A 57,457-nucleotide genomic window follows, 5' to 3' on the forward strand; every position below is an offset into this window, starting at 1 on the left:
ACTGACATTCCGCACGCCGTTCCCCGTTCACTGGTTCCTGTTCCTTGACAGTCCAGAAACCTATACGAGAGAACGGCGTGCGCCCGTTCAAACCCGCCCAAACACCCACGGATACGTCACAAGAGCCCGATATTTCGCTCGCTGAGCTTGTCGAAGCGTTACTTCTCCCAGCCCACGTTCTCCACCGGCTGGACGCCGAAGCCGTCCAGGCCCACGTAGGGCTCAGGGGTGAGGTTCGCGAGACCGGTCTTGACAGCCGAGATCGACGGACCGTTGTAGAGCGGGATGAGGCCCCAGTCCTGGAAGATCTCCGCCTCGAGCTTCATCGCGGCAGCGGTCTGCTCTTCAGCAGTCGGGAGGGACTCGACCTCATCCTTGATGCGCTGGTCCATCTCGGCTGACTGCACGCCGGAGAGGTTCAGACCCATGTCCGTGCAGTACAGCTGGCAGAACCAGGCGGCACCGAACGGGTCGGACGAGGTGAACCGGAGCGAGGAGACGTCCCAGTTCTTCGACGTGTAGTCGTTCGAGAAGTCGGTCGAAGGACGGATCTCGATCTGGAAGTCGATTCCGACCTCCTTCATCTGCGCCTGGAGCGACTTTGCGATCGCTTCCTGCGTCGGGTCGTCGCTCCACACGGGGAAGATGACCGAGAGCTTCTCGCCGTCCTTCTCGCGGATCCCGTCTTCGCCCTCGGTCCAGCCCGCCTCTTCGAGGAGAGCCTTGGAGTCGTCGGGGTTGTACTCCCACCCCGCCTCGTCGAGCGCGTTGCTGTAGCCCGGCTGGAACGGGAACAGCGTGAGGGAGCCGGCCGGCTCCTCCTCGTAGTCCAGACCGTTCCAGGCGATCTGCTTCTGCTGGTCGATGTTGATCGCCTTGAAGAACGCCTCGCGGACCTTGACGTCCTCGAACTGCGGCTTGGTGGCATCGACCTGGATCAGCGTGCTCGCGGTCTGCGTAGAACGGTAGATGGTGATGTCATCCATGTCCTTGACCTGTTCCATGCGGTCCTTGGTGCCGACGCCGACCTGGTCGATCTCGTCCGCCTTGAAGGCGTTGATCGAGGCTGCGTCGTCCATGGCCTGGAAAGAGACCTGGTCGAGCAGCGGCTCCTCGCCCCACCACTCGGGGTTCGGAACGAAGGAGACATAACCGCCGTTCGCGTCGAACTTGTCGATCGTGTACGGACCTGCGCCCCACTCGGCGCGCGGGTTGCCGATCATGGCCTCGTTGAACGTGGTCGGGTCGGCCAGCGCGGGGTGGATGATGCCCGTCAGGAACGGCATCTCAGGCCAGGCGAACTCGCCGTCGAACTTGACGATCGCGGTCTTCGCGGTGTCACCCTGCTCGACGGAGGTGATGGCCTTGTAGCCGTCGGTCGCGTTCGGGTTGAACGCTTCGTTGGTGCCGTTGTTCGCCTTCCACGTCGCGTCGATGGCGGTCCAGTCCATGTCGGTGCCGTCGTTCCAGTGCGCCTCATCCGTGAAGGTGAAGGTGATCTGGGTGTTGCCGTCGACCGTGTCGATCTTCCACTCGTCGAGGTACGCGTCGTTCTTGTACGGGGTGCCGTCGTCCTTCTGGAGGAGGATCTGCGGCATGTACCACGCTGCGATACGAGCGGTGTCTGCTGAACCATCACCGTTGAATGAGTTCAGCTGCTCCGGGATCTCCTGGATCGGGAAACGGGCTTCGCCGCCGGTCTGAAGGGCGTCGCGCTCCTGCGGGTTGTAATCCGAGGCCTTGGTCTCGACAGGCTCTCCGCCGCCGTCGCCACTGTTGCCACCGGTGCCGCTCGCGCAGCCCGCGAGGGCAAGTGCGAGGACGCCGCTGAATGCGATCGCCCCCATCAGCTTGTGCTGCTTCATGGTTCTCCTTCCGCCTTTCGGCGTGTCATACAGGGAAGAATAGTTCGGACGATCGCCGAATTCGCGTGGTCGCAGTGAATACCGAGTAACTGTTATCGGACGGTGACCAGCCGTTACCGACCGGAACACGATCAGACCGTCGAGGCCTCGGCCTGCATGGTCTCCGGGTTGAACGCGAGCCGCTCGCGGGTGCGTTCGATGTCCGGATCCGGCACCGGGATCGCCGAGAGAAGCGCCTTGGTGTACGGATGCTGCGGGTTCTCGAAGATGTCGTCGACATCGCCGTGCTCCACGAAATCGCCGAGGTACATGACGGCGACACGGTCGGCGATGTGACGAACCACGGAGAGATCGTGCGCGACGAAAAGGTACGACACGCCGAGTTTGACCTTCAGCTCGTCGAGCAGGTTGATCACTCCGGCCTGGATCGACACGTCGAGGGCAGACACGGGCTCATCGAGGACGATGATCTTCGGGTTTGTCGACAGCGCACGTGCGATGCCGATCCTCTGACGCTGCCCGCCGGAGAAAGCACCGGGGAAACGATCGATGTGGGCGGGATTGAGTCCGACCAGGTCCATCAGCTCCCTGACCCGACGCTGCGCCTCGTCCTTCGGCGTGCCGATGGCGCGCAGCGGCTCGGCGATCACGTCGGCCACGGTCATACGAGGGTCGAGCGCACCCATAGGGTCCTGGAAGACGATCTGGATGTCGCGACGGATCTTGCGCTCGATCGAGTGACTGGTGATGTCGTTGACGCTCGTGCCGTTGATGATGATGTCGCCGTCGTGCTGCTTGACCAGATCCATGATCTGCAGCAGCGTCGTCGTCTTGCCGCTGCCGGACTCGCCGACGATGGCCATCGTCTCGCCCTCGCGGACGTCGAAGCTCACGTTCTTGACCGCGTGCACCTCGCCGACCTTGCGCTTGAAGAACGCACCCTTCATGAGGGGGAACACCTTGTTCAGGTTGCGCACGTCGAGGGTGATCGGACGCTGCTCGCGCGGAGTGCGGGTCAGGTCGCTCTCCGGGATCTCAGGCACCGGGTAGACGGGCAGGCCGCCGATCATGCCGTTCTCATCGATCTCGTGCGCGCGGATGCATGCGGCCTGATGGGGCACGGCCGTGAGCGACGGCACGTCGACCAGGTCGGGCTCGCGCTGACGGCACGCGTCCATCACGATGGGGCAGCGGTCGGCGAACGGGCAGGCATCCGGGAGGTTGATCAGGAGCGGCGGATTGCCCTTGATCGGGGTCAGCGGCTCCTTCTCGGCCTTGTCGACACGGGGGATCGCGCCGAGCAGACCGATCGAATACGGCATCCGCGTGTTGTGGAAGAGCTCGCCGACAGGGGCGTGCTCGATCGGCTTGCCCGCATACATGACCATGACGTCGTCGGCCAGTCGGGCGACGACACCCATGTCGTGGGTGATCATGATCGTCGCGGCACCGGTCTCGGCCTGAGCCTTCTCGATGAGGTCGAGGATCTGCGCCTGGATCGTCACGTCCAGAGCCGTGGTGGGCTCATCCGCGATGATCAGCTTCGGGTTGTTGGCCATCGCGATCGCGATGACGACGCGCTGGCGCATGCCGCCGGAGAACTCATGAGGGAATCCCTTCATGCGCTTCTCCGGCTGCGTGATGCCGACGACACGCAGCAGCTCGATCGAGCGATCCCACGCCTCCTGCTTCGACATGCTGCGGTGCACGGTGAGCGCCTCGATCAGCTGGTCGCCGACAGTGAAGACCGGGGTGAGCGAGGTGAGCGGATCCTGGAAGATCATCGCGATGCCGTTGCCGCGGATGACCGACATCTGCTTGTCCGACTTGCCCAGCAGTTCCTGGCCGTCGTAGATGATCGAGCCCGAGACGCGGGCGTTCTCGTCGAGAAGACCCATGATCGCGAGCGAGGTGACGGACTTGCCAGAGCCGGACTCGCCCACGATGCCGAGGGTCTTGCCGGCTTCGAGGTCGAATGAGACGCCACGGACGGCGTCGACGCGTCCGGCTTCGGACGGGAAGCTGACCGTGAGATCACGGACGGAGAGAACAGTGCTCATGCGCGGCCTCCTGCTGCCGAGGTGGGATCGAGAGCGTCACGCAGACCGTCGGCGACGAGCGCCATGGACACGGTGAGCAACGTCAGCGCCGCTGCGGGGAAGTAGAAGAGCCACGGCGCGCTGGTGATGGTGTTGGCGCCGGAGCCGATCAGGGAGCCCAGCGACACATCGGGGATCTTGACGCCGAAGCCGATGAACGACAGACCGGTCTCGGCCATGACGGCGCCGACGATGCCGAGGGTGAAGTTGATCACGAGCAGCGAGCCGATGTTCGGCAGCAGGTGACGGACCACGATCGTCATGCCGCGCACGCCCATGTAGCGCGCGGCGTGGATGTACTCGCGCTCACGCAGCGAGAGAGCAGTCGTCCAGATCACGCGAGCGGGGAAGTACCAGCCGACGACGAAGATCATGATCAGCGCGATCACGCGCCAGTCACCGCCGGAGCGGTTCGACAGCAGCGAGAGGATGAGGAAGCTCGGGATCACCATCATGAAGTGGATGACGGTGAGGGTGATCTTCTCGGTCCAGCCGCCGAAGTACGCCGCTGCGGTGCCGACCAGTGCCGAGATGATCGTCGTGCCCACCGACACGGTCACGGCGATCATCAGCGAGCGCTGCAGGCCGATCGCGACCTGGGCGAACGTGTCGTTGCCCGACGGAGTGGTACCGAACCAGTGCTCGGCGGACGGCGGCGTGCCCAGGTTCAGGAAGTCGAGTTCGATGTGGTCGTACTTCGCGATCAATGGCCCGATGATCGCGAACAGCACCAGCAGGAGGAAGATCACGATGCCGCCGACGGCGGGCTTGTTGCGCATGAAACGCCGCGTGTACAGCGTCCATTTCGACAGCGCCTTGGTGTCCGACTGCTCGGGCAGCACTGGGCCCGCGGGGGCAGCGACGGTGGGGTCGATCATTTCGCTCATGGTCAGTTCACCCTCACTCGCGGGTCGAGAACGACGACCACGACGTCGGAGAGGATCGCCCCGAGCGCGGTCAGGAGTCCGGCGAAGGCCGCGGTGGCGACCACGCCGTGGATGTCGCTCTTCACGATGGTCTCGATGAAGTACTTGCCCATACCGTTCCAGGCGAAGATCGTCTCGGTGAGCACAGCGCCGGTGAACACGGCGGGGATGCTGAACGCGACCTGCGTTGCGACGGGGATGAGGGATGTGCGCAGCGCGTGCTTGCGGATCGCCTGCGGCTTGGTGAGCCCCTTCGCACGGGCGGTGCGCACGTAGTCGGCATTGATGTTGTCGAGCAGCAGCGAGCGCTGAAGGAAGTGCGTGCCGGCGTAGCCGACGATCACGAGTCCGATGGTCGGGAGCGCGAGGTGCTGCAAGGCGTCTATTAGTACGGGGAAGAACCCCTCCACGCCCTTGCTCGAGGAGCCGGTCACGTAGAACACGCGGACGCCGAGCCAGTCGTTGAACGCGATCGCGAGGAGCACGAGGCCGAGGGCTGCGACGATGACGTTGATGTTCATCGTGATGATCGAGGTCGCCTGGCCGATGCGGTCGGCGAGCTTGTACTGCCGTGACGCCGTGTAGACGCCGAGTGCGATGCCGAGGACGGTCATGATGATCGTCGCGCCGAGCACGAGCTCCGCGCTGATCCACATGCGATATGCGACCTGCTCGTTGACGGAGCCGCCGGTCGGGCTCACGCCCCAGTCCCAGCGGAAGATCACCCCGCTGAACCAGTTCCACCACCGCTCCCAGATCGGGACGTTGGAGTCCAGATTGCGGGGGAGGAGAAGGTTGGAGATCTGCTCTTCGCTGAGCGGTGGGCGGCGGCCGACGTAGTTGTTCCGCGGGTTGAGGAAGCCCCAAGCCAGGAAGTACGTGATGTTGGTCGCTACCACGATCATCAACAACCAGCCGAGGGTACGGCGGAGGAGATACTTGATCAAGGTTTTGTCTTTCTCTTTTACAACGCGCTCGGGATCGTCCGATGCGGCGCTGAATCGGGAGGATCGCCCGTGGCACTCAGTCTCACGGATCTGAACCAAGGCAACCTCGGGAGACTATCACCCGTCAAGTCGAATCGGGGATTACGACCCCCTGAACGTAGAATCGTCGGAACATGTCCCCACGCGCTCTCACTCCGCTGTCGCCTTCCGCGACGCCGCCTTCGCAGATCCGCAACTTCTGCATCATCGCCCACATCGACCACGGCAAGTCGACGCTCGCCGACCGCATGCTCCAGATCACCGGCGCCGTCTCCGACCGCGACATGCGCGCTCAGTATCTCGACCGCATGGACATCGAGCGCGAACGAGGCATCACGATCAAGAGCCAGGCGGTGCGGATGCCGTGGGCATCCATTTCGGATGCTGCGATCCCTGAGCCTGTCGAAGCGATCCCTGAGCCTGTCGAAGCGATCCCTGAGCCTGTCGAAGCGATCCCTGAGCCTGTCGAAGGGTCAGCGACCACCTACGCGCTGAACATGATCGACACTCCTGGCCACGTCGACTTCACCTATGAGGTGTCTCGCTCGCTGGCAGCGTGCGAGGGCGCGATCCTGCTCGTCGACGCGGCGCAGGGCATCGAGGCGCAGACACTCGCGAACCTGTATCTCGCTCTCGAGAACGACCTGCACATCATCCCCGTGCTCAACAAGATCGATCTTCCGGCCGCGGATCCCGACAAGTTCGCCAAGGAGCTCGCCGATCTCATCGGCGGCAGGCCGGAAGACGTGCTTCGCGTGTCCGGCAAGACGGGCGTCGGTGTCGAAGAGCTGCTCGACCGCATCGTGCGGGACATCCCGGCGCCGAAGGGCGACGCGGATGCTCCGGCGCGGGCCATGATCTTCGATTCCGTCTACGACTCCTATCGCGGCGTCGTGACCTACGTGCGCATGATCGACGGAAGCCTGTCGCCGCGCGAGCGCATCCAGATGATGTCGACACGCGCGAACCACGAGCTTCTCGAGATCGGGGTCTCCAGCCCTGAGCCGATTCCCTCCGAGGGGCTCGGCGTCGGCGAGGTCGGCTATCTCATCACCGGAGTGAAGGACGTCCGCCAGTCGAAGGTCGGAGACACCGTCACGACCAGTCGTGGCGGAGCGACCAAGGCGCTGCCGGGCTACACCGACCCCAAACCGATGGTCTATTCAGGGCTGTACCCGATCGACGGCAGCGACTATTCCGAGCTTCGCGAGGCGCTCGACAAGCTGAAGCTGTCCGACGCGTCCCTCGTGTACGAGCCGGAGACCTCTGTCGCGCTCGGCTTCGGCTTCCGCTGCGGGTTCCTCGGTCTGCTGCACCTCGAGATCATCACGGAGCGACTCACGCGGGAGTTCGACCTGGACCTCATCACCACCGCACCGAGCGTGATCTACGAGGTCACCACGGACACGGGTGAGAAGGTCACGGTGACCAACCCGAGCGAGTATCCGGACGGCAGGGTGGCTTCGGTCGCCGAGCCGATGGTGAAGGCAGCGATCCTGCTGCCCAAGGACTACGTCGGCACGGTCATGGAGCTGTGCCAGTCGCGCCGTGGTTCGCTGCTGGGCATGGAGTACTTCTCCGAGGAGCGCGTCGAGCTGCGGTACAACATGCCGCTCGGCGAGATCGTGTTCGACTTCTTCGATCAGCTGAAGTCGAAGACCCAGGGCTACGCGAGCCTCGACTACGAGCCCTCAGGTCAGCAGGATGCCGATCTGGTCAAGGTCGACGTCCTGCTGCAGGGCGACAAGGTCGACGCATTCAGCGCTATCGTGCACCGCGACAAGGCATACGCCTACGGCACCCTGATGGCGGAGCGACTGCGCAAGCTGATCCCGCGTCAGAACTTCGAAGTGCCGATCCAGGCGGCCATCGGCGCCAGGATCATCGCACGCGAGACGATCCGAGCCCTGCGGAAGGACGTGCTCGCCAAGTGCTACGGCGGTGACATCAGCCGTAAGCGCAAGCTGCTCGAGAAGCAGAAGGAGGGCAAGAAGCGGATGAAGATGGTCGGCCGCGTCGAGGTCCCTCAGGAGGCGTTCATCGCGGCACTGAGCGGCGACGTCGACAGCAAGGAGAAGAAGTAGCGAATGCTCTCCCGCGGTGCGGGGGTGTCTGTTCAGGTAACCCGAAGTAGGCTGGAACTCATGCGGCGCGGGACTTTCCGAGACGACACGGTGGACTATGTCGCCGTCGGGGCTACTCATGCCCCTGATCTGATGCACTATCCGCCGGAGCGCAGCGTGCCGGCCGAGAACTCATGGCGGCTCGGCAGCGGCGAGGATCGTTTCCGATCCGCCGGTGAGGCTCTGCTGTCGTGGACGGCGCAGCGAGCGGCCGGACTCACCATCGAGGATGTGCGCCCCGCTGCCGGTCCTGCCTATTCCGGCGTCAGCTTCGACGCGGACGGCAACCCGATCGCGCCGAGTACGCGTGAGGTCGAACAGCGCTTCGACGCCGACGGCGTTCCGTTCGTCGGACCGGGGATGACTCTGCACCTGCGCGGACGTGTGTCAGGCATGCGTGCTGACGCCGAGCTTCGCGTGATCTCGGTCACCGAAGAGCGCCGCAGGATCGGCTTCGTGCTCGGGACCGTCGGCGGGTCCGTCGTCAGCGGCGAAGAGCTCTTCGAGATCGAGTGGCGCGACGACGACGAGGTCTGGTTCACCGTGCGAGCGTTCGACGCGCCGAACGCCCTGCTGTATCGGATGTTCCGCACGCTCGTGAAACGCCGCCGCAAAGAGCTCTTCGCGCGCTATCTCCGGGCGATCTCGCCGCTCTACGCGACGCCGCTGTGATTCGTGAAGCCGATGGCGCGCACCTGATGGCCGGCCTCTGATGGGCGGCCCCCTGCCGCTGGGTGATCCGGCGCCCTCGGACGGCCGCCTTCCCTCCGACCTTCCCATCGACGCCGCGACGCCGTTCTCGGCGTACCTGCACGTACCGTTCTGCCGCGTGCGCTGCGGCTACTGCGATTTCAACACCTACACATCGGGCGAACTGCGGGGTGCGCGCCAGGATGAGTACGCTGACACGCTCTCCGCGGAGATCTCGCTCGCACACCGCGTGCTCTCCGAGGCCGGTGCGCTGCGCCCGATGGACACCGTGTTCTTCGGCGGAGGGACGCCGACGCTGCTCCCGCCTGGCGATCTGGCGCGGATGCTGGGCGCCGCCGTCGATGCGTTCGGCATGACAGAGGGTGCCGAGGTCACCGTCGAGGCGAACCCCGACACAGTGACGCCCGAGGTCGCGCGAACGCTCGCGGATGCCGGGGTCACGAGGCTGTCGGTCGGGATGCAGTCGGCCGTGCCGCACGTTCTCGCAGCGCTCGATCGCACGCACCAGCCGGAGAACGTGCGAACAGCAGTCGAGGCGGCCAAGGATGCCGGACTCGCCGTCAGCGTCGATCTCATCTACGGCGCCCCGGGCGAGACGCTCGGAGACTGGGAGGCGTCTCTGGATGCGGCGCTCGCGCTGGAGTCGGACCACATCTCGGCGTACGCGCTGATCATCGAGGACGGCACGAAGCTCGCACGTCAGATCCGCCGCGGAGAGGTGCCCAGACCGGACGATGACCTGCAGGCCGACATGTACGAACTCGCCGATCAGCGACTCGCCGCCGCTGGGTTCGACTGGTACGAACTGAGCAACTGGGCGCGCAGCGACGAGCAGCGCTCGCGTCACAACCTGGCGTACTGGCGGGGGAGCGACTGGTGGGGGTTCGGTCCTGGGGCGCACAGTCACGTCGCGGGTCTTCGCTGGTGGAACGTGAAGCATCCCGCCGCGTACGCGCAACGGCTCGCGGCATCCGAATCGCCCGCCGCAGGCACGGAGCGACCCGACGCCAAGGCGCACCTTCTGGAGCGCGTGCTGTTGGAGAGCAGGCTGGCGGAGGGCCTCGCGATCGCCGACATCCCGGAGGCCAATCGCGATCGGGTCGCCGGACTCATCGCCGACGGCCTGATCGACGGCGCCGCAGCGCTGCGCGGGCGCGTGCGTCTGACGCTGCGCGGGCGGCTGCTCGCCGATGCCGTCGTGCGTGACCTCACCGGGTGAGCACGACTCCTCATGCCCGAGGTGCCTCGCCGGCTCTCAGCCCGAGCGGGGTAGAATTGGCACTCCTAGTATTCGAGTGCCAGACGGGAAGGGGGCGACGTGGTCAGTGAACGCGGTCTGCAGGTTCTTCGAGCCATCGTGCAGGACTACGTCGAATCGCATGAGCCCGTCGGCAGCAAGTCCATCGTCGACCGGCATTCCTTCGGCGTCTCGGCGGCGACGATCCGCAACGACATGGCGCAGCTCGAGGACGAAGAGCTGATCACTGCGCCGCACACCTCGTCCGGCCGTGTCCCCACCGACAAGGGCTATCGTGTCTTCGTCAACCACCTCGCGCAGCTGCGCCCGCTCTCGACGGCGCAGCGCAGCGCGATCGAGTCCTTCCTCACAGACCCTGCCGATCTCGACGATCTGATGGCTCGCACGGTGCGGGTGCTGACGCAGCTCACCGGTCAGGTCGCACTCGCGCAGTATCCGTCGTTCGCACGCGCGAACCTCACGCATATCGAACTGGTCGCGCTCGCCCCCAACCGCCTGCTCGTGGTTCTCGTGACGGACGCGGGCGGCGTGTCGCAGCGCATCGCCGGATTGCCGATCGATCTGGACGATGCGGATGTCGCGGTGCTGCGCGCGAGGCTGTCCGCGTTGCTCACCGGACAGTCCGTGCGTGAGGCATCCGAGCGCGTGCAGATGCTCATCGGGGCGCAGGAGAGCGCACGAACGGATGCGGCGGTGCGAGTACTGGGCGGCATCATCGGCGAAGAGCTGGCGGAGTTCCGTCAGGAGCGACTGGTGATGGCAGGAGCGGCGACTCTGGCCCGGCGCGAGCAGGACTTCCGCGGCAGCATCCATCCCCTTCTCGCCGCGATCGAGGAGCAGGTGACACTTCTGCGCCTGATGAGCGAGATGGTGACCGACGAGCACGGCCTCGCCGCGAGCATCGGCGCGGAGAACGAGCCCTTCGGCCTGCCGGAGGCGTCGATCGTGGCGAGCAATTACCTCACGCATGGCGGCACGGCGCGCGTCGGCGTCATGGGGCCGACGCGAATGGACTATCCGAGCAATCTTGCGGCGGCGCGGGCTGTGGCCCGCTATCTGTCGCGCATGCTCGATGAAGACGAGTCGAGCCGCTGAGGCGGATCGCTCCCACAGTTTGCACATGCAGAAAGGTGATTGTGGCGGACCACTATGAGGTTCTCGGAGTGTCGCGTGACGCGACGACGGACGAGATCAAGAAGGCGTATCGGAAGCTCGCTCGACAGCTGCACCCGGATGTGAATCCTGGGGACGACGCGGCAGAGCGCTTCAAGAGCGTGACCCACGCCTACGACGTGCTCAGCGATGACGATTCGCGTCGCCGGTACGACATGGGCGGCGGAGACGGCGCCAGCAGCGGGGACTTCGGCGGGTTCGGAGGTTTCGGCGACATCTTCGAGACGTTCTTCGGAGCCGCGCAGGGCGGTGGCCGAGGCGGCCGTCCGCGTTCACGTCGCGAACGCGGGCAGGACGCGCTTGTGCGCGTCACGCTCGACCTCGGCGACGTCGTCTTCGGCGCGCACCGTGACATCGAGGTCGATACCGCCGTGCTCTGCGAGACCTGCCAGGGCTCGTGCACGCAGGCGGGCACGTCGCCGGTGACCTGCGACATCTGCGGCGGCTCTGGGCACGTGCAGCGTCAGGTGCGCAGTCTGCTCGGCAATGTCGTGACGTCTCAGCCGTGCGGCACCTGCGAGGGCTACGGCACGACGATCCCGCACCCGTGCGGCACGTGCGCAGGCCAGGGCCGCGTGCGCTCTCGTCGCACCGTCTCCCTCGACATCCCCTCTGGTGTCGAGACCGGGCTGCGCCTGCAGCTTCCGGGCTCGGGTGAGGTCGGCAAGGCCGGCGGCCCGAACGGTGATCTGTACGTCGAGGTCACGGTCTCTCCGCACGCGTCGTTCAGTCGCGACGGCGATGACCTGCTCGCGACGCTCGAGGTGTCGATGTCTGATGCGATCCTCGGCACCGAGACCGCGATCGACGCTCTGGACGGCAAGGTCGACCTCGAGATCCGCCCCGGCGTGCAGTCGGGAGATGTGCTCACGATCAAGGGCCGCGGCATCACGCCGCTGCGCGGCACGCAGCGCGGCGACCTTCGGGTGGGTGTGCAGGTGGTGACTCCGACGAAGCTCGATTCGTCGCAGCGTTCGCTCATCGAGGACTTCGCGAAGAAGCAGAAGGCACCGGGTCCACAGCTCGCGCAGTTCCAGCAGGGACTGTTCTCGAAGCTGCGTGACAGGTTCAGGCACTGAACTTCCGCCACTGATCTGGAGGCCCTATGGCGCTGCACTTCCTCGTGGAGGACTCGGGCTCGGCGAGCACCGGAGACATCGTGTCGCTGACCGGTGCCGAGGCGAAGCATGCCGCGGTCGTACGCCGGCTGCGGGTCGGCGAATCGGTGACGATCGGCGATGGCACCGGCATATGGCTGGACGGCGAGGTGACGGATGTCTCCGCGTCGCGCGTGGATGTTCGCATCGCCGGGCGTGCGGCGATCGAGGCACCGGCGAAACGGCTGGTTCTCGTGCAGGCTCTCGCCAAGGGCGACCGCGACGAGCTCGCGGTGCAGGCGGCGTGCGAGTTGGGCGTCGACGAGGTCGTGCCCTGGCAGGCATCTCGGAGCATCTCCCGGTGGGAGGGCGCGAAGGCGGTCAAGGGCCGCGAGCGGTGGACGGCGATCGTGCGCGAGGCGTCGAAGCAGGCCCATCGGGCGTGGGTGCCGGAGGTGTCGGCGCCGCTTTCGACCGGGCAGCTCATCGCGCACGCCGACGGACAGCGGATGCTGGTGCTCGATCCGACCGCGACCTTGCGGCTGTCAGCCGTCGAGCCCGACGATCGTGACCTGATGCTGATCGTCGGCCCCGAGGGCGGCATCGCGCCGGACGAGCTCGAGAAGTTCGAGGCCGCCGGCGCCGAGCGCGTGCGCCTCGGCGACACCGTGCTGCGCACCTCGACCGCGGGTCCTGCGGCGATCGCCGTGCTCTCCGCAACTCTCGGCCGCTGGTAGCGCGGACGCTGCTTCGCTCCGCCGGACGCTGCTTCGCTCCGCGGACGGTGCTTCGCTCCGCCGGACGGTGCTTCGCTCCGCCGGATGGTGCTTCGCTCCGCCGGACGGTGCTTCGCTCCGCCGGTGGCATTTTCTCGGGTCGTTGAGCGAGCGAAGCGAGACGAAACGGGGTGAGCGAGCGTCAGCGAGTCGAAGCCGAACGCTTCTTCTCACGTCGTTGACGCGCCTGCCATCCGATGACGGCGTCGAGTCCGCCTTCTGCGAACGCGACGCGCTTGGCATGGCTCCACCCTTGGAGTCGCTTCTCCCATGCGAACGCCTCATCGATGCCGTCGAACTCGCCGCACCAGAAGAGGCTCACCGGGAGCCGGCGCTTGGTGTACTCGGCGCCCATTCCGGCTTCGTGCTGCTTCAGCCGCTGATCCAAGTCGATTGTGCTGCCGATATACAGCGTGCCATCGCAGCATCGGAGCATGTATGCATGTGCCATGACGGCACCATAACGACGGCGTCGAAGCCCCGTCAGCGGGTTGTGGATAAGTAGGCGCCTTCGACTCGTCGCTGCGCTCCTCGCTCAAGCCGTTTCGTCTCGCTTCGCTCGCTCAACGACCCGCGGGGGAGTGCAGCGTCGTGCAACACCCTGTGTGGGAGTACGGCTTCGACTCGCTGACGCTCGCTCACCCCGTTTCGTCTCGCTTCGCTCGCTCAACGACCCGCGGGGAGAGCGGTTTCGTCTCGCTTCGCTCGCTCGACGACCCGCGAACAGGGATCCCCCCAGCCCCGCGCGGATTCCATCCGCCCGAGGGGCCGCGCCACGTAGACTGAGAGGCATGACGGAACCCTCGATCTTCACCCGAATCCTCAACGGTGACGTTCCCGGTGAGATCATCGCGTCCACGGGAAAGCTGTTCGCGATCCGCGACATCTCGCCACAGGCGCCTGTGCACCTGCTCGTGATCCCGAAGACCGACCAGTACCGCGATGTCGTCGAACTCGCCGCGGGCGATCCTGAACTGCTCGCGGAACTCATCGCCTTCGCCGGTGAGCTCGCCGGCGATCACGCCGACGGCGACTTCCGACTCGTGTTCAACACCGGCGCGAACGCCGGGCAGACCGTGTTCCATGTCCACGCCCACATCCTCGCCGGCGGGCTGACGGAGAAGAGCCTCGTTGCTTGACCCCGACTCGACCCCGACCGTCGAGAAGATCTACGTCGACGGCATCGCCATGGTGAGGCTGCTCGGGCCCCAGGACCGCCTGCTGAAGATGCTCGAGAAGCAGCATCCGGACGTGCAGGTGCTCGTCCGCGGCAATGAGATCACCCTCACCGGCGACCGGGAACCCGTCGCCGCGGCCAAGAACCTCGTGGAGGAACTGCTCACGATGACAAGAGAAGGCTACGACCTCGCTCCCAGCGACGTCGAGAGTTCCGCGCGCATGCTCCGCCAGGAAGGTGGTCCCAGGCCGAGCGAGGTTCTCGGCGAAGCGATCCTGTCGACCAGGGGCCGCGTGATCCGGCCGAAGACCATGGGGCAGAAGGAGTACGTCGACGCGATCGAGGAGAACACGATCGTCTTCGGCATCGGCCCCGCCGGAACCGGCAAGACGTACCTCGCGATGGCGAAGGCCGTGCAGGCCCTCCAGCGCAAAGAGGTCACGCGCATCATCCTCACTCGTCCCGCCGTGGAGGCGGGGGAGCGACTCGGGTTCCTTCCCGGCACGTTGAACGACAAGATCGACCCGTATCTGCGCCCGCTCTACGACGCCCTCAATGAGATGATGGATCCCGACGTCGTCCCGCGCCTGATGGCCACGGGCACGATCGAGGTGGCACCCCTCGCGTACATGCGCGGACGAACGCTCAACGACTCCTTCGTCGTGCTCGACGAGGCACAGAACACCACGCCGGAGCAGATGAAGATGTTCCTGACCCGTCTCGGATTCGGCACGAAGATGGTCGTCACCGGAGACATCACCCAGGTCGACCTGCCACAGGGCGCTTCGGGCCTTCGCCTCGTCACCCGCGTGCTGGACGACATCGAGGACATCCACTTCTCCCGGCTCACCAGCGCCGATGTCGTGCGTCATTCCCTGGTCGGCAGGATCGTCGACGCCTACAGCGAGTACGACGAGCAGCGCACCGCACAGCGGGTGGAACGCGAGCAGGCGCACGCCCTTCGACAGGCTCAGGGACCGGATGCTCGGACGGAACGTCGCGGTGGGCTGCGCCCAGGGCCGAGGGACCGTTCGCCGAAACGAGGACACTCATCATGATCGAGATCAACAACGAGTCGGCCATCGACGTCGACGAGACGGTGCTCCAGCGGCTCACCGACTTCAATCTCGCTCAGCTGCATGTCAGCGCCGATGCCGAGGTCGCTATCGTGCTCGTCGACGAGGGCGCGATGGAAGCTCTCCACGTGCAGTGGATGGACGAGCCGGGCCCGACCGACGTGCTCAGTTTCCCGATGGACGAGCTGCGACCGGGCACGGAAGACCGCCCGACGCCTGCGGGCCTTCTCGGCGACATCGTGCTCTGCCCGCAGGTCGCAGAGGCCCAGGCTCAGGCCGCCGGTCACTCTCTGATGGACGAGCTCATCCTCCTCACCACGCACGGGCTGCTGCACCTGCTCGGATACGACCATGCCGAACCCGAAGAGGAGCGTGAGATGTTCGGGCTGCAGAAGGAGCTGATCCAGGGATTCGCACGCGCCGAACGCGGCCGATGACCGAGATCCTCCTCCTTGTCGCCGCCGTTCTGCTGGTGGCGTTCGGCGGCCTGATGGCAGCCATCGACGCCGCCTACAGCGTCACCTCCCGTGGCGATCTCGCAGAGATGGCCACGGAGGGCCGCAGAGCGCAGGCGCTCGCCCGCATCGCCGACGACCTCGATGCGCACGTCAACGCGATCGCCTTCATCCGTGTCATCGTCGAGGTGACCGCCGCAGTTCTCGTCACGGTCGCGTTCACGATCATGTTCGAGAATCTCTGGTGGGCGATGCTCGCAGCCGCGGTCCTCATGACGGGGATCACCTTCGTCCTCGTCGGCGCGAGTCCGCGAACGTTCGGACGGCAGCGCTCGGAAGCGATGATCCGCGGGACCGCCTCGATCGTCCGTGCTCTGCGCCTGATCCTCGGTCCGATCGCCCAGGGCCTCGTCGTCCTCGGCAACAAGGTCACGCCCGGCACCGGACGCAGCTCGTTCGCCAATGAGGACCAGCTCCTCAGCATGGTCGACGAAGCAGCATCGAACGACCTGATCGAGGAGGACGACCGCGATCTGATCCACTCGGTCTTCGATTTCACCGACCAGTTCGTGCGTGCGGTCATGGTTCCTCGCACCGAGATGGTGACGGTGGACGCTGAGGCCACCAACAGCGAGGCGATGGCGCTGTTCTTGCAGCGTGGCGTCTCCCGGATGCCGGTGGTCGACGACGACGCGGACGACGTTGTCGGCGTGCTGTATCTCAAAGACCTGGTGCAGTTCGCGTATCGCGACGACAGTGCGTGGCGCGCAGCATCCATCCGCCCGATCGCGAGGCCGGCCACGTTCGTGCCGGAATCGATGCGCGCCGAGACGCTGTTGCAGCAGATGAAGCGCGATGCCGTGCACGTGTGCCTCGTGATCGACGAGCATGGCGGCATCTCCGGACTCGTCACCTTGGAAGACCTGATCGAAGAGCTCGTGGGCGAGATCTCCGACGAGTACGACCATGCCGCCGCCGAGGTGGTGGAGATGGGCGAGGGCCGCTACCGCGTCAGCGCCCGATTGTCGCTGGACGACGTCGGCGACCTGTTCGGCATCGAACTCGAGGACGAGGACGTGGATTCGATCGGCGGTCTGCTCGGCAAGGCCGTGGACCAGATCCCTCAGCCCGGCGTGACCGCCACGATCGACGGACTGACACTGACCGGCGGCGCGTCGCGCGGCCGGGGCAGGGGCATCGCCACGGTGTTCGTGGAACGCGCCGCCGGCGCCGGTGAAGAGACGCACGATGGAGACACACGATGACTGACACCTTCCGCAGCGGATTCGCGACCTTCGTCGGGCGTCCCAACGTCGGAAAGTCCACTCTGACGAACGCTCTGGTCGGCGAGAAGATCGCCATCACCAGCGAGAAGCCGCAGACGACCAGGCGCGCGATCCGCGGCATCCTGAACCGCCCTGGCGGTCAGCTCGTGATCGTCGACACCCCCGGGATCCACAAGCCTCGCACCCTGCTCGGCGAGCGCCTCAACGATCTCGTGGAGCAGGTGCTCGGCGACGTCGATGTGATCGGTTTCTGCGTGCCGGCGACCGAGAAGGTCGGGCCCGGCGACCGTCGCATCGCGGCGTCGTTGGACGGCTACGCGCGGGCGAAGAAGGTCGCGATCGTCACGAAGACCGATATCGCCGACCACAAGCAGATCACCGAGCGGCTCATCGAGGTCGATGCCCTGCGGGAGGACTGGGCAGCCGTCATTCCGCTGTCCGCGCTCACACGTGAGCAGCTCGACGTGCTCACCGATGAGATGCTGTCGATGATGCCGAAGGGGCCGGCGCTGTACCCGGAGGGGATCACGACCGACGAGTCGCAGGAGGACCGGATCGCGGAGATGATCCGCGAGGCCGCTCTGGAGGGTGTGCGCGACGAGTTGCCGCACTCGATCGCGGTCGTCATCGATGACGTGGCGCCGCGCGAGAACAGCGACCTCACCGACGTGCACGCGCAGATCGTCGTCGAGCGCGACAGCCAGAAGGCGATCATCATCGGACACAAGGGCAAGCGACTGGCGGATGTCGGAAAGCGGGCACGTGTCAGCATCGAAGACCTGCTCGGCACGCGGGTCTTCCTCGCACTGCATGTGAAGGTCGCGAAAGAATGGCAGCGCGACCCGAAGCAGCTGGGACGCCTGGGTTTCTGACAAGCTGGACGAATCAACCGTTAAATCAACTTTAAATACCGTAAAGTTGATTTATACGGATTTCAAATGGCTGGAGCTGATGTGGGCACGTTCGTCGAAAGACTGTGGCAGTCCGCGGAACACGGACAGCTCAGCCGACGTGATCGTGCTCCCGGTCGTTATCTCGCGTATGTGCCCGACGAACTCGGCAGCGCTCTTCCCGAACTCGGACCCGAGGCTCGAGAGGCGGCAGAGGATGCTCTCGCCGTTCTTGCGCGAGCCGATGAGCGTATCTCGGCTCAAGGCGGAAACCTGAACCACCTCTTGATCCGCTCAGAAAGCATCTCCTCGTCGTGGATCGAGGGCAACCGCATCACACCGAAGCGGTTGGCTGTCGCCGAGCTGTTGCGGCAAGGTTCGCGCATCGCGCTCGAAGTCGTGGCCAACGTTCGAGCCACTGAAGATGCGATAGCGATCCTGTCGGATCGACGCCAACCGATCACAGTCGTGGACATAGAGCGACTGCAGCATGTCATCGAACCGTCATTGGAGCCAGGACTGCGACGCGAGCAGAACTGGGTGGGGGGCGCGGGATGGAGTCCGCTCCGTGCGGACTTCGTGCCTCCTCCTGAATCGGAGGTTCCTCGACTTGTCGACGACCTTGCGCGTTTTCTCACCTCGACTGAAGGAAATGCGGTTGTCAGGGCCGCGATCGCACATGCGCAGTTCGAGACGATCCACCCGTTCGTCGATGGGAACGGGCGCACCGGACGCGCGCTGATTCACACGGTGCTGCGCCGCAGCGATGCACTGCGAAACATCTTGGTGCCGATCAGTACCGTGTTCGCCGGTGACTCGAACGCCTATATTTCAGGCCTTGGCGCGTTTCGTTCGAAACCTCAGCGCCTCGACGACTGGATCGTCGGATTCTCAGCGGCTGCTGTACAGGCAGCCGAGAATGCGATCCAGTTGTACGGGGATATCGAGAGGTTGCAACAGGAGACGATGCGCACGTTGATCGACTTTCGAACGACACGTGGGATTTCGCCGGCCGCGCCGCGAAAGGGGGCCGTCGTTCTACGCATCGTCGATGACCTTGCCTCGAACCCTGTGCTCACCGTGACCACCGCCGCGGTGCGTCATGAGGTCTCGATCGCAGCCGTGCACAAAGCACTGACGGAGCTCGCTGATGCCGGGATCCTCGGACGCAGCACCGATCACAAGGGCAAGCTCGTCTGCTGGACGGCCGATCGGCATCTGGCGCTTGTGGCGCTGACAGAACGCGGCAATCGCGTCGGGGCTGGTGACATCGAGAACCGCCGACCAAGATCGGGACCGCCAGTCCCGGACGCCGAGCACGTGGGTGTCCTACGCAGGAAGAATCGGGAACAGTGATGGCCTGCGCAGATAGGCGACGAGGTCGTGGCCTTCCGCGTCAGCGGCGGCTACGCCACGGAGATCACGATCCCCGCTGAGAAGGCCTTCGCGAAGCCGGCCGCACTCACGCATGCGGCCGCGGCAAACCTCCTGCTCGCCGGCACCACCGCGACCGAGATGCTCGCCGTCACCCACGCGGCGGCCGGCGAGACTATTCTGCTGCACGGCGCATCAGGGGCCGTCGGCGTCAGCGTGCTGCAGCAGGCCGCGCACCGCGGCATTCACGTCATCGGTACCGCAAGTGAGTCCCGATTCGACGAGGTGCGCCGATTCGGGGGCACCCCGATCATGTATGGCGAAGGACTCGCCGACCGTGCGCGTGATGCTGCCGGCGGTGAGTTCGCCGCAGCGCTGGATGCCGTGGGCACCGACGAAGCGATCGACGTGTCGCTGGAGCTCGTCGCCGACCGGGAGCGCATCGTCACGATCGCAGCGGCGGGTCGCGCCCGCGCGGAAGGATTGCGTTGGATCGTCGGCTCGGCACCGGACAGTTCCGGTTTTCGCGATAGCATCCGCGGTGAGCTCGTAGATCTCGCCGGGCGCGGAATGCTGGAAGTACCGGTGTCTCGCACGTATCCGCTGTCGCGGGCGCTGGAGGCGACCAGGTTCCTTGCCGAGGGACATGCCGGGAACCCGATCGCTTAGGCGGAGACCGGCGCCGTGGTGACTGTGCACAATCGTGCGCGCATGCGTGTGATCCCGCTCAGAGACGATGTCGAACATTCAGTCACAGAAGTGAAGGCGCGGTGGAGGTTCTCAACACGAGGAGTACTCCGCGTCGATGATCGTACGAGCAGAACTGGGGGGTGGACTCGTTCGTTTCAGTCGATGAAGGGCGGTGAACGCCGCGCTGACGTGGTGTCTCGCGGCATCCCGCTCCTCACGGCAGACCGGGGATTCTCGCGCTTTCCCGGTCTTGAGCTCATCACCGTCGCCTCCTGAGAGATTCGCTCATCCGCCGGTGCGGATATTCCCCTCTCGCCTGCTAGCATGGCGTCATGCATTTCGCTGGTCTGCTTCTTCTTAGCTGCCGCGACGAGTCCTCAAACTAGGGCCTTCCTCGTCGCGGCGCTTGTGTTGGCCCGATCATTTTGACGAAGAGAAGAAGCCCATCATGCAGAACTCCCAGCGCCCGTCCGCGATGCCGATCCACAAGTACCGGCCGTTCCACGAGCTGATCACCGTCGATCTTCCCGATCGCACCTGGCCGTCCAAGCGCATCACCGAAGCACCCCGCTGGTGCGCGGTCGATCTGCGTGACGGCAACCAGGCGCTCATCGACCCGATGTCACCAGAGCGCAAGCGCGTCATGTTCCAGCTGCTCGTCGACATGGGCTACAAGGAGATCGAGGTCGGGTTCCCGTCGGCGAGCCAGACCGACTTCGATTTCGTGCGGCAGCTCATCGAAGAGGATCTCATTCCCGATGACGTCACGATCCAGGTGCTGACCCAGGCGCGTGAGCACCTGATCGAGCGCACCTACGAGTCGATCGCCGGTGCGAAGCAGGCCATCGTGCACCTGTACAACTCCACCAGCATCCTGCAGCGCGACGTCGTGTTCCGCACCGACAAGCAGGGCATCATCGACATCGCACTCGAGGGCGCACGGTTGTGCCGCGAGTATGAGAAGCGCGTCCCCGAGACGCAGGTGTACTACGAGTACTCGCCGGAGAGCTACACCGGCACCGAGCTCGAGTTCGCCCTCGACATCTGCAACCAGGTGATCGAGGTGTTCGAGCCGACGCCGGAGCGCAAGGTCATCATCAACCTGCCCGCCACGGTGGAGATGGCTTCGCCGAACGTCTACGCCGACTCGATCGAGTGGATGAGCCGCCGTCTCGCCCACCGCGAGAACATCATCTTGTCGCTGCACCCTCACAACGACCGTGGTACGGCGATCGCCGCGGCCGAGCTCGGGTACATGGCCGGTGCCGACCGCATCGAGGGCTGCCTGTTCGGCAACGGCGAGCGCACCGGCAATGTCGACCTCGTCGCGCTGGGCATCAACCTGTTCACGCAGGGCATCGACCCGCAGATCGACTTCAGCGACATCGACCAGGTCAAGCGCACGGTCGAGTACTGCAACCAGCTGCCGGTGCCGGAGCGCAGCCCGTGGGCCGGCGACCTGGTCTTCACCGCCTTCAGCGGCTCGCATCAGGACGCGATCAAGAAGGGCTTCGAGGCGATGGCCGCCGAGGCTGCGGCCGCAGGCAAGACGGTCGACGAGATCGAGTGGGCCGTACCGTACCTGCCGATCGACCCGAAGGATCTCGGTCGCTCCTATGAGGCCGTCATCCGGGTGAACTCCCAGTCCGGCAAGGGGGGCGTCGCGTATCTGCTCAAGACCGATCACGCGATCGACCTGCCGCGCAAGCTCCAGATCGAGTTCTCCGGCGTCGTGCAGTCCAAGACGGACGCCGAGGGCGGCGAGGTCACGAGCGATCAGATCTGGTCGATCTTCAACGACGAGTACCTGCCGTCCGACGACGCCGACGCGAAGTGGGGCCGCTTCGAGCTGCTCGCGACGCAGACGCGCAGCGACATGTCTGGCGAGGTGGTGCTCGATGTGACCCTCCGCGACGAGGAGCGGCAGTACGCCGTCTCGGGCGAGGGCAACGGGCCGGTCGCCGCGTTCGTCGAGGTGCTGCGCGCGCAGGGCTTCGACATCACGGTCTACGACTACGTCGAGCACGCTCTCAGCTCAGGGGGCGACGCGCAGGCCGCTGCCTACGTCGAGCTCCAGGTGGGCGACCAGCGACTGTGGGGCGTCGGGGTGGACGGCGACATCTCCACGGCGAGCCTGAAGGCGATCGTGTCGGGCGTGAACCGCTCGATCCGCACCCGCCAGCCGGAACTCGCGACCGCCTAGAGCGACCCTAGGGCTTCACGATCGGGATGGCGCCGGTCTCTGCCGCCACCTTGCGGCGGTAGAGGCGGCGCTGCTCCGGGAGCGACACGTCGAAGATCACGGCCAGCACGCGGATCACCGCCGTCACGACCAGCCCGATGACGCCGGCGATCGTGATGCTCACGCCGAAGGCGTGCACCGTGACGATCACACTGCATCCGAGAAGGGCGGCGACGGCGTAGAGCGAGCCGACGTGCATGATTGCGACGGGCAGCCCCATGATGACGTCGCGCAGGATGCTGCCGCCTACAGCGGCGCATACGCCGATGAAGACCGCAGGCACGGGCGGAACACCCAGACCGATTGCCTTGCTGGTGCCAAAAGCACCGAACATTCCGATGACGACGGCATCGAGACCCACGATGACGGCGTTCGCCCGGTTCAGGAGACCGGCAAGCAGCATGCCGATGATGGCAGCACCACCGGCGGCGATGAGATACCAGTTGTTCTGCAGCGTCGCCGGTGGCTGCCCCAGCAGCAGATCACGGATGAGACCTCCGCCCATCCCGATCAGGATGCCGATGATCGCAACCCCGAGCAGGTCGAGTCGGCGCTGGCCCCGGAACCCCGAGGCGAACATCGCGCCCTGGATTCCGCCGAGGCCGACGCCGAGAAGGTCCGCCCAGAGCGGAATGGTGAAGAGCGGTTCGGTCACACGACCATTGTGTCGTGGACGGAGGATAATCGGACAGTGCCCACCTATCGAGACGAAGCGGTGATCCTGCGCACTCACAAGCTCGGTGAGGCGGATCGGATCGTCACCATGCTGTCTCGGCGCAACGGCAAGATCCGTGCCGTCGCCAAGGGTGTGCGGCGCACCTCGTCGAAGTTCGGCTCCCGGCTGGAGCCTTTCATGGTCGCCGACCTGCAGCTGTACCAGGGTCGATCGCTCGACATCGTGCAGCAGGCGGAGTCCCTCGGCGCATACGGTGCGGAGATCGCTGCGCACTACGATCGCTTCACCTCGGCGAACGCCATGGTCGAGACCGCCGACCGTCTCAGCGACGCGGAGGCGACGCCGGAGCAGTACCTGCTGCTCGTCGGGGGCCTTCGCGCACTCTCCCGTGGCGAGCACGCCCCGCGCAGCATCCTGGATTCCTATCTGCTGCGTGTCATGGCGCTCTCGGGCTGGGCTCCTTCGCTGAGCGATTGCGCGCGCTGCGCCACGCCGGGCCCGCACACGCACTTCATCGGGCAACTGGGTGGCCTCGTGTGCACGAACTGCGCTCCCGCCGGCAGCCCTCGCGTCTCGCAGTCGACGCTGCAGTTGCTGCGCGCCCTCATGCAGGGGGAGTGGGATGCCGTGGATGCGGCGCCGCACGCCGAGACCGCCGCCGCTTCCGGGCTCGTGTCGGCATACGCGCAGTTCCATCTGGAACGCGGCATCCGCTCGCTCGCCCACGTCTTTGACTCGTCTCGAGAGGACTTTCGTTGACTCCGAAGCCGTACACGCACAAGGACGCTGTCGCGTACCGCCCGCTCGATTGGACCGGTGTGCATCCGCCCGTGTTCGCCAAGGTGCCCGAGCACGTGGCGATCGTGATGGATGGCAACGGCCGCTGGGCGAACAAGCAGGGCCTCACCCGCATCGAGGGGCACAAAGCCGGTGAAGAGGTGCTGCTTGACGTCGTCGCCGGCGCCGTCCAGGCCGGTGTGAAGCATCTGTCGGTCTACGCGTTCTCGACCGAGAACTGGGCTCGCTCGCCCGAGGAGGTGCGCTTCCTGATGGGATACAACCGCGACGTGCTGCATCGCCGGCGCGATCAGCTCAACGAGTGGGGCGTGCGCATCCGCTGGGCGGGGCGGAAACCGCGACTGTGGGGATCTGTGATCAAGGAGCTCCAGCGCGCGGAGGAGCTCACGAAGGACAACGACGTGCTGACCCTCACGATGTGCGTCAACTACGGCGGCCGGGTCGAACTGGTCGATGCCATGCGCTCCCTTGCGGGCGAGGTGGCCGCGGGGCGGTTGAAGCCCAAGGCGATCACCGAGAAGATGATCGGCCGTCAGCTGTATGTGCCCGAGTTGCCGGACGTCGACCTGTTCCTGCGCAGTTCAGGGGAGCAGCGCACGTCGAACTTCCTGCTCTGGCAGTCCGCTTATGCGGAGATGGTCTTCCTCGACACGCTCTGGCCCGACTTCTCGCGTCAGGAGCTGTGGCGCGCGATCGAGATCTACGTGTCGCGCGATCGCCGCTTCGGCGGTGCGGTGGACGCACCCTCGGCCTGAGCCCTCAGCCAGCGTTCCGTCTCGCGCGGGTGCGTGAGACGCACGATCGTGAGATGGGGGAATCGCTCTCGGACGTCCGGCATCTTCGCCGTCCAATACCCCAGCGTCTTCGTCTGCCACGCGAGGATGTTCTCCTCGGGTTCGCGGGTCGCCAGCAGCTTCCAGACGGGCTTCTCGACGTTGCCGTTGTACATCTCGGTGCGCAGGATGCTGCGACCGAGCGTGCGGCGGATCAACCGGGAGCGCACCACCCGGTAGGGGTAATCGAGCCATAGCGCGAGTTGCGCGCGCGGCGTCATGATGTCATCGGTGCCCTTGGAGGTGTACTGCCACTCGGTGATCCAGCGCTCCGTCGCGGCAAAAGCCCGCACATCGTCGAGGAATTCAGGGCGCGGGGTCCAATCCGGGCCGTGGAAGAGCGAATCGATCTCGATGTGCTCGAGCGCCCAGATCTCCGCCACACGGCGTGCGAGTGTCGTCTTCCCCGAGCCGGTGACCCCGGCGATCAGTACGCGCTCTGGCTGGAAGGGGAGCGGGTCTTCGGCTGAGCGCAGACGAGTGGTCATCTCGACATCCAGGCATCGGCCTCGCGAGGGTGCCGCAGCCGCAGGATCGTCAGATGCGGATGCTCTGCTTCGATCTGCGGCATCCGCTCGCTCCACTTGTGGCGGGTGCGGCGCTGCCAGTCGAGGATGTTCTCGTCACCGCGCACGGTGAGCGCATGCCACAGGTTCGGCTCGACGTTGCCGTTCCAGAGCGTCGTGCGGAGGATGCGACGCTTCCACGTGCGACGGATGAGTCGTCGGCGTGCGACGCCGTACGGGTAGTCCAGCCACACCAGCAGCTCAGCACGCTGGGGGAGTATCTCGTTCGTGCCCTTCGAGGTGTACTGCCATTCGGTGACCCAGCGCTGCGTCGCTGCGAACGCGCGCGCGTCGTCGAGGAACTCCGGACGCGGTGTCCAGTCGGGTCCATGGAACAACGCGTCGAGCTCTTGGTGCGGGAGATTCCAACGGGCCGCGATCCGCCGAGCGAGCGTGGTCTTCCCGGAGCCGGTGACGCCGGCGATCAGCACGCGCTCCGGCTGGAAGGGGAGCGGATCGTCGGCTGAGAGCATCCGAAGATGCTATCAACGGAATACTGGCGGGTCCGAGAAGGTTCCCACTGAGGTGAGCCAACCTATCTCGATTGACATCTGGTCCGACATCGCCTGCCCGTGGTGCTACATCGGCAAGCGCAACCTCGAAACAGGTCTTGCGGCGGTCGCCGCCGACGAAGACGCTCCGAAGGTCACCGTCACCTTCCACTCGTTCGAACTCTCGCCCGACACTCCTGTCGACTTCGACGGAGACGAGATCGACTTCCTCGCCGGCCACAAGGGCATGCCCCGTGACCAGGTGGTGGGCATGCTCGACAACGTGACCGGCATCGCGAAGAACGCCGGCCTGGAGTACCGCTTCGATCTGCTGAAGCACACGAACACGGTCAAGGCGCACGAACTGCTGCACCATGCGAAGGCGAACGATCTGCAGCACGAGATGGAGGAGCGCCTGATGTCGGCGTACTTCACCGAGGGCAAGCATGTCGGGCGCATCGACGACCTGATCGAACTGGCGGTCGAGGTCGGCCTCGACGCCGATGAGGCTCGCGCGGCGCTCGAGAGTGAGAAGCACCTCCCGGATGTCCGTCAGGACCAGGCGCAGGCCCGTGCCTACGGCATCCAGGGCGTGCCGTTCTTCGTGATCGACGGTCAGTACGGCATCTCGGGCGCACAGCCGCCGGCCACGTTCGAGAACGTGCTGCGAGACCTCTGGGCGAAGCGCAGCGAGGGCGAATCCGCACCGGCGGATCAGGAAGAAGCCGCGGTCTAGCGGACCAGGGCGCCCTCGATCGCCTCGACGATCTCGGGGGCGTCCGGCTTCTGCTTCGGACGGAAGCGCTTGACCGAACCGTCAGGCAGCACCAGGAACTTCTCGAAGTTCCACTCGACGCGGCCGGCCTTGCCGCCGGCATCCGGAGTCTCCTTGAGCGCCTTGTAGAGCTCGGTGGCGTTCCTGCCGTTGACCTTGACCTTGTCGTTCACGGGGAAGGTCACGCCGTACGTGGTGGAGCAGAACTCCAGGATCTGTTCCACTGAACCGGGCTCCTGCCCCATGAACTGGTTGCTCGGGAACCCGACGACGCTGAAGCCGCGGTCGCCGTAGGTGCGCTGCAGCTGCTCGAGCTGCTCGTACTGCGGCGTGAGACCGCATTTCGACGCCACATTGACGACGAGCAGAACGTCGGCCCCCAGGTCGTCGAGCGTCTTCTCAGCGCCCGTGGCATCGGTGAAGGGGATCTGGCGCACGCTGGTTTCAGTCATATCCACAGCCTAAGACGCGGTGCGGCGCCGAGGGCCGTGGGGATGGGAGAATGGAAGGGATATGACTCTCGCTTCCGCCCCCGCTCGCGCCCTGCGCATCGGCCCGATCGACCTCGACGTGCCGGTCGTGCTCGCACCCATGGCGGGCATCACCAACACCGCGTTCCGCCTCCTGTGCCGCGAGTACGGCGCCGGCCTCTACGTCAGCGAGATGATCACGTCTCGCGCCCTGGTGGAGCGCAACGACACGACGATGCGGCTCATCCGTCACCACGAGAGCGAGACGCCGCGGTCGATCCAGCTCTACGGCGTCGACCCGAAGACCATCGCCGAGGCCGTGCGCATCATCGTGGCGGAAGATCACGCCGACCATGTCGACTTGAACTTCGGATGCCCCGTTCCCAAGGTCACCCGCAAGGGCGGGGGAGCGGCGCTGCCGTGGAAGACCGGTCTGTTCGCCGAGATCGTCGATCAGGCGGTCAAGGCGGCCGGAGACATCCCGCTGACGGTGAAGATGCGCAAGGGCATCGATGCCGACCACCTCACGTTCCTCGACGCCGGGCGCGCCGCCGAAGACGCCGGTGCCGCTGCCGTCGCGCTGCATGCCCGCACCGCGAGCGAGTTCTACTCCGGCCACGCCGACTGGAACGCGATCGGCGAGTTGAAGCAGGCTGTCACGAGCATCCCGGTGCTCGGAAACGGCGACATCTGGTCGGCCGATGACGCCGTGCGGATGATGGCCGAGACCGACTGCGACGGCGTCGTCGTCGGGCGCGGATGCCTGGGCCGCCCGTGGCTGTTCGGCGATCTCGCCGCAGCGTTCGGCGCCGAGTCTCGACCGGTCGACGCCACCCTCGGTTTCGTCGCCGATGCCTTCCGCCGGCATGCGCAGCTGCTGGTCGAGTTCCTCGAGGACGAGGATCACGGATGCCGCGACATCCGCAAGCACGTCGCATGGTACTTCAAGGGCTATCCGGTCGGCAGTGACGTGCGCACCGGCCTCGCCACTGCGCAGAGCCTCGCCCACATCGATGACCTGCTCGGTCAGCTCGACCGTGATGCGCCGTATCCCGGAGCGGATGCCGAGGGTCAGCGCGGTCGTGCCGGTCGCCCGAAGCGCCCTGCTCTGCCCGACAAGTGGCTGGACTCACGCGATGTGGCCGCCGACACCGGCGAGATGCTGCGCGGCGCGGAGATCGAGAACAGTGGTGGTTGATCCTTCGACCGCTGAGCCTGTCGCAGCGTTTGGCGGTGCGCGGATCGACGGCTACGACGCGCGCGACACGGCGCGCTTCGTCAGTGAGCAGCACCGCTCAGAGCGTGATGACTTCGCCCGAGATCGTGCCAGAGTGCTGCACTCGGCCGGCCTGCGCCGTCTGGCGGCGAAGACGCAGGTGCTGAGCCCTGCGAGCACCGCCGACTTCGCCCGCAATCGGCTGACGCACTCGCTCGAGGTCGCGCAGGTCGGCCGAGAACTCGCCGGGGCTCTCGGCGTCTCGGCCGACGTCGTCGACACCGCCTGCCTCAGTCACGATCTGGGGCATCCGCCGTTCGGCCACAACGGCGAACGCGCCCTGAACGAATGGGCGGAGCCGATCGGCGGGTTCGAGGGCAACGCGCAGTCACTGCGCATCCTCACCCGACTGGAGGCGAAGGTCCTCGACGACGATGGCCACTCCGTCGGCCTGAACCTCACACGGGCGAGTCTCGACGCGACCTGCAAGTATCCGTGGACGGTCGACAGCCCCGTCCCCGATCCCGGCGGACGTCTGAAGTTCGGCGTGTATCCCGAGGATGAGGACGTGTTCCGCTGGATGCGCGAGGACGCACCTGGGCGTCTGCGCTGCATCGAGGCGGAGATCATGGATCTCTCCGATGACATCGCCTATTCCGTGCACGACTTCGAAGACGCGATCGTCAACGGCTACCTCGATGTGGCCACGCTGTCGAACCCGAAGCAACACGATGCGCTGGTCGGGCGCGTGCAGCAATGGGTCGGGTACGACTTCACCAGGGAAGAGCTCGCCGACGCTCTCTACCGCCTGACGAGCCAGCCGATGTGGCTGAAGTCCTTCGACCGCTCACGCCGCGATCTCGCCGGGCTCAAGAACCTCACCAGCGACCTGATCGGCCGCTTCGCGCGCGCCGCCGTCGCCGCGACGCGTGAGACCTATCGGGGCCCGGCGCTCGCCCGGTACAGCGCGCACGTCGTCGTGCCGCGGGTGGTGGAGGCGGAGATCGCCGTACTCAAGGGCATCATGGGACAGGCGATCGTGACGATCGAGGCCCGCAAGGGCGTCTACAAGGAGCAGCGACGCGTGCTCAAGCGCCTTGCCGATGCACTCTGGTCGACCGATGCGCTGTGGACCGCGGGAGCAGATGTGCTCGAGCCCGCCTTCGCTGCGGACTTCCACGACGCGGAGACGGATGCGCAGCGCGCGCGAGTGGTCGTCGACCAGATCGCCAGCCTGACGGATCAGACGGCCCTGGATTGGCACAGCAGGCTCGTCGGCGACGTCGACCCTGCTGAGGTCGGCATCTGGTCCCCGCGTCATGTTAGGCAGCGCTCCGGCGTGCACGAGGACGAACGGGCACTCGCCGAAAGGGCGAACTGATGCCGAGGATCCGCCAGGCAGACGTCGATGAGGTGAAGTCGCGCACCAACATCGGCGACATCGTCGGAGAACGCGTCGCATTGAAGTCGGCCGGCGTCGGCTCGCTCAAGGGGCTCTGCCCGTTCCACGACGAGAAGAGCCCCAGCTTCCACGTGCGCCCGCAGGTCGGCTATTACCACTGCTTCGGCTGCGGAGAATCCGGCGACGTGTACTCGTTCCTGCGGGAGATGGATCACGTCAGCTTCACCGAGGCGGTCGAGCGCCTCGCGGGACGCATCGGCTACACCCTGCACTACGAGGACGGCGGGTCGGCACCGGAGAACAGCGGCCGCAGCCGCCTGTACGCGGCGAACACCGCGGCAGCCGAGTTCTTCCGCGGCCAACTGCTGTCGGCCGAAGCGGAGACCGGCCGGAAGTTCCTCGGAGAACGCGGCTTCGACGCCGGTGCCGCAGCCCATTTCGGCGTCGGCTACGCGCCGCGCGGATGGGAAGGGATGATGAAGGCCCTCACCGCGCAGGGATTCACGCGCGACGAGCTGCTCGCGGCCGGACTCGTGTCACAGGGACAGCGCGGGGTGTACGACAGATTCCGCGGACGGCTGGTCTGGCCGATCCGCGATGTCACAGGACAGACCATCGGCTTCGGCGCCCGCAAGCTGTATGACGACGACCAGGGGCCGAAGTACCTGAACACTCCCGAGACGATCATCTACAAGAAGGCCCAGGTGCTCTACGGGCTCGACCTGGCCAAGCGCGACATCTCTCGAGGCGATCCGCGACGCGTCGTGGTCGTCGAGGGGTACACCGACGTCATGGCGTGCCACCTTGCGGGTCTGACCACAGCTGTCGCGACCTGTGGCACGGCGTTCGGCGCGGAGCACATCAAGGTTCTGCGCCGTGTGATGGGCGACGACAACGCCTCGGGGGAGGTCGTGTTCACGTTCGACGGCGACGAGGCGGGCCAGAAGGCGGCGCTGCGCGCCTTCACAGAGGATGACCGCTTCAACGCGCAGACCTTCGTCGCCGTGGCCCCGAACGGTCTCGATCCGTGCGATCTGAGGCTGCAGCGCGGCGACGCTGCGGTGCGTGGGCTCATGGACGCCAAGGTGCCGATGTTCGAGTTCGCGATCGACCGCAGACTCAGCGGTTTCGACCTCGCCACCGTCGAGGGGCAGGTCGGCGCGCTGCGAGCGGCAGCACCGATCGTGGCCGAGATCCGCGATCGCCTGCTGCGCCCAGGGTACGAGCGGGTGCTCGCCCGACGTCTGGGCATGGACCCGACCGAGGTGCGCGCCGAGGTGGAGCGTGCTGGTCGTGCAGGAGCGAACCACGCTCCTGCACGACGCGAACCGGCAGAGGCTGTGCCGGCGGGTTCGGAGCCGACGGCAGTCGCACCCGTGACGCTGGCGAGCCTGCCGCGCACGGCCGACGTCGCACTCGAGCGCGGCGCGATGATGGGAGCCCTGCAGTACGGGCATCAGATCGATCAGGCCACGCTGGCGCGCGCATTCGAGGTGCCGTTCCGCCACCCGGCGTTGGAAGCGATCCGCGAAGTCGTCGTCGCCGCATCCGACCGTACGCGCGTCGGATGGGCGATGGATGCTGTCAACGCGGTGCGCGAGCCGTACCGCTTGCTCGCCGGGGAGCTGCTGATGTCGCCGTTCCCGGCACGCGATGAGGAGGGGGCGGCCAGATCGACGGCGGATCTGTTCCGGCGCATGATCCTGCGCAACCTCGATCGGGAGAAGAACGAGCTGCTCGGCGCTGTGCAGAGAGTGCCTGCGGATTCGGACGGCGGCCGGGCATTGCGCATGCGCCTGCGCGATCTCGACATCGAGCGCCAGCGCTTCACCGAGTCGTAACGGACCGTAAGGCCGATTCGGGGGAGGATGGAACCTATGTCCCGAAGGCAACACTCCTCGAACGTGATCGACTGCTTCGATCTGGTCATCGATCGGATCGGGCACGGAGCCCCCACGCGCGCCGTCGACGGAGTCACCTTCGCGCTCTCTCCCGGCGACCTGATCTGCGTCGCCGGTCCCACCGGATCCGGCAAGTCCACGCTGGTCGCGGCTCTCGCGGGTTCCACGGACCCATCGGTGCGCATCGTCGGCGGCACCGCCGAAGTCTGCGGCGTGAACGTGCGAAAGCCCGGTCGGCGGCATCGCGAGCTGACATACCTCACCGGGTTCATCCCTCAGGGTGCCGGCGCCGATCTTCCGCCGACGCTCACGGTGAGTGAAGTGATCGCAGAGCCGATCCTCATCCGCGAGAAGCGCGTCAACAGCAAGGCGCTCTCGATCCGCATCGCGACGCTGTTGGACGAGTTGCATCTGCCGCTCGGCACGGCGGCGAAGTTCCCGTACGAGCTCAGCGCCGGCATGCGTCAGCGGGTTGCGATCGCACGGGCCTTCGTCCTCGAGCCGCGGGTGCTCATCGCCGACGAGCCGCTCGCGAATCTCGATCTCGAAGTGCGGCCGGTCGTGTTCGACGCGATCACCAGGCGCCGCAACGGGCAGGGGATGGGAGCGCTGCTCGTCACGAACGATGCGGCGTTCATCCGTGAGCTCAATGCCGAGACGCTGATGCTGCGTGCCGGTCACGTGGTGGCGCGGGGCGTCGGCAAGGACCTGCTCTGGGTGCCCAACGGCGAGGCGGATTCGCTCGGCCGCTGACCCGACTCGACACGCCCGAGCAGGGCGGCGGGTGTCACGAGCACCCTCGGGGGTTTGCTAAGATTGTGGAGTTGCTTCGGCGACATCGCCTGATCCCCAATAGCTCAATTGGCAGAGCAGCCGACTGTTAATCGGCAGGTTATTGGTTCGAGTCCAATTTGGGGAGCCAGATCAGAAGGCCCCGTCTTGTACGGGGCTTTCTGCATTCGTGCGGTGTTGTGCCCGTACGGCAGGCATGCGCAAGAGGCTCCGCCCGATCGGACGGAGCCTCTTGCGCGAATCAGCCGCTGATCAGCGTGCGGCGCCTCTGAGCGTGCCGGTCACATCGAGCGAAAGCTTCGGGTCGGCGGGGTCCGGCTCGTAGATCACGCACTGCACGAGACGGTCGTCCGCCTGCGTCCAGGTGTCCTCGGTGGGGGTGAGCCACCAGAAATCGAGGGCGGAGTCGTAGTAGTCGATGCCGACGAACTCGCTGAACGCGGGCACGCACTGCGCCTCGACCTCTGCGGTGATCTCTTCCTCGGTGGGAAGGTCGCCCTCGGCGAGGTCGAACTCGAAGAAGACCTCGTCCGCGTGCGGCTCGGAGCAAGGAACGACATCGGCATCGGTGATCTCGCCGGTGGTGTCGCTCGTCGGCATGCAATCACCCACCTTGAGGGAGAAGATGTCGATGTTCGATCCCTCGGTGACCTCGCCGGTCTCTTCATCGCGCTGAGCGTCATTGCTGACGCCCACGATGAGGTTGTTGAGCGCGCTGCAGCCGCTGAGCGCGATGCTGAGCGCGAGCGCCGTTCCTGCCAGTGCGAGCGCGCGCCGGTTGCGCAGTTTCATCATGTGAGTTCCCCTCCGAGGAATCGTCCGTCAACGGACACTGATGGCCCGCCCCACGGGAACGGTACTGACACTGAACCTGAGACGCAACTTTGAATGGGTTATGCAGAAGCTGTATGCGCTCAGGCTTCGAGGTCGTCGACTCCGGGCATCCAGCTCGCACCGGGCTTGCCCCATCCGCGTTTGCGCGCGATCTTCTGGACGGTCTTCCAATCGCCGTCGGACAGTCGATCGATGTAGAGGATGCCGTCGAGATGATCGAACTCGTGCTGCATGATGCGGGCCCGCCATCCGTCCACCTCGATGCGCACCGCCGCGCCGTCGAGGTCCAGACCGGTCACCAGCACTCGGTCGGCACGGCGCAGTGGGAACCGCTCACCGGGGAAGGACAGGCAGCCCTCGGACTCCTCGTCCGGGTCGGGGGGGCCGGGCTCAGGGGGAGACATCCACAGCACCGGGTTGATGAGCACGCCGCGCCACGGCTGGTCGTCATCGTCCACATACGAATACGTGTAGATGCGAAGAGCCACGCCGACCTGGGGAGCGGCGAGGCCGACCCCAGGAGCTGTGTCCATGGTCTCGAACATGTCGGCGACGAGAGTGCGGACCTCGTCATCGATCTCGGCGACGGGCGATGCGGGGGAGTGCAGAACGGTATCGCCCATGATGCGAATCGGTAGAACAGCCACGCCACAACCCTACTGTGCGCCCTGTGCCAGGTAGTGTTTCAGTGTGAGCGCGGGCGTGTGGATGGCAGAGGCGGATGTCGGCAACCAGCTCGTCGGCGTCTTCCAGAACCCCGCGTTGCTGCTCGGCATCCCCTTGGCGCTCGCGGGCGCTGTGTTCATGTCGCTCGGAGCCCAATACCAGCACCGCGGCGTCGAGAAGGTCGAGCGCCTCAGCGGTGCGGACGGAGCGAGCGGTCTGAGCGCCGACCAGCTCAAACGACTGCTGACCAGGCCGTCATGGATCCTCGGCACGCTCATGCTCGGCCTGGCGATCGTCTGCCAGCTCGCGGCGCTCTCCGCTGCCCCGCTGATCGTCGTCCAGCCGCTCGGCGCGATCGCGCTCGTGATCACCACTCTGCTCAATGCCCGTGTGTCCGGGCACACACCCACCAGGAAGTCGCTCATAGCCATAGGTGCGTGCGTGGGCGGCATCTTCATCTTCGTCATCTTCGCTGCACTGTTCGCCGTGGAGCAGGAGATCACCGATCGCGAGCTCTTCGTGATCCTCGCGATCCTGCTGGTCGTGATCATCGTGCTCGGCGGATTCTGGCTGATCCTGCGCCACCGCATGCGGGCTCTCTTCTACGTCGTCGGCGCCGGCATCCTCTACGGCTTCGTCGCAACGCTGGCCAAGGCCGTCATCAAGCGCGTGCAGGCCGGGGAGTTCGACTGGGTGACGCTGGTATGCGTGATCGCCCTGGTGGCGGCATCCGCCGTCGGTGCCTACTTCGTCCAGACCGCATACAGTTCCGGCCCGCCCGACCTTGTGATCGCCGGGCTGACCGTGGTCGATCCGATGATCGCGGTTCTGATCGGGATGCTGGTGCTCGGCGAAGCCGCGGCTGCGCCGCCATGGGTGCTCGTCTGCTTCGGAGTCGCCGGAGCGATCGCGATCTGGGGCGTGGTCGGTCTCGCCAGGTATCACCCGCAGGTGCTAAGTGAGAGCCAGGAACTCGGCATCGTCCGGGGGAGCGTCGCTTCGGACTCGTCCAACGGCTCAGACGCGACGCGCCGCCCAGGCACCGAGTACGGCCCAGGGGTGGAGAGCAGCGATCAGTAGACCTGTTCGATGAGGTCTTCCGAGACCTCCGACGCGGCAGCCTGATCGACGAAGAAGATCGTGCGCTTGCGCCCCTTGGCGCCCGCTGCGGGCACGTTCGTGTAGCTGGCGCCCGCGAGTGCGAGCCCGAGCGCCGAGGCCTTGTCGGCGCCGGTGAGAACCAGCCAGACGCGCTTGGAGGAATTGATCACCGGACGGGTCAGCGTGACCCGCTCCGGCGGCGGCTTCGGAGAGTCGCGAACGGGCAGCACCGCAGCATCCGTCTCGGTGACCTCGGAGCGATCCGGGAACAGCGAGGCGATGTGACCATCTGGACCGACACCGAGGAAGCACACCGCGAACGACGGCCAGGCATGCTCTTGGCCACCGAACCTCGCGAGCTCCGCGGCGTACGCCGCTGCGGCCTCATCTAGTGAGAGGCCGCTGTCGGCGCCGGCGACCTCATGGATGTTCTCCGCAGGCACAGTGATGTGATCCAGCAGCGCCTCACGCGACTGCAGGGCGTTCCGATCCTGATCGTCGCGAGCGACGAATCGTTCGTCACCCCACCAGAAGTGCACCAGCGACCAGTCGATGCGGTTCACCTTGGGATGAGCGGCGACGGCGCGAAGAACCGTGCTGCCCATCGATCCGCCGGTGAGAGCGATGTGCGCGGTCCGGCCGTTCTTCGTCCTGGCCTTCACCCGTGTGAGGAACGCCTGCGCGACCCGGTCGGCGAGAGCGGACGGCGTCGGCTCGACGACGACCAGCTTCTCGGCGGATGATGCCTGCATGTCGTTCACTCCCCGGTCTCGGGCGGACCCAGCTTCTCCCAGCCCTCGGTGATCACTCGACCGTACAGGACGTCGGGATCGAGACGGCGCAACTCCTCAGCCAGGCACTCCCGCAGGGTGCGGCGCGGCAGATGCAGATCGTGGTTGGGCTGACCGGGCTGCGTGAGCACGGCGTCACCTGGGACGGGGCGCTCCAGCAGGATGTCCCCGCTCGCACGGCTGAGGCGAACCGACTTGATGCCTTCGTCCCATTCATCGCGCTTCTCATACGCCCATCGAACCGGAACGTCGAGGGCGAGCTGGAGCCATGCTGCGAGCAGTGCGGTGGACGGGGAGGAGGCTGCACCTCGCACCTCCACAGCCGTGACCTCTTCGAACGGCGGCTGGTCGAGCACTGCAGCGAGCTGCTCGCGCCAGTACGTGAGACGGGTCCACGCGAGGTCGGTGTCGCCGGGGGCGTGCGAACGCCCGAGTGACTCGATCTGCGCGCGCACGTCCTTGGCGGTGGCGGCGTCGGTGATGCGACGCTGGGCGATATGACCGAGCGGTGTGGCGGACGGCTCCTCCGGAGCGTCATCCGGCCACCAGGCGACGACCGGGGCATCGGGCAGCAGAAGGCCGGTGAGCAGGCTCTCCTGGTTGCCGGCCGCGTCGCCGTCGGCACGCAGCACGACGACCTCGCTCGCACCGGCGTCGCCGCCGACACGGATCTGGGCGTCGAGGCGCGCATCGCCCTCGCGTTCGGTGAGGACGATCACGCGCATCGGATGCTCGCGGGAGGCGTCGTTGGCCGCCTCGATCGCCTCTTCTGCGACCTCTTCGCGTGCGGCGATGACCAGGGTCAGCACGCGGCCGAGCGCCACAGCGCCGCCCTCCTCACGCAGTTTGACGAGTTGCTTGGCGACCTGGCTGACGGTCGTGTCGGGAAGGTCGATGATCACGGTCGTCTCCAGACTCGTCCGTCGCGGGCCAGAAGGGCATCGGCGGATGCCGGACCCCACGAACCGGGGGCGTACTGCTGCACCGGTGTCTTCTGCGATGCCCAGTACTTCTCGACGGGGTCGAGGATCTTCCAGGACAGCTCGACCTCTTCGTGGCGCGGGAACAGCGGCGGGTCGCCGAGGAGCACGTCCAGGATGAGCCGCTCGTACGCCTCGGGGCTCGCTTCGGTGAAGGCGTGGCCGTATCCGAAGTCCATCGTCACATCGCGGACGTTGCTGCCGGCACCAGGGACCTTGGAGCCGAACCGGATCGTCACTCCCTCATCGGGCTGCACGCGGATGACGAGGGCGTTCTGACCGAGCTCTGCGGTGTTCGAACGTCCGAACAGATGCTGCGGGGCGCGCTTGAAGACCACGGCGATCTCCGTCACTCGGCGACCCAGGCGCTTGCCGGTGCGCAGATAGAACGGAACATCGGCCCAGCGTCGCGTGTTGATGTCGAGCCTGATGGCCGCGTAGGTCTCCGTGGTGGAATCCGGGTCCATCCCGTCCTCGTCGAGGAAACCGGTGACCTGTTCGCCGCCCTGCCATCCGCCCGCGTACTGGCCGCGTGCGGTCGCGAGGGAGAGATCCTCGGGAAGGGTGACGGCGGCGAGCACCTTCTCCTTCTCGGCGCGCAGGTGCTCTGCGCTCAGGCTGATCGGCTCTTCCATCGCGGTGAGTGCGAGAAGCTGCAGCAGGTGGTTCTGGATGACGTCCCGCGCAGCACCGACGCCGTCGTAGTAGCCGGCGCGACCGCCGACGCCGATGTCCTCGGCCATGGTGATCTGCACGTGATCGACGTAGTTGCGGTTCCAGATCGGCTCGTACAGCTCGTTCGCGAAGCGCAGCGCGAGGATGTTCTGCACCGTCTCCTTGCCGAGGTAGTGGTCGATGCGGAAGATCGCGTCTGCGGGGAAAGCGACCTCCAGCGCCTCGTTGAGGTCGCGCGCCGATTCGAGATCGTGGCCGAAGGGCTTCTCGATGACGACGCGCCGCCAGCGCTCGTCGCCGTGGTCGTCGCCGACCAGCCCGGAGTCCTTCAGCTGCTTCGTGACGACGGGGAACGACTTCGGCGGGATCGACAGGTAGTACGCGTGGTTTCCCATCGTGCCGCGTTCGACGTCGAGCTTCTCGACGGTCTCGCGCAGCTTGGCGAACGACTCGGGGTTGTCGAACTCACCGGAGACGAAGCGGATGCCCTGCAGCAGCTGCTGCCAGGTCTCCTCGCGGAACTCGGTGCGCGCGTGCTTCTTCACCGCGTCGTACACGACCTCGGCGAAGTCCTGGTCCTCCCAATCGCGTCGGGCGAAGCCGACCAGGGCGAAACCGGGCGGCAGGAGCCCTCGGTTCGCCAGGTCGTAGACCGCCGGCATGAGCTTCTTGCGCGACAGGTCGCCAGTCACACCGAAGATCACCAGCGCGCTGGGACCTGCGATGCGATTGAGGCGACGGTCGTCTGGGTCGCGCAGCGGGTTATGGCCGCGTGATACGGGAACGGTCATCGGCGGGGGCTTCTCCTACGGGCTACTTCTGGGCGGCTTCGAAGAGGGCGAGCACGTCGGCCGAGTCCTCTGTGATCGTCAGGGACACGACGGGGCGGCCATGCTCGGCCAGCACGCCGGCATCACCCGCGGCCTGCGCTTGGATGAGCTGTCCGAAGGTGAACGGGCGCTCTGGGATCTCGAGATCGACGTCTGTGCGCTCCAGGATCTGCAGGAACACACCCTGAGCGGGTCCGCCCTTGTGATACTGGCCGGTCGAATGCAGGAACCGAGGACCCCAGCCGAACGTGGTCGGACGGCCGGAATCGGCGGCGACCAGCTCGCGAAGACCCTGCAGCTGCGGCAGCTCCAGACGGTTGACGTACGCCTGGATCGACACGTAGCCGTCTTCCGGCAGCTGCGCCCACAGCGCGTCCAGCACCGCTTCGATGTTGCCCGAAGCCGCAAGCGCGGGATCGGACACACGGACCTCGATGCCGCTCTCGACGAACGCGGGCGCTGTCGGCGCGGGCCGTGCGTCCAGAAGGCCACGGGTGGCGACCTTGGCGGATTCGACGTCGGGCTGGTTGAACGGATCGATGCCCAGCAGGTAGCCGGCGATCGCGGTCGCGTACTCCCACACGATCAGGTTCGCGCCGAGCGAACCGCTCACGAGGATCTCGCCTTCGTGACGCTCGCGCAGGTGGAACTCGTTCGCGTCATCGACGAGGCGCACGATCTGCAGGTCAGCGGGGACCTCATCCAGTTCCGGCGAGACCGGCAGCAGCACGACGGGCAGGATGCCGGTGCCGTCCTTGCCTGTGGACTCGGCGATGAGCTGCTCGATCCAATCCGGCAGACCGTTGATGTGCGTTCCGTCGGTGATCAGGCCCAGCTTGTCGCGCCGCGGACTCGTGCCTGCGATGGCTGCGCCGAGGCGCAGCGCCGGGTTGTCTGCCGCGTCGACGGCGACCTGCAGCAGTGTCGCCTCGGCCTCGTCGAGCAGCTCGGAGATGTCGGCACCGGCGAGTCCGGAGGGCACCAGCCCGAAGGCGGTGAGGGCCGAGTAGCGGCCGCCCACGTTCGGGTCGGCGTTGAACACCCGGTATCCGGCCTCGCGAGCGGATGCGTCCAGCGGCGAACCGGGGTCGGTGACGACGACGATGCGCTCGACGGGATCGATGCCGAGGTCGCGGAACGCGGCCTCGAACGTGCGGCGCTGCGAATCGGTCTCGACCGTGGAGCCCGACTTCGACGAAACGACCAGGGCGGTCTGCTCGAGACCCTCGTCGAGCGCGGCCAGTACCTGGCCGGGCGCCGTCGAGTCGAGGATCGTGAGCGCGACACCTGCGGTCTGCGTGATCACCTCAGGCGCGAGCGACGATCCACCCATGCCGGCGAGCACGACGCGGGTGACGCCCTTGGAACGCAGCGCGTCGCGGAGCGCGACGATCTCAGGAACCAGAGGACGCGAGACCGACACTGCCTCGAGCCAGCCGAGACGCTTGGCTGCCTCTTCTTCGGCGGCTTCGCCCCACAGCGTCGAGTCGAACCCGGTGATGCGCGATGCGATGAGGTCGCCGACCAGCTGCGGAACGACCTCGTCGATCGCCGTCTTCGCAGCGCCCGACGCGTGGATCGAGAACGTCATCGCTGGGCCTCGAGCCCCTCAGCGACCTGGGCGAGCAGGTCATGCCAGGAGTCGATGAACTTCGCGACGCCCTCGTCCTCGAGCACCTGGGTGACATCGGCGAAGTCGACGCCGACCTTCTCGAGTCCGGCGAAGACCTCGCGGGCCTCGTCGTAGCCGCCGGTGATCGTGTCGCCCGCGATGACGCCGTGGTCGAAGGTCGCCTCGAGCGTCTTCTCCGGCATCGTGTTCACGACGCCCTGGGCGACGAGTTCCGTCACGTACAGGGTGTCGGGAAGGGCCGGGTCCTTGACGCCCGTCGAGGCCCACAGCGGACGCTGCAGGGTCGCACCGGCATCCAGAAGGGCCTTGGCGCGGTCGCCAGCGAACGTCTTCTCGAACAGCTCGTACGCGAGACGGGCGTTCGCGAGGCCGGCCTTGCTCTTGAGTGCGAGCGCCTCATCGGTGCCGATCGCGACGAGGCGCTTGTCGGTCTCGGTGTCGACGCGCGAGACGAAGAACGACGCGACCGACTCGATCGTCGACAGGTCGATGCCCGCGGCCTCGGCCGTCTCGAGCCCGGTCAGGTACGCCTCGATGACCTCGGCGTAGCGCTCGAGGCTGAAGATCAGGGTCACGTTGACGCTGATGCCCGCGCCGATCGTCTGCGCGATCGCGGGAAGGCCCGCCTTGGTCGCGGGGATCTTCACCAGCAGGTTCGGGCGGTCGATCTTCTCCCAGAGCTGCTTGGCCTGCGCGACCGTTCCCTCGGTGTCGTGCGCGAGATCGGGGGACACCTCGATCGACACGCGGCCGTCGACGTGACCCGAAGCGTCCCACACCGGACGGAAGACATCGAGTGCGGCGGCGACGTCCTGCGTAGTGGCCGCGAACACGGCCTCTTCGGCAGTCGCGCCCGACGCGGCGAGTTCGGTGACCTGCGCGTCGTAGGAGGTGTCATCCGGGTTGGTGATGGCACCGGCGAAGATCGTCGGGTTCGTCGTGACGCCCACGACGTTTCGCGTCTCGATCAGCTCGGCGAGGTTGCCGGAGTCGATGCGGGTACGGGAGAGGTCGTCCAGCCAGATGCTGACGCCTGCGGCTGCGAGGTCTGCGGTGGGGGTGCTCATGCGTTCTCCTTGACAGTTGCGCGTGCCGCCTCGACGACGGCCTCGGCGGTGATGCCGAATTCCTGGAACAGGGTCTTGTAGTCGGCGGATGCGCCGAAGTGATCGATCGCGACGGAACGTCCCTTGTCGCCGACGATGCCGCGCCAGGTGAGTGCGGAGCCCGCCTCGACGGACACGCGTGCGGTGACCGATGCCGGGAGCACGGACTCGCGGTACGCGGCATCCTGCTCGTCGAACCACTCCAGCGACGGAGCCGAGACGACGCGGGCGTTGATCCCGTCGGCGGCCAGCGTCTCGCGAGCTGCCACAGCCAGCTGCACCTCGGAGCCGGTGGCGATGATGATGACGTCGGGCGTGCCGTTCGGCGCTTCCGCGAGCACATAGGCGCCCTTGGTCGCGTTGTCGGCTGAGGCGAAGGTGTCGCCTGACGCCGCGCCCTCGCCGCGTGCGAACACCGGGATGTTCTGACGCGTCAGCGCGATACCAGCCGGTCCGGCGTGGCGGCGCAGCAGTTCGAGCCAGACGACCGAGGTCTCGTTCGCGTCCGCAGGGCGCACCACCGTGAAGTTCGGGATGGCGCGCAGGGTCGCGAGCTGCTCGATCGGCTGGTGCGTCGGGCCGTCTTCGCCGAGCGCGACGGAATCGTGCGTCCAGACGAAGATGCTGGGGATGTTCATCAGCGCAGCCAGGCGGACGGACGGGCGCATGTAGTCGCTGAAGATCAGGAACGTGCCGCCGAAGGCGCGGGTCGGGCCGTGCAGCACGATGCCGTTGATGATCGCCGCCATCGCGTGCTCACGGATGCCGAAGTGCAGCACGCGTCCGTACGGGTTGCCCGACCATTCGTGCGTCGACCACTCGGAAGGGATGAACGAGGCGGCGTTCTTGATGGTCGTGAGGTTCGACTCGGCGAGGTCGGCCGAGCCGCCCCACAGCTCGGGGAGCTCGGCAGCGAGAGCGTTGATGACCTGACCGGACGCTGCGCGGGTGGAGACTTCCTTGCCCGATTCGAAGGCGGGAAGCGCCGACGCGATGTCGGAGGGCAGCTCGTGCGCCTCGACGCGGTCGAGCAGCGCCTTGCGCTCGGGGTTCGCGGTGGCCCAGGCATCGAACGACTCCTGCCACGCGGCGCGCACCTCAGCGGCACGGTCGGCGAGCGCACGGGTGTGCGCGATCACGTCGTCCGCGACGGCGAAGGTCTGCTCAGGGTCGAAGTCCAGGACCTTCTTGGTGGCGGCGAGCTCGTCGGCGCCGAGCGCAGAACCGTGGATCTTGCCGCTGTTCTGCTTTCCGGGCGACGGCCAGCCGATGATCGTCCTGAGGATGATGAGAGAGGGCTTGGCGGTCTCGCCCTTCGCGGCCTCGACTGCGGCGAACAGCTCGGCGACGTCTTCCACGTATTCGCCGGTCTTCTTCCAGTCGACGGTCTGCACATGCCATCCGTACGCCTCGTACCGTGCGGCGACGTCTTCGGTGAATGCGACGTTCGTGTCGTCCTCGATCGAGATCTGGTTCGAGTCGTAGAACGCGATGAGGTTGCCCAGCTGCTGGTGACCGGCGAGCGAGCCCGCCTCGCTGGTGATGCCCTCCTGCAGGTCGCCGTCTCCGGCGATCACGTACACGAAGTGGTCGAACGGGCTCTTGCCCTCAGCCGTCTCCGGGTCGAACAGCCCGCGCTCGTAGCGCGATGCGTACGCGAAGCCGACGGCGGAGGCGAGGCCCTGACCGAGCGGACCCGTCGTGATCTCCACGCCCTTGGTATGACCGTATTCGGGGTGACCCGGCGTCTTCGATCCCCACGTGCGCAGCGACTTGAGGTCGTCGAGATCGAGTCCGAAGCCGCCCAGGTAGAGCTGGACGTACTGCGTCAGTGACGAGTGTCCCGCGGAGAGGATGAAGCGATCGCGGCCCAGCCAGTCGGTGTCCGACGGGTCGTGGCGCAGGACGCGCTGGTAGAGGAGGTAGGCGAGGGGCGCGAGGCTCATCGCCGTGCCAGGGTGACCGTTGCCGACCTTCTCCACGGCATCCGCCGCCAGGATCCGTGCGGTGTCCACCGCGCGCCGGTCAATCTCTTCCCACTGCAATTCCGACAAGGTCATGCCCTTTCCAACGGTTACGAGGGCGCCCGGATTCCCTGCGCCTCCGCATCGTCACGGACAGAGCACAGCGCCGGGCGCGCGAGTGGTTTCAGCATAGCGTCGTGTCCGGATCCACGATGCTTCATTTCCTTCTCTTGCCGCGCAGGGCTCGACGCCTGGCGTGCGCGGGGCCTGTGCGGCGCCTGCACTAGACTGGAGCAGTTGGCGGAGTGTGCGCTGGGAGGCGATCGATATCTCGACTATGTCCGAGGCAACGACGGCGAAACGGCCGATCGGCCAAACGATCAAGGCGTATGTCTCACTGACGAAGCCCCGTGTGCTCGAGCTTCTGCTCGTCTCCACCGTTCCGGTCATGTTCCTCGCCGAGGGGGGCATGCCGAACCTCTGGCTCGTCCTGGCCACCGTGATCGGCGGCTCGATGAGCGCCGGATCCGCGGCATCGTTCAACATGTACCTCGATCGCGACATGGATGCGCAGATGCATCGCACCGAGAAGCGCCCGCTCGTGACCGGCGAGATCACGCCGCGAGCGGCACTGATCTTCTCCTGGACTCTGGCTGTGGCATCCACGATCTGGCTGCTGGCGACCACCAACTGGCTGACGGCGACGCTGTCGGTCGCTGCGATCTTTTTCTACGTCGTGATCTACACGATGATCCTCAAGCGTCGTACCGAGCAGAACATCATCTGGGGCGGCATCGCCGGCTGCTTCCCGGTGGTGATCGGCTGGTCGGCCGTCACGGGAGACGTCGCCTGGCCGGCGATCGTGCTGTTCGCGCTGGTCTTCCTGTGGACGCCGGCGCACTACTGGCCGCTGTCGATGAAATACCGCGACGACTACCAGGGCGCTGACGTTCCGATGCTCGGCGTCACGCGCAACGCGTCGCAGGTCGGCCTTCAGGTCATTCTGTACGCGTGGGCGACGCTGGCCTGCTCGTTGCTGCTGATTCCCGTCGCCGACATGGGGCTGGTGTACTCCGTGTCCGCCGTGGTGTTCGGCGGCTGGTTCGTCTACGAGTCGCACCGGCTGTACTCGCAGGCGGTGCGTGGAACGAACCCGCGTCCGATGCGGGTGTTCCACGCCTCCATCACCTACCTGACGCTGATATTCGTCGCTGTCGCCGTCGACCCGCTGCTGCCGTTCTGATCTTCTTCAATTCGATCCTCTTCCGAGGCATCGTCGGTCGTTTTCTCTGACGCATCCACGTCCGTCGCAGAGTCTGTCGAAGCGTCGGTCGCGGGTGCAGTCTCTGCCGCCCAGTCGATCGGCTCCACGACGACGGGCGCCGCGGCAGGAACGAAGGACTTGGCTGCGGCGAGGGCCAGGGCGAGAAGGACTCCGATCACGCCGGCTCCGAGCAGTACGGCTCCGACGACGATCATCGGCTGACCGACGTAGACCTCCACGCCGGTCGCCGTCCCGTCGAGCAGCTTGGCCGTCATGATGCTCGCGTTGTCCGAGATCAGCCACGCGCCCACTCCGGCGGACACGAGAGAGAGGACGAGCAGGAACCAGTACGAGATGCTGCGTGTGAGTGATTTCTTCATGTCGACAAGCCTCAGGGACGCGTTGATGCATACGCTATGCGCGACCTGTGCAGAGCCTGTGCGTGATGCGCAGTCCGGATCGACGTGAGATTGATCCCGGAAGGATTTCGCGGGTTCACGACGAGCTCAACCCGCGAGATCCTTCCGGCAACCCATGGGATGCCGCGCAGCGAGGCTGGCCGCGCCGATCATCGCGCGACGTCGGCATCGACCGGGCGCTTCAGGTGCATCACCGTCACCGTGTAGGCCGCGGCGGAGAGCGCGGCGAGGACCATATGGATGCCGACGAGCAGCCCCGGCAGTCCCGCGCGGGCCTGCCAGATACCGACGGCGACCTGCACCAGGATGGCGAGCACGAGCACAAGGAACCAGCGCCGAGGTGCGAGCCGCTGCACCCACGCGGTGATCGTCAGCGCTGCCACCAGAGCGGCGAGGACATACCCGGGCCACGAGTGCACGTGCGCGAGGATCGTGGCGTCGAAGCCGTCCCGCACGACGTTCGCATCGCCGGAGTGCGGTCCCGATCCGGTGGTGAGCACTCCGAAGAAGATGGTCACGGCCAACGCGAGTCCGGTGATATGCGACCCGATCGCGAACCACTGCGGCACGACGCGCTCGCGCGGTGCTCCGGATTCCTGAAGCCTCACGAGGTAGGCGGCGGTGACGCAGACGAGCAGCAGTGACGACGCGTAGTGGAACCCGACGATGAACGGGTTCAGGTCGCTGAGGACGGCAAGGCCCCCGACCACTGCCTGCGCCATGACTCCGAGGAGGACGATCCAGGCGAGCGTGGAGAGATCCCGTCTCCGCGTCGTCAGCCGCAGCGAATCCACTGCGGCGACGACGACTGCGACGAGCAGAGCACCGGACGCGAAGCCGAATGCGGGAAGGCCGAGCGGGTCGGTGACGAGGTAGGCGACGACAGCGGCGGCGACGCCACCCACGGCGAACCACACCGCCCGCATGACCAGGCGACGACCGCCGATCGCGTGCAGCGTCAGCAGCAGCACCGCGAGAGCGAGCAGGCCGACGACGCCGGTCATCGTGCGGTTGCCGAACTCGATGATTCCGTGGATGCCCTGAACCTCGTAGATGGGCACCAGCGATTCCGGCGTGCACAGCGGCCACTCCGAGCAGCCGAGGCCGGATCCGGTCAGGCGCACGGCGCCGCCGGTGCCGATGATGATCACCTCGGCGATGAACGACAGCCACGCCAGCAGTCGCAGCGGCCGCCCGAATCCGGAGAGGCGAGGATCCCCTCGACCTTCGTACGGTGAAGTGGCGGCGGGCGCTGCAGTGTCGGGCATGTGTCCTCCGGCCCGCGCCCGAGCGCACGGGCGCGGCCCGTTTGTCAGGGGGAACCTGTAGAATCGGATTGTTGCGATGCCTGCGGAAAGCGCAGAGTGCATCACCAACAGTTTAGGCGCGAAGAATGCGTCCGTGATGAGGCCCACCAGCGGCACCCACACCCGTCGACTCGAACGGGCCAGGAGGTGTCGGGGCGGATGACACCGTTGAGGCCTGACAAGGAGAGTGTGATGTCGGATGTGCTGATCGATCGCCCGGAACTCGAAAGTCTGGGGGTGTATGAGTTCGGCTGGCACGATGAAGACGCCGCAGGAGCCATCGCGAAACGCGGCCTCTCCGAGGACGTCGTGCGCGGCATCTCCGCGCTGAAGAACGAACCCGAATGGATGCTGAAGACCCGCATGAAGGGTCTGTCACTGTTCGGACGCAAGCCGATGCCGACGTGGGGCGCAGATCTCAGCGACATCGACTTCGACAACATCAAATACTTCGTCCGCTCGACGGAGAAGCAGGCGCAGTCCTGGGAAGACCTTCCCGTCGAGATCCGAGAGACCTATGAGCGGCTCGGCATCCCCGAGGCAGAGCGTCAGCGACTCGTCGCCGGAGTCGCGGCGCAGTACGAGTCCGAAGTGGTGTATCACCAGATCCGCGAGGACCTGGAAGCACAGGGCGTCATCTTCATGGACACCGACACCGCGCTGCGCGAGCACCCGGAGTTCTTCGAGGAGTACTTCGGAACGGTGATCCCGGCCGGTGACAACAAGTTCGCAGCCCTCAACACCGCCGTCTGGTCCGGCGGATCCTTCGTCTACGTCCCCAAGGGCGTGCACGTCGAGATCCCGCTGCAGGCCTACTTCCGCATCAACACCGAGAACATGGGCCAGTTCGAGCGCACCCTGATCATCGCGGACGAAGACAGCTACATCCACTACATCGAGGGCTGCACCGCTCCGATCTACAAGTCGGACTCGCTGCACTCCGCCGTCGTCGAGATCATCGTGAAGAAGAATGCTCGCGTTCGCTACACGACGATCCAGAACTGGTCGAACAACGTCTACAACCTCGTGACCAAGCGTGCTGTCGCCCATGAGGGCGCCACCATGGAGTGGGTCGACGGCAACATCGGCTCCAAGGTGACGATGAAGTACCCGTCGATCTACCTGATGGGCGAGCACGCCAAGGGCGAGACGCTCTCGGTCGCATTCGCCGGTCCCGGCCAGCACCAGGACGCCGGCGCGAAGATGATCCACATGGCGCCGTACACCCAGTCCTCGATCGTCTCCAAGTCGATCGCCCGCGGCGGTGGCCGTGCCGGCTACCGCGGTGAGGTCCGAGTCGACGCCAACGCCCATCACTCCGCGAACACGGTGCGCTGCGACGCGCTGCTGGTCGACACCAAATCCCGCTCCGACACATATCCGGCGATCGACATCCGAGTCGACGACGTGCAGCTCGGCCATGAGGCGACCGTCTCGAAGGTGAGTGAAGAGCAGCTCTTCTACCTCCAGTCCCGAGGGATGCCGGAAGACGAGGCGATGGCGATGATCGTGCGCGGCTTCATCGAGCCGATCGCGCGCGAACTGCCGATGGAATACGCCATGGAACTGAACAAGCTCATCGAAATGGGCATGGAAGGATCGGTCGGCTAAATGGCGGCCTCGACGACAGCGCCCAGCGAGGCGCAGCACACGAACGCGCCCCAGGCGGGCGCGCACATCGACCCCGCAGCCCAGGTGGCCGCTGCCGGATTCGTCCCGGTGCAGACCCGATCTGCACGTCCGCGCTCATTCGAGCCGGAGGAGTTCGGCACGCCGACCGGACGAGAGGTGAACTGGAAGCACACTCCGGTCGACCGTCTCTCCGGGCTCTTCAGCGTCGCCGCGCAGAACGACGGCGTGTCCCACGAGATCACGACGGGCGAGCAGTACATCGCGGAGTCCCTGTCCGCAGGCACCGCGCCTCGCGGCGAGCACTTCCTCTCCGAGGACATCGTCTCGGCAGTCGCCTGGCAGGGTTCGGCCGAGGCTCTGCACGTGCGTGTCCCTCGCGACGAAGAGATCGCAGAACCGATCCTCGTCACGATCACCGGGCACGGAGCCGACAAGCGCGCTGACGGCCACATAGTCATCGAGGCGCTCGAGCACAGCTCCGCCACAGTGATCCTCCGCCACCGCGGATCGGCGCAGTACGCGCAGAACGTCGAGATCATCGCTCGTGCCGGATCCCGGCTGACGGTCGTGTCGGTGCAGCGGTGGGACGACGACGCCGTGCACGCGGCATCTCACCAGGCCCGCGTCGACAACGACGCTGTGCTCAAGCACTTCGTCATCAGCTTCGGCGGCGGCCTCGTCCGGGTCAACCCCAACGTCGAACTCGCGGGCAACGGATCCGAAGGCTACCTCTACGGCCTCTCGTACGCCGATGCCGGACAGCACCTGGAGAGCCAGGTCTATCTGCACCACAAGGGCGCCCACACCAAGGGCGACGTGCTCTACAAGGGCGCACTGCAGGGCGAGAGCGCGCACAGCGTGTGGATCGGCGACGTGCTGATCGGCGCGAACGCCACCGGCACCGACTCCTACGAGGCGAACCGCAACCTGGTGCTCACAGAGGGTGCTCGCGCCGACTCGATCCCGAACCTGGAGATCGAGACCGGCGACATCCTCGGTGCAGGACACGCCAGCGCGACGGGTCGTTTCGACGATGAGCAGCTGTTCTACCTGCAGGCACGAGGAATCACGGAAGAAGAGGCACGACGCCTCGTCGTGCTGGGCTTCCTCACCGACGTCGTGCAGCGACTCGGCATCCCTGCCCTCGAGGAGGAGCTGCTCAGCGCGATCGAAACCGAACTCGCGGCGGTGAACCAGTGAGCGCACAGCGCGCCTGCGGCCTGAGCGAACTCGAGCAGGACACCCCGCTGCGGGTGGAGCTCGACGGCGTTCCGATGGCGGTCGTGCTCGACTCCGAGGGCGAGGTGCACGCCATCGGCGACACCTGCACCCACGGCGAGATCTCGCTGTCCGAAGGTTTCGTCGAAGGCGACACGCTGGAATGCTGGGCTCACGGCTCCGCATTCTCGCTGCGCACCGGCATCCCCCAGAATCTCCCCGCATATGAGCCCGTACCGGTCTACGTCGTCCAGATCGACGGCGACGACGTGCTCATCGATCCGACTGTAACTAAGGAAGTCTGAATGTCTGTTCTCGAGATCCGCGACCTGCACGTCACGGTCGACACCGAGGCCGGGACCACCCCGATCCTCAACGGCATCACCCTGACGATGAACACGGGTGAGACGCACGCCATCATGGGACCCAACGGCTCGGGCAAGTCCACCCTGGCGTACACGATCGCCGGTCACCCCAAGTACACCGTCACCGGCGGTTCCATCACATTCGACGGCGCGGACGTGCTGTCGATGACCGTCGATGAGCGTGCCCGTGCCGGCCTGTTCCTCGCCATGCAGTACCCGGTGGAGATCCCCGGCGTCACGGTGACGAACTTCCTGCGTACGGCCAAGACCGCGCTCGACGGAGAAGCACCAGCCATCCGCTCGTGGACCAAGGACGTCAAGGGCGCCATGGCGAACCTGCGCATGGATCCGAAGTTCGCGCAGCGCAACGTCAACGAGGGCTTCTCCGGGGGCGAGAAGAAGCGCCACGAGATCCTTCAGCTCGAGGTGCTCAAACCGAAGTTCGCGATCCTCGACGAGACCGACTCCGGCCTCGACGTCGATGCTCTGAAGATCGTCTCCGAGGGCGTCAACCGCGCCAAGGAGTCCACGGGCCTCGGCGTCCTGCTGATCACGCACTACACCCGCATCCTCCGCTACATCCGCCCCGATTTCGTGCACGTCATCGTCGCGGGGAAGATCGTGGAAGAGGGCGGCCCGGAGCTCGCCGACCGGCTCGAGGACGAGGGATACGACCGTTTCCTCGACCCCGCTGCCCCGATCGAGGCGTAGGCTGATCGCATGACCGCGACTCTTGCTCCAGAGAAGTTCGATGAGGTCACCGAGGCTCTCAAGGACGTGATGGACCCCGAGCTCGGGATCAACGTCGTCGACCTCGGACTCATCTACGATCTCGCCTGGGACGACGAGAACGACGCCCTCGTGATCCACATGACGCTGACGAGCGCAGGCTGCCCGCTCACCGATGTGCTCGAGGAGCAGGCGGCGCAGGCGCTCGACTCGGTCGTCGATCGGTTCCGCATCAACTGGGTGTGGATGCCGCCGTGGGGTCCGGAGAAGATCACCGATGACGGGCGCGACATGATGCGCGCGCTCGGCTTCGCCATCTGACGGTGCCGTGAGCACGAAGGTCCGTGCACTCCCTCTGCAGCAGCTCAGAGAGCGCACCAGCGAGAAGTGGCGGGAGTATCCCGCCGATGTGCTGCCGTTGTTCGTCGCCGAGACCGATTTTCCGCTGGCGCCGGCGATCACGCGGGCGCTGAGTCGCGCCGTCGAGACCGGCGACACCGGCTACGTCGCCTCGCGCACACCGCTCGCGGCCGCCTACGCGGAATTCGCGACACGTCGGTTCGGCTGGTCGCCGGATCCCGCGCGCATGCGGTCGACGGCAGACGTCAGCATGGGCATCGTGGAGATCCTCCGACGCGTGACGACGCCGGGTGACCGCGTGATCGTGATGCCGCCGGTCTATCCACCGTTCTACGACCTCGTCGAAGAGGCCGGCGCGGTCGTCGAGCGGGTGCCGTTGCGCGACACCGGTACGGCATGGGAGATCGATCTCGACGGCATCCGCAGTGCGCTGGAAGAAGGCGCACGCGCGATTCTGCTCTGCAGCCCGCACAACCCCACCGGCACTGTGCACTCCGTGGCCTCGCTCACAGCCCTCGCCGAGTTGGCCGCTGCTCACGGCGCGACAGTGGTTTCCGACGAGATCCATGCGCCTCTGGCCCAGCCGGACGCCGGATTCACGCCATTTCTCGCGATCTCGGATGCTGCGCGCGAGTTCGGCTATGCAGTGGTCAGTGCGAGCAAGGCGTTCAACCTCGCCGGCCTCAAGTGCGCGCTGATCGTCACAGCATCCGATGGTCCGACGCGGGTCGTGCGTTCCCTGCCGATCGAGGTGGAGTGGCGCACGGGGCAGTTCGGTCTTCTCGCCGCCGTCGCCGCGTTCAGCGAGGAGAGCGACGGATGGCTCGACGGGCTGCTCGACACCCTCGACGAGAACCGCCGCCTGCTTGCGACCCTGCTGGCCGAGCACCTTTCCGGTGCGCGCTATCGGATGCCGGACGCCGGATATCTCGCCTGGATCGATCTGACTGAGCTCGGCTGGGGTGACAACCCTGCCAGAAGGATCCTCCGCGAGGCCAAGGTCGCACTGCACTACGGGCTCGCGTTCGGTGCAGAGGGCGCCGGTCACGCGCGCCTGAACTTCGGCACCAGTCCCGAGATCCTCACCGAGGCCGTCACCCGCATCGCCGCGCTTCGCGACGTGTGACGGCATCCCTCTACGCCTTCTGCATCACCCTTGAACCCGTGCCCGTGGTGTCGGAGCTGCGAGTTGCCAGGCCGAGTCGCCGCGACCCGGCCTGGCAAGTCGCAGTGAGGCGATGAGGAGCACCACCGCGACCGATGCCGTCACAGGCGTCGTGCCGACGACCAGCAGTCCGACGATGGCGACGGTGCCCACCGCACTCGCGGTGACCAGCCGACCTGCAGAACGCGTGGGCGTGGGAATGCGTCGTGCCTCGATCCCGGCGAGCAGGAAGGCGATGCCCGCGGTCAAGGCGACCACGGTCACGAGCCACAGCGGCCTCGTCATCCACCACTCGATGCTGCTGGGCTCGGGCAGAGCGATGCCGGTCGTCATGGCGAACACCGCAGATGCGCCGGCCATCGCGAGGAGCACCGGCATGTGCCAGAGATAGATCGTCATCGCACGTGGGGTGACGAAAGTGAGGAACCTGCTGGGCAGGGGGAGTCGGCTCCACGACGCGACGCGATCGCGCAGGATCGAGAGCAGCATGGTGTGCGCGACTCCGACCAGCAGCAGAGAGGCAGTGGGAGGGTTGATGTTCGCGATCAGGTCGGGGGAGTAGGTGCCCGTGAGGAACGTGGTCACCAGGGCGGCGACGGCGGAGATTCCGATCACGATCCGTGTGCGGCGGGTGAGAGCGTCGATCCGGCCCTCGGCGAAGAAGAAGCCGAGCTGCTGCAGTGCGAGCCAGACGAACGCGAGGTTCACGAAGCCGACGCCGTCGATCCCAGTCGCATTGCGCACGGCATCCACCGCCACGGCCGCGGCGACGATCAGAGTGACCGTGATCCACGGGGCGCGTCGGTGCGCGGCCGCGAACAGCGGCAGCAGAGCCTGGCACAGCAGGAAGACACCGAGGAACCAGAGCGGTTGCCCGTAGCGATAACCGGCGATCGCCACGAGATCAGCAGGAACCCCGTTCGCGAGAAGCACTGTCAGCACGATGCCGACGACGCCGATCGTGACGACGGCCGGCAGGACGAGCCGGTGGATGCGAGCCGCCACGAACTCCTTCGCGGTGCCGCCGCGCTGCTGCGCGCGCCGCAGCGATGTGTATCCGGCGAATCCGCCGATGACGAAGAACAGCGGCATGACCTGCAGCACCCAGCTCAGCGGAGTGATCCACCAGGATCCGTCACTGGCGTTGGCGAAGAGAGGACCGGAGTCGGTGACTGTGACGCCCACCATCATCGAGTGCAGCAGGACGACTCCGAGCACGCACAGCGCTCGGACGAGATCGATGCCGGTGTCGCGTGTCGCTCTGGTGCTGCTCGATCGCGGTTCTGCGATGGCCATGAAGTCCTCCTCGGTGGGTGTTCGAGGAGGTTATTCATCCGGCGGGTCGAGCCGCATCAACCTGCGGGTTCGTCGTGACCCCTACCGCAGTACGGAGTTCTCAGGCTGGTTCGGCGAGCCCGGTGTCGTAGGCGAAGATCACGGCCTGCACGCGGTCGCGCGCGCCGATCTTCGCGAGCACCTTGCCGACGTGCGTCTTCACGGTCTGCTCGGCGATGAACAGGTTCGCGGCGATCTCATTGTTCGAGCGGCCCTGTCCGATGAGGACCAGGACCTCTCGCTCGCGGTCGGTGAGTTCGGCGAGCAGATTGCCGGATGCTGTGGTGCGCGGCTTCTGCGCCGCGAACTGCGCGATCATCCGCCGGGTGACGCTCGGAGACAGCAGCGCGTCACCCGCGGCGATCACGCGCACCGCGTGCACGAGTTCTTCCGGCAGAGCGTCCTTCAGCAGGAACCCGCTGGCGCCGGCCTGCAGCGCGTCGTAGACGTAGTCGTCGATGTCGAACGTGGTGAGCATAAGGATGCGCGGCACCTTGGCGGCGGGGTAGCCGGGGCCGAGGATACGCCTGGTCGCCTCGATCCCGTCGAGTTCAGGCATCCGGACGTCCATCAGGATGACGTCAGGATCGAGCCTGGCTGCGAGCGCCACGGCCTCAGCGCCATCCGAGGCCTGGCCGGTGACCGTGATCCCCTCGTGAGCGTCGAGGAGCGCGGCGAAGCCGGCGCGCACCATCGCCTGATCATCGGCGATGAGGACTTCGATGCTCACATGCTCTCCTGCTTCGACACCCACGGAAGCACAGCAGCAACCGTCCAGCCGCCGTCCGCACCCGGACCGGCCTCAAGAGTACCGTCGACCAGGGCGACCCGTTCCCGCATGCCCCGAAGGCCGTGCCCTGCGGACTGCGCAGCGCCTGACGAACCGGCGGCCTCGTCTGTCGCGGTCGAATTGTGCACGCGAAGGCGGATCGTCGTGTCATCGGTGCGGACGCTCACCGAGACACGGGAGCCTGGGGCGTGCCGCACGGCATTGCTCAGTGCTTCCTGGACGATGCGGAAGGCGGCGATCTGAACACTCCCCGGCGCCGCGGTGACGTCGGCGGTGACGAGTTCCAGCCCGACGTCGACACCGGCGCGTCGGATGCTGTCGACGAGCGCCGGAATGTCGCCGATCCCCTGTTGCGGGGTGAGCTCAGCGGATTGGTCCTCCGTGCGCAGGACACCGAGCAGTCGCCGCATCTCGGTGAGCGAGGAGCGGGCCGTGGCCGCCAGATCGTCGAACTCGGTGGCGACATCGGCAGGAAGATCAGGCAGTCGGTACCGCGCTGTGGAGGCCTGCACCTGGATCACCGACATGCTGTGCGCGACCACATCGTGCAGTTCACGGGCGATCCTGGTGCGTTCCTCGACGAGTTCGCGCCGTGCCTGCTCTTCGGCGGTGTGCGCACGTTGACGGGTGAGCTCGTCACCCAGACGGAGCCTTCCTGCCAGCAGCACCGCGATCAGGTAGATTCCGCCGACGACCGAAGTCGTGACGATCAGTGAGTTCGCGCTCGGCACGGTCGGCAGCATGATCGACGCCACGAGTCCTGATGCCGTGCCCGACCCCAGCATGATCAGTCCATGGCGCCACCCGTGCTGGAACGTGAGAGCGGCGACGGCGACGGCGAAGGTGATCAGCATCGGCACCGACCACGGCCAAGGCGCCTGGACTGCAGCGTCTCTGCTGATCGTGAGAGGGATCAGCACTGCGGCGACGGTGAACATGATGATCGCCAGGTTCGGATACTTGACGCCGACCAGGGCCGCAGCCACCGCGACGGCGGCGAGCAGCATCATGACCGGCACCGGGCTCGCGTACAGGGCGACGTGCACGGGGACGGCGACCGAATACAGCGTCACGGCGACAGCCGAGAGGATCACGATCATGACGGTGCGGCGGTCGAGCGGACGGCGAGCTGCCTTGTCGCGCGCCTTCTGCTCGCGCTTGTCGTTCTTCCTGTCGCGTTTCAGCTCGCGCTTCTCGAGTCGGGCGGCCTTCATGGGAGTCATCCTGTCACCCCTGCGGGCTCGACGGCGCGCACCTCGTCGTCTGCGGCGGATCCGGAATCGACAACGGTGCGGCGTCGGCGGATCGCCGCTGCCACCCGATCGATCGCGAAGCCCAGCACCAGGGCGAAGGCTACGCCGAAGACCGCGCTGAGCAGCGGCTGATCCTCGAGCCAGCGGCCGGCAAGCAGGCCGATGCCGGCGCTGTACGCAGCCCACATGATCCCGCCGACCACACTGAGCGGCAGGAAGCGTCGCCACGAGTAGCCGAGAGCGCCAGCCGACATGTTCACCGCGACCCGACCGATCGGGATGTAGCGTGCACCGAGGATGAGCGGTGCGCCGCTGCGCGAGAGAGTGCGCTGTGCGCGTTCGAACGCGGCCGCGACCTTGGGACGGCGCATCCAAGTGAATCTCGTGGTGCCGACCGACCGACCGATCGCATACGCGATGTTGTCGCCGATCATCGCACCGAGGGCTGCGACGGCGATCAGCAGCGGCATGTTCGTCTCGCCGGTGGATGCCGCGACGGCTGCTGCGGCGACGAGTACGGTCTCGCTCGGAATGGGCGGGAAGAAGCCGTCGATCACCGCAGTCGCGAACATCACGAGGTAGAGCCACGGAGAGGCGGCGGCTTGGAGGATGAGGTCGTTGATGATGTCCACCCGTAGAACGTACGTATCGGCCGGGTACGCTCACATCACCCTCAGGTATCGACTTCGTCATACTCCGGAGGTGTCTTGTACGTGCTGCTGTGGGCGTCCTGACAGACGAGCCGACCTATACTGAGAGGCTGGCCCATCGGTCAACTTCCCACCCTGACGAAACGGACCATTGCTGTGCTTGCCGTGCACGACCTCGAGATTCGCGTTGGCGCCCGCCTCCTCATGGACGGCGTGTCGTTCCGCGTCTCCGACGGCGACAAGATCGGTCTGGTCGGTCGCAACGGCGCCGGCAAGACCACTCTGACGAAGGTGCTCGCGGGCGACCTGCTTCCTTCGGACGGCAAAGTGACTAAGTCCGGCGAACTCGGGTATCTCCCGCAGGACCCCCGCACCGGTGACCCGGAGATGCTGGCACGCACGCGCATCCTCGACGCACGTGGCCTCGGCACGATCCAGCTCGGGATGACCAAGGCCGCCGAGGACATGGCCTCCGACGACCAGAAGGTCGCGGACAAGGCGATGCGCCGATTCGGCAACCTCACCGAGCAGTTCGAGGGACTCGGCGGATACGCCGCCGAGGCGGAGGCGGCCTCCATCGCCAACAACCTCTCGCTGCCGGACCGGATCCTCGACCAGCCGCTCTCGACCCTCTCCGGTGGTCAGCGCCGACGCATCGAGCTCGCGCGCATCCTGTTCTCCGATGCCCAGACGATGATTCTCGATGAGCCGACCAACCACCTCGACGCCGACAGCGTCGTGTGGCTGCGTGAGTTCCTCAAGAACTACAAGGGCGGGCTGATCGTGATCAGTCACGATGTCGAACTCGTCGGCGAGACGGTCAACCGGGTGTTCTACCTGGACGCGAACCGGCAGAACATCGACATCTACAACATGAACTGGAAGAACTACCTTCGTCAGCGGGTCGCCGACGAGGAGCGCCGCAAGAAGGAACGCGCGAACGTCGAGAAGAAGGCGACGACGCTGCAGCAGCAGGCCGCTCGCTTCGGAGCCAAGGCGTCGAAGGCCGCCGCTGCGCATCAGATGGTGGCGCGTGCAGAGAAGATGCTGGCCGGTCTGGATGACGTGCGCGAGGTCGACCGCGTGGCCAAGCTGCGCTTCCCGAAGCCCGCACCCTGCGGAAAGACGCCGATGATGGCGACGGGCCTGTCGAAGTCCTACGGTTCGCTGGAGATCTTCACCGATGTCGACCTCGCGATCGACCGCGGTTCGAAGGTCGTCGTGCTCGGACTCAACGGTGCGGGCAAGACGACCCTGCTGCGAATGCTGGCCGGCGTCGACCAGCCGGACACGGGGGAGTTGCAGCCCGGCTTCGGCGTGAAGATCGGCTACTACGCGCAGGAGCACGAGAACCTCGACGTCGAGCGGTCAGTGCTGCAGAACATGGTGTCGGCTGCGCCCCACATCACCGAGATGGAGGCGCGCCGCGTACTGGGCTCGTTCCTGTTCACGGGTGACGACGTGCTGAAGCCCGCAGGAGTCCTCTCCGGTGGCGAGAAGACTCGACTCTCGCTGGCGACCCTTGTCGTGTCATCCGCGAATCTGCTGCTGCTCGACGAACCCACGAACAACCTCGACCCTGCATCGCGCGAGGAGATCCTCGACGCTCTGGCGCACTACGAGGGCGCCGTGGTGCTGGTCTCGCACGACCCTGGCGCGGTGCAGTCACTCAACCCCGAGCGCGTGCTGATCCTGCCCGACGGCGTTGAGGACATCTGGAGCCAGGAGTACCAGGACCTGATCGAACTCGCGTAACGCGCTGCGCGCTGTGCGTGACTGTTAGCGTCGAGGCATGCAGAAGCAGCAGCTGGCGAAGTCGTTCGAGAACATCGGCGAGGACTGCGACCGGTTCCGGCCGGGGTTCCCCGATGCCGCCGCAGGCGAGATCCTTCCGTCGCGCGTGAGTACGGTGCTCGACCTCGGAGCCGGCACTGGCAAGTTCACCGGACTGCTCTTCACGCGCGCTGATCGGGACGCGCGGCCTGCTCTGGAATCACTCGGATCCTGACTGCGCGTGGGATCGCGCCTGCCACAGCAGTTCGAGCTCCCGATGCTGACCGACGTATTCGTCTACACCGCGACCTGATCCTCGGCTACAGCATCCGCTCGGAGTCAGTTCACCCCGAGGAACGAGCGGTCGGTGAGGATGATGGGACCGTCCTCGGTGACCGCGATCGTGTGCTCGGAGTGGGCGCCGCGAGAGCCGTCGACGCTGCGCAGGGTCCAGCCGTCCGGGTCTGTCACGAGTTCGTCGGTGGTGGCGAGC

General features: G+C 66.2%; 55 protein-coding genes, 1 tRNA gene and 1 pseudogene (1 of these 57 running past the window's edge). 33 read left to right on the plus strand and 24 right to left on the minus strand.

All coding sequences use genetic code 11. The features are described 5' to 3' along the window. Nucleotides 1–158: 158 nt before the first annotated feature. The 4 genes from J1M43_RS07500 to J1M43_RS07515 all read right to left on the minus strand — a co-directional run bounded on the left by J1M43_RS07500 (nt 159) and on the right by J1M43_RS07515 (nt 5,837). Entirely contained in the window at nt 159–1,865 is a 1,707-nt protein-coding gene (locus tag J1M43_RS07500) for an ABC transporter family substrate-binding protein (RefSeq protein ID WP_033107280.1), read from the minus strand. A 131-nt stretch (nt 1,866–1,996) separates the two neighbouring features. Further along, the gene (locus J1M43_RS07505) at nt 1,997–3,925 is read right to left on the minus strand and encodes an ABC transporter ATP-binding protein (RefSeq protein WP_206476401.1); all 1,929 of its coding nucleotides are present in this window, start codon (nt 3,923–3,925) and stop codon (nt 1,997–1,999) included. Next, nucleotides 3,922–4,851: an ABC transporter permease gene (locus tag J1M43_RS07510; RefSeq protein ID WP_234001208.1), complete on the minus strand. Its 930-nt coding sequence runs from the start codon at nt 4,849–4,851 to the stop codon at nt 3,922–3,924. The genes J1M43_RS07505 and J1M43_RS07510 overlap by 4 nt, the downstream gene beginning before the upstream one ends. Before the next feature lie 2 nt (nt 4,852–4,853). After that, nucleotides 4,854–5,837 (minus strand): ABC transporter permease, encoded by a 984-nt coding sequence (locus J1M43_RS07515; RefSeq protein ID WP_033107278.1) that lies wholly within the window; start codon nt 5,835–5,837, stop codon nt 4,854–4,856. Between the two features lie 173 nt (nt 5,838–6,010). Between J1M43_RS07515 and lepA the strand changes: the two genes are divergently transcribed. The 6 genes from lepA (at nt 6,011) to J1M43_RS07545 (ending at nt 12,975) form a co-directional block, all read left to right on the plus strand. Further along, the gene (lepA, locus tag J1M43_RS07520) at nt 6,011–7,960 is read left to right on the plus strand and encodes a translation elongation factor 4 (protein ID WP_206476402.1); all 1,950 of its coding nucleotides are present in this window, start codon (nt 6,011–6,013) and stop codon (nt 7,958–7,960) included. A 60-nt stretch (nt 7,961–8,020) separates the two neighbouring features. Continuing rightward, the gene (locus J1M43_RS07525; RefSeq protein ID WP_206476403.1) at nt 8,021–8,671 is read left to right on the plus strand and encodes a DUF1990 family protein; all 651 of its coding nucleotides are present in this window, start codon (nt 8,021–8,023) and stop codon (nt 8,669–8,671) included. 40 nt (nt 8,672–8,711) lie between these two features. Further along, nucleotides 8,712–9,929 carry a radical SAM family heme chaperone HemW gene (gene hemW / locus J1M43_RS07530; protein WP_206476404.1) on the plus strand — a complete coding sequence of 406 codons (1,218 nt, stop codon included), beginning with the start codon at nt 8,712–8,714 and terminating at the stop codon, nt 9,927–9,929. 99 nt (nt 9,930–10,028) lie between these two features. Then, complete coding sequence (hrcA, locus tag J1M43_RS07535; RefSeq protein WP_033107274.1) at nt 10,029–11,063, plus strand: heat-inducible transcriptional repressor HrcA; 1,035 nt, start codon at nt 10,029–10,031, stop codon at nt 11,061–11,063. A 41-nt stretch (nt 11,064–11,104) separates the two neighbouring features. After that, entirely contained in the window at nt 11,105–12,220 is a 1,116-nt protein-coding gene (gene dnaJ / locus J1M43_RS07540) for a molecular chaperone DnaJ (protein ID WP_033107273.1), read from the plus strand. A 26-nt stretch (nt 12,221–12,246) separates the two neighbouring features. After that, nucleotides 12,247–12,975 carry a 16S rRNA (uracil(1498)-N(3))-methyltransferase gene (locus J1M43_RS07545; protein WP_033107272.1) on the plus strand — a complete coding sequence of 243 codons (729 nt, stop codon included), beginning with the start codon at nt 12,247–12,249 and terminating at the stop codon, nt 12,973–12,975. A gap of 181 nt (nt 12,976–13,156) precedes the next feature. Here the strand turns inward: J1M43_RS07545 and J1M43_RS07550 are convergent, their stop codons facing one another. After that, nucleotides 13,157–13,465 carry a GIY-YIG nuclease family protein gene (locus tag J1M43_RS07550; RefSeq protein WP_033107271.1) on the minus strand — a complete coding sequence of 103 codons (309 nt, stop codon included), beginning with the start codon at nt 13,463–13,465 and terminating at the stop codon, nt 13,157–13,159. A 340-nt stretch (nt 13,466–13,805) separates the two neighbouring features. Between J1M43_RS07550 and J1M43_RS07555 the strand changes: the two genes are divergently transcribed. The 9 genes and pseudogenes from J1M43_RS07555 (at nt 13,806) to leuA (ending at nt 22,165) form a co-directional block, all read left to right on the plus strand. Then, a complete protein-coding gene (locus J1M43_RS07555; RefSeq protein WP_033107270.1) occupies nt 13,806–14,153 on the plus strand; it encodes an HIT domain-containing protein in 348 nt (115 codons plus the stop codon). A 49-nt stretch (nt 14,154–14,202) separates the two neighbouring features. Next, complete coding sequence (locus tag J1M43_RS07560; RefSeq protein WP_084595888.1) at nt 14,203–15,249, plus strand: PhoH family protein; 1,047 nt, start codon at nt 14,203–14,205, stop codon at nt 15,247–15,249. Then, on the plus strand, nt 15,243–15,704 hold the full coding sequence (ybeY, locus tag J1M43_RS07565; protein WP_033107268.1) for an rRNA maturation RNase YbeY: 462 nt from the start codon (nt 15,243–15,245) through the stop codon (nt 15,702–15,704). The genes J1M43_RS07560 and ybeY overlap by 7 nt, the downstream gene beginning before the upstream one ends. Then, nucleotides 15,701–16,987, plus strand: a complete 1,287-nt coding sequence (locus J1M43_RS07570; protein ID WP_206476405.1) for a hemolysin family protein — start codon at nt 15,701–15,703, stop codon at nt 16,985–16,987. Before ybeY ends, J1M43_RS07570 begins: the two co-directional genes overlap by 4 nt. Beyond that, nucleotides 16,984–17,880 carry a GTPase Era gene (era, locus tag J1M43_RS07575; protein WP_206476406.1) on the plus strand — a complete coding sequence of 299 codons (897 nt, stop codon included), beginning with the start codon at nt 16,984–16,986 and terminating at the stop codon, nt 17,878–17,880. Before J1M43_RS07570 ends, era begins: the two co-directional genes overlap by 4 nt. Nucleotides 17,881–17,946: 66 nt before the next feature. Next, nucleotides 17,947–18,642: pseudogene (locus tag J1M43_RS16710) on the plus strand (Fic family protein); the annotation flags it as partial. Between the two features lie 6 nt (nt 18,643–18,648). Continuing rightward, entirely contained in the window at nt 18,649–19,254 is a 606-nt protein-coding gene (locus J1M43_RS16715; RefSeq protein WP_241245529.1) for a hypothetical protein, read from the plus strand. 27 nt (nt 19,255–19,281) lie between these two features. Continuing rightward, nucleotides 19,282–19,941 carry a zinc-binding dehydrogenase gene (locus J1M43_RS07585; protein ID WP_307823319.1) on the plus strand — a complete coding sequence of 220 codons (660 nt, stop codon included), beginning with the start codon at nt 19,282–19,284 and terminating at the stop codon, nt 19,939–19,941. A 469-nt stretch (nt 19,942–20,410) separates the two neighbouring features. Beyond that, entirely contained in the window at nt 20,411–22,165 is a 1,755-nt protein-coding gene (leuA, locus tag J1M43_RS07590) for a 2-isopropylmalate synthase (RefSeq protein ID WP_206476408.1), read from the plus strand. Between the two features lie 7 nt (nt 22,166–22,172). Here leuA and J1M43_RS07595 read toward each other — a convergent pair whose 3' ends face one another. Next, complete coding sequence (locus J1M43_RS07595; protein ID WP_033107263.1) at nt 22,173–22,859, minus strand: trimeric intracellular cation channel family protein; 687 nt, start codon at nt 22,857–22,859, stop codon at nt 22,173–22,175. 36 nt (nt 22,860–22,895) lie between these two features. On the opposite strand from J1M43_RS07595, the gene recO reads away from it, so the two are divergent. Beyond that, on the plus strand, nt 22,896–23,639 hold the full coding sequence (gene recO / locus J1M43_RS07600) for a DNA repair protein RecO (protein ID WP_206476409.1): 744 nt from the start codon (nt 22,896–22,898) through the stop codon (nt 23,637–23,639). Continuing rightward, the gene (locus tag J1M43_RS07605; RefSeq protein WP_206476410.1) at nt 23,636–24,433 is read left to right on the plus strand and encodes an isoprenyl transferase; all 798 of its coding nucleotides are present in this window, start codon (nt 23,636–23,638) and stop codon (nt 24,431–24,433) included. Before recO ends, J1M43_RS07605 begins: the two co-directional genes overlap by 4 nt. Here J1M43_RS07605 and J1M43_RS07610 read toward each other — a convergent pair. Then, on the minus strand, nt 24,379–24,999 hold the full coding sequence (locus J1M43_RS07610) for an AAA family ATPase (RefSeq protein ID WP_241245206.1): 621 nt from the start codon (nt 24,997–24,999) through the stop codon (nt 24,379–24,381). The two genes, J1M43_RS07605 and J1M43_RS07610, sit on opposite strands and share 55 nt — an antisense overlap. Beyond that, a complete protein-coding gene (locus tag J1M43_RS07615; RefSeq protein WP_206476411.1) occupies nt 24,996–25,550 on the minus strand; it encodes an AAA family ATPase in 555 nt (184 codons plus the stop codon). Before J1M43_RS07615 ends, J1M43_RS07610 begins: the two co-directional genes overlap by 4 nt. Before the next feature lie 52 nt (nt 25,551–25,602). Between J1M43_RS07615 and J1M43_RS07620 the strand changes: the two genes are divergently transcribed. Then, on the plus strand, nt 25,603–26,304 hold the full coding sequence (locus J1M43_RS07620) for a DsbA family protein (protein ID WP_206476412.1): 702 nt from the start codon (nt 25,603–25,605) through the stop codon (nt 26,302–26,304). Here the strand turns inward: J1M43_RS07620 and J1M43_RS07625 are convergent. Next, nucleotides 26,301–26,795, minus strand: coding sequence for a glutathione peroxidase (locus J1M43_RS07625; RefSeq protein WP_206476413.1), 495 nt, complete (start codon nt 26,793–26,795; stop codon nt 26,301–26,303). The two genes, J1M43_RS07620 and J1M43_RS07625, sit on opposite strands and share 4 nt — an antisense overlap. A gap of 61 nt (nt 26,796–26,856) precedes the next feature. Here J1M43_RS07625 and dusB point away from each other — a divergent pair, with 61 nt between their 5' ends. The 5 genes from dusB to J1M43_RS07650 all read left to right on the plus strand — a co-directional run bounded on the left by dusB (nt 26,857) and on the right by J1M43_RS07650 (nt 32,254). Further along, nucleotides 26,857–28,011: a tRNA dihydrouridine synthase DusB gene (gene dusB, locus J1M43_RS07630; protein WP_206476414.1), complete on the plus strand. Its 1,155-nt coding sequence runs from the start codon at nt 26,857–26,859 to the stop codon at nt 28,009–28,011. Next, entirely contained in the window at nt 28,001–29,410 is a 1,410-nt protein-coding gene (locus tag J1M43_RS07635) for a deoxyguanosinetriphosphate triphosphohydrolase (RefSeq protein ID WP_374058518.1), read from the plus strand. Before dusB ends, J1M43_RS07635 begins: the two co-directional genes overlap by 11 nt. Continuing rightward, nucleotides 29,410–31,272 (plus strand): DNA primase, encoded by a 1,863-nt coding sequence (gene dnaG, locus J1M43_RS07640; RefSeq protein WP_206476416.1) that lies wholly within the window; start codon nt 29,410–29,412, stop codon nt 31,270–31,272. Before J1M43_RS07635 ends, dnaG begins: the two co-directional genes overlap by 1 nt. Before the next feature lie 36 nt (nt 31,273–31,308). Further along, complete coding sequence (locus J1M43_RS07645; protein ID WP_033107254.1) at nt 31,309–32,085, plus strand: ATP-binding cassette domain-containing protein; 777 nt, start codon at nt 31,309–31,311, stop codon at nt 32,083–32,085. Nucleotides 32,086–32,178: 93 nt separating this feature from the next. Then, nucleotides 32,179–32,254: transfer RNA gene (locus J1M43_RS07650), tRNA-Asn, on the plus strand. A gap of 122 nt (nt 32,255–32,376) precedes the next feature. Here J1M43_RS07650 and J1M43_RS07655 read toward each other — a convergent pair. Then, complete coding sequence (locus J1M43_RS07655) at nt 32,377–32,919, minus strand: septum formation family protein (protein ID WP_206476417.1); 543 nt, start codon at nt 32,917–32,919, stop codon at nt 32,377–32,379. 119 nt (nt 32,920–33,038) lie between these two features. Next, nucleotides 33,039–33,605: a peptide deformylase gene (gene def, locus J1M43_RS07660; RefSeq protein WP_084595871.1), complete on the minus strand. Its 567-nt coding sequence runs from the start codon at nt 33,603–33,605 to the stop codon at nt 33,039–33,041. 61 nt (nt 33,606–33,666) lie between these two features. Here def and J1M43_RS07665 point away from each other — a divergent pair, with 61 nt between their 5' ends. Then, nucleotides 33,667–34,704 carry a DMT family transporter gene (locus J1M43_RS07665; RefSeq protein WP_052167060.1) on the plus strand — a complete coding sequence of 346 codons (1,038 nt, stop codon included), beginning with the start codon at nt 33,667–33,669 and terminating at the stop codon, nt 34,702–34,704. Here the strand turns inward: J1M43_RS07665 and pgl are convergent. The 6 genes from pgl to tkt are packed head-to-tail and all read right to left on the minus strand — an operon-like array spanning nt 34,698 to nt 42,800. Next, nucleotides 34,698–35,477 (minus strand): 6-phosphogluconolactonase, encoded by a 780-nt coding sequence (gene pgl / locus J1M43_RS07670; RefSeq protein ID WP_033107367.1) that lies wholly within the window; start codon nt 35,475–35,477, stop codon nt 34,698–34,700. The two genes, J1M43_RS07665 and pgl, sit on opposite strands and share 7 nt — an antisense overlap. A gap of 5 nt (nt 35,478–35,482) precedes the next feature. Next, nucleotides 35,483–36,418: a glucose-6-phosphate dehydrogenase assembly protein OpcA gene (locus J1M43_RS07675; protein ID WP_206476418.1), complete on the minus strand. Its 936-nt coding sequence runs from the start codon at nt 36,416–36,418 to the stop codon at nt 35,483–35,485. After that, nucleotides 36,415–37,962, minus strand: coding sequence for a glucose-6-phosphate dehydrogenase (gene zwf, locus J1M43_RS07680; RefSeq protein ID WP_033107251.1), 1,548 nt, complete (start codon nt 37,960–37,962; stop codon nt 36,415–36,417). Before zwf ends, J1M43_RS07675 begins: the two co-directional genes overlap by 4 nt. 22 nt (nt 37,963–37,984) lie before the next feature. Next, nucleotides 37,985–39,592 (minus strand): glucose-6-phosphate isomerase, encoded by a 1,608-nt coding sequence (locus J1M43_RS07685; RefSeq protein WP_033107250.1) that lies wholly within the window; start codon nt 39,590–39,592, stop codon nt 37,985–37,987. Then, nucleotides 39,589–40,701, minus strand: a complete 1,113-nt coding sequence (gene tal, locus J1M43_RS07690; protein ID WP_033107249.1) for a transaldolase — start codon at nt 40,699–40,701, stop codon at nt 39,589–39,591. Before tal ends, J1M43_RS07685 begins: the two co-directional genes overlap by 4 nt. Next, entirely contained in the window at nt 40,698–42,800 is a 2,103-nt protein-coding gene (gene tkt, locus J1M43_RS07695; RefSeq protein ID WP_372460286.1) for a transketolase, read from the minus strand. The genes tal and tkt overlap by 4 nt, the downstream gene beginning before the upstream one ends. A 241-nt stretch (nt 42,801–43,041) precedes the next feature. Here tkt and J1M43_RS07700 point away from each other — a divergent pair, with 241 nt between their 5' ends. Beyond that, complete coding sequence (locus tag J1M43_RS07700; protein ID WP_033107248.1) at nt 43,042–43,947, plus strand: heme o synthase; 906 nt, start codon at nt 43,042–43,044, stop codon at nt 43,945–43,947. Here the strand turns inward: J1M43_RS07700 and J1M43_RS07705 are convergent. Both J1M43_RS07705 and J1M43_RS07710 read right to left on the minus strand, forming a co-directional pair. After that, nucleotides 43,893–44,348, minus strand: a complete 456-nt coding sequence (locus J1M43_RS07705) for a hypothetical protein (RefSeq protein ID WP_200881031.1) — start codon at nt 44,346–44,348, stop codon at nt 43,893–43,895. The two genes, J1M43_RS07700 and J1M43_RS07705, sit on opposite strands and share 55 nt — an antisense overlap. Nucleotides 44,349–44,536: 188 nt before the next feature. Further along, entirely contained in the window at nt 44,537–45,655 is a 1,119-nt protein-coding gene (locus J1M43_RS07710; protein WP_206476419.1) for a heme A synthase, read from the minus strand. 231 nt (nt 45,656–45,886) lie between these two features. Between J1M43_RS07710 and sufB the strand changes: the two genes are divergently transcribed. Genes sufB through J1M43_RS07740 form a run of 6 tightly spaced genes read left to right on the plus strand, consistent with a single transcriptional unit; the run spans nt 45,887 to nt 51,124 of the window. After that, a complete protein-coding gene (gene sufB, locus J1M43_RS07715) occupies nt 45,887–47,305 on the plus strand; it encodes a Fe-S cluster assembly protein SufB (protein WP_033107246.1) in 1,419 nt (472 codons plus the stop codon). Further along, nucleotides 47,306–48,526, plus strand: a complete 1,221-nt coding sequence (gene sufD / locus J1M43_RS07720; RefSeq protein ID WP_206476420.1) for a Fe-S cluster assembly protein SufD — start codon at nt 47,306–47,308, stop codon at nt 48,524–48,526. Further along, complete coding sequence (locus tag J1M43_RS07725) at nt 48,523–48,849, plus strand: non-heme iron oxygenase ferredoxin subunit (protein WP_206476421.1); 327 nt, start codon at nt 48,523–48,525, stop codon at nt 48,847–48,849. The genes sufD and J1M43_RS07725 overlap by 4 nt, the downstream gene beginning before the upstream one ends. Further along, nucleotides 48,850–49,620: a Fe-S cluster assembly ATPase SufC gene (sufC, locus tag J1M43_RS07730; protein ID WP_033107243.1), complete on the plus strand. Its 771-nt coding sequence runs from the start codon at nt 48,850–48,852 to the stop codon at nt 49,618–49,620. Between the two features lie 9 nt (nt 49,621–49,629). Further along, complete coding sequence (locus J1M43_RS07735; RefSeq protein WP_033107242.1) at nt 49,630–49,959, plus strand: metal-sulfur cluster assembly factor; 330 nt, start codon at nt 49,630–49,632, stop codon at nt 49,957–49,959. A gap of 7 nt (nt 49,960–49,966) precedes the next feature. After that, entirely contained in the window at nt 49,967–51,124 is a 1,158-nt protein-coding gene (locus J1M43_RS07740) for a MalY/PatB family protein (protein WP_033107241.1), read from the plus strand. Nucleotides 51,125–51,148: 24 nt separating this feature from the next. Here J1M43_RS07740 and J1M43_RS07745 read toward each other — a convergent pair whose 3' ends face one another. From J1M43_RS07745 to J1M43_RS07760, 4 genes are all read right to left on the minus strand, one after another. Further along, nucleotides 51,149–52,459: an acyltransferase gene (locus J1M43_RS07745; RefSeq protein ID WP_206476422.1), complete on the minus strand. Its 1,311-nt coding sequence runs from the start codon at nt 52,457–52,459 to the stop codon at nt 51,149–51,151. A 100-nt stretch (nt 52,460–52,559) separates the two neighbouring features. Beyond that, nucleotides 52,560–53,228, minus strand: a complete 669-nt coding sequence (locus J1M43_RS07750) for a response regulator transcription factor (RefSeq protein ID WP_033107240.1) — start codon at nt 53,226–53,228, stop codon at nt 52,560–52,562. Continuing rightward, nucleotides 53,225–54,502, minus strand: coding sequence for a sensor histidine kinase (locus J1M43_RS07755; protein WP_206476423.1), 1,278 nt, complete (start codon nt 54,500–54,502; stop codon nt 53,225–53,227). Before J1M43_RS07755 ends, J1M43_RS07750 begins: the two co-directional genes overlap by 4 nt. Before the next feature lie 5 nt (nt 54,503–54,507). Then, nucleotides 54,508–55,173, minus strand: a complete 666-nt coding sequence (locus tag J1M43_RS07760) for a DedA family protein (RefSeq protein WP_052167057.1) — start codon at nt 55,171–55,173, stop codon at nt 54,508–54,510. 174 nt (nt 55,174–55,347) lie between these two features. Between J1M43_RS07760 and J1M43_RS07765 the strand changes: the two genes are divergently transcribed. Together J1M43_RS07765 and J1M43_RS07770 are read left to right on the plus strand one after the other, a co-directional pair. Then, a complete protein-coding gene (locus J1M43_RS07765; RefSeq protein ID WP_033107239.1) occupies nt 55,348–56,946 on the plus strand; it encodes an ABC-F family ATP-binding cassette domain-containing protein in 1,599 nt (532 codons plus the stop codon). A 37-nt stretch (nt 56,947–56,983) separates the two neighbouring features. Next, a complete protein-coding gene (locus J1M43_RS07770) occupies nt 56,984–57,199 on the plus strand; it encodes a hypothetical protein (RefSeq protein WP_206476424.1) in 216 nt (71 codons plus the stop codon). Nucleotides 57,200–57,303: 104 nt separating this feature from the next. Here the strand turns inward: J1M43_RS07770 and map are convergent, their stop codons facing one another. Next, nucleotides 57,304–57,457, minus strand: partial view of a type I methionyl aminopeptidase gene (map, locus tag J1M43_RS07775; protein WP_033107237.1) — the 3' end only. Its footprint extends 629 nt past the window's final position; 154 of the gene's 783 nt are visible here — the last part of the coding sequence; its start codon lies off the right edge, out of view; its stop codon occupies nt 57,304–57,306.

This window comes from Microbacterium sp. KRD172 (genome assembly GCF_017168295.1).
GTDB lineage: Bacteria > Actinomycetota > Actinomycetes > Actinomycetales > Microbacteriaceae > Microbacterium > Microbacterium profundi.

Bases quoted from the DNA above. Each gene is read 5' to 3' on its own strand.
- J1M43_RS07500 (WP_033107280.1), bottom strand. From the start codon at position 1,865: ATGAAGCAGCACAAGCTGATGGGGGCGATCGCATTCAGCGGCGTCCTC.
- J1M43_RS07505 (WP_206476401.1), bottom strand. From the start codon at position 3,925: ATGAGCACTGTTCTCTCCGTCCGTGATCTCACGGTCAGCTTCCCGTCC.
- J1M43_RS07510 (WP_234001208.1), bottom strand. From the start codon at position 4,851: ATGAGCGAAATGATCGACCCCACCGTCGCTGCCCCCGCGGGCCCAGTG.
- lepA (WP_206476402.1), top strand. From the start codon at position 6,011: ATGTCCCCACGCGCTCTCACTCCGCTGTCGCCTTCCGCGACGCCGCCT.
- J1M43_RS07525 (WP_206476403.1), top strand. From the start codon at position 8,021: ATGCGGCGCGGGACTTTCCGAGACGACACGGTGGACTATGTCGCCGTC.
- hemW (WP_206476404.1), top strand. From the start codon at position 8,712: ATGGGCGGCCCCCTGCCGCTGGGTGATCCGGCGCCCTCGGACGGCCGC.
- J1M43_RS07545 (WP_033107272.1), top strand. From the start codon at position 12,247: ATGGCGCTGCACTTCCTCGTGGAGGACTCGGGCTCGGCGAGCACCGGA.
- J1M43_RS07550 (WP_033107271.1), bottom strand. From the start codon at position 13,465: ATGGCACATGCATACATGCTCCGATGCTGCGATGGCACGCTGTATATC.
- J1M43_RS07555 (WP_033107270.1), top strand. From the start codon at position 13,806: ATGACGGAACCCTCGATCTTCACCCGAATCCTCAACGGTGACGTTCCC.
- J1M43_RS07560 (WP_084595888.1), top strand. From the start codon at position 14,203: ATGGTGAGGCTGCTCGGGCCCCAGGACCGCCTGCTGAAGATGCTCGAG.
- J1M43_RS07570 (WP_206476405.1), top strand. From the start codon at position 15,701: ATGACCGAGATCCTCCTCCTTGTCGCCGCCGTTCTGCTGGTGGCGTTC.
- era (WP_206476406.1), top strand. From the start codon at position 16,984: ATGACTGACACCTTCCGCAGCGGATTCGCGACCTTCGTCGGGCGTCCC.
- leuA (WP_206476408.1), top strand. From the start codon at position 20,411: ATGCAGAACTCCCAGCGCCCGTCCGCGATGCCGATCCACAAGTACCGG.
- J1M43_RS07610 (WP_241245206.1), bottom strand. From the start codon at position 24,999: ATGACCACTCGTCTGCGCTCAGCCGAAGACCCGCTCCCCTTCCAGCCA.
- J1M43_RS07615 (WP_206476411.1), bottom strand. From the start codon at position 25,550: ATGCTCTCAGCCGACGATCCGCTCCCCTTCCAGCCGGAGCGCGTGCTG.
- J1M43_RS07625 (WP_206476413.1), bottom strand. From the start codon at position 26,795: ATGACTGAAACCAGCGTGCGCCAGATCCCCTTCACCGATGCCACGGGC.
- dusB (WP_206476414.1), top strand. From the start codon at position 26,857: ATGACTCTCGCTTCCGCCCCCGCTCGCGCCCTGCGCATCGGCCCGATC.
- dnaG (WP_206476416.1), top strand. From the start codon at position 29,410: ATGCCGAGGATCCGCCAGGCAGACGTCGATGAGGTGAAGTCGCGCACC.
- J1M43_RS07645 (WP_033107254.1), top strand. From the start codon at position 31,309: ATGTCCCGAAGGCAACACTCCTCGAACGTGATCGACTGCTTCGATCTG.
- J1M43_RS07655 (WP_206476417.1), bottom strand. From the start codon at position 32,919: ATGATGAAACTGCGCAACCGGCGCGCGCTCGCACTGGCAGGAACGGCG.
- J1M43_RS07665 (WP_052167060.1), top strand. From the start codon at position 33,667: ATGGCAGAGGCGGATGTCGGCAACCAGCTCGTCGGCGTCTTCCAGAAC.
- pgl (WP_033107367.1), bottom strand. From the start codon at position 35,477: ATGCAGGCATCATCCGCCGAGAAGCTGGTCGTCGTCGAGCCGACGCCG.
- zwf (WP_033107251.1), bottom strand. From the start codon at position 37,962: ATGACCGTTCCCGTATCACGCGGCCATAACCCGCTGCGCGACCCAGAC.
- J1M43_RS07685 (WP_033107250.1), bottom strand. From the start codon at position 39,592: ATGACGTTCTCGATCCACGCGTCGGGCGCTGCGAAGACGGCGATCGAC.
- tal (WP_033107249.1), bottom strand. From the start codon at position 40,701: ATGAGCACCCCCACCGCAGACCTCGCAGCCGCAGGCGTCAGCATCTGG.
- tkt (WP_372460286.1), bottom strand. From the start codon at position 42,800: ATGACCTTGTCGGAATTGCAGTGGGAAGAGATTGACCGGCGCGCGGTG.
- J1M43_RS07700 (WP_033107248.1), top strand. From the start codon at position 43,042: ATGTCCGAGGCAACGACGGCGAAACGGCCGATCGGCCAAACGATCAAG.
- J1M43_RS07705 (WP_200881031.1), bottom strand. From the start codon at position 44,348: ATGAAGAAATCACTCACACGCAGCATCTCGTACTGGTTCCTGCTCGTC.
- J1M43_RS07710 (WP_206476419.1), bottom strand. From the start codon at position 45,655: ATGCCCGACACTGCAGCGCCCGCCGCCACTTCACCGTACGAAGGTCGA.
- sufB (WP_033107246.1), top strand. From the start codon at position 45,887: ATGTCGGATGTGCTGATCGATCGCCCGGAACTCGAAAGTCTGGGGGTG.
- sufD (WP_206476420.1), top strand. From the start codon at position 47,306: ATGGCGGCCTCGACGACAGCGCCCAGCGAGGCGCAGCACACGAACGCG.
- sufC (WP_033107243.1), top strand. From the start codon at position 48,850: ATGTCTGTTCTCGAGATCCGCGACCTGCACGTCACGGTCGACACCGAG.
- J1M43_RS07735 (WP_033107242.1), top strand. From the start codon at position 49,630: ATGACCGCGACTCTTGCTCCAGAGAAGTTCGATGAGGTCACCGAGGCT.
- J1M43_RS07745 (WP_206476422.1), bottom strand. From the start codon at position 52,459: ATGGCCATCGCAGAACCGCGATCGAGCAGCACCAGAGCGACACGCGAC.
- J1M43_RS07755 (WP_206476423.1), bottom strand. From the start codon at position 54,502: ATGAAGGCCGCCCGACTCGAGAAGCGCGAGCTGAAACGCGACAGGAAG.
- J1M43_RS07770 (WP_206476424.1), top strand. From the start codon at position 56,984: ATGCAGAAGCAGCAGCTGGCGAAGTCGTTCGAGAACATCGGCGAGGAC.